The following is a 53,860-nucleotide window of genomic DNA, read 5'->3' on the forward strand; positions in this document are numbered from 1 at the left end:
TCGGCCTTGCCCGTCCATTCCAGGGTGATGGTGCGGCCCTGGCGGACGTTCTGGATGACGGAGGGGCGGAAGACGGCGAGGCACTCGCCCTCGGGGTCGCGCGCCGACGGATAGATCAGGCCGTTGCCGCCTTGGGCAAGAATGGTGGCGGCAAGCGCCTGGCCGGCGGGGTAGGCGACGGCGGTGTCCGGCGAGAGATAGGCGGTGTCCCTTTCGTCGCGCACGTCATGGAAGCGGCAGGTGAAGCCGGCGATCAGCTCGCGGTAGCGGCCGATATCGTGGAAGCTGCCGGCTTCGCTGAGCGCCCGGGTGCGGTGATAGACGATTTCCGCCTGGCAGGTCTGAAGCGCGCGCGGGCCGAAGGCGCAGTACCAGGCGCCGCGTTCCTCGCCGTTGAAGCGGTTGCCCGGCGGGCGGGCATGGCAGAAGGCGGCATTGATCAGCGACCAGCCGTAGCCGAAGGTCTCGTTCAGGAGTTCGGCCGGATCGACGCCGACGGGCAGGGCGAGCGGGCTCAGCCGCGCCGAGGTCATCGCCTCCAGCCGGTTGAGGATCTCGATCTCGTCGTCACCGTCGGCGAGCGGCTTGACCGCGGGCTCGTCGATATAGGCGGTCGAGATCAGCCGGACGGTTGCCGGCTCGTTGAAGTCGATTTCCGGAATGGGCGCTTGGGCGATCATAGGCCGCCGCGCAACCCGTCGAGATAGCGCCTGACCTTCATCATCACGGGAATGCCGCCCTCGATCATCAAGTCGACCGGCGAGCGGCCGGAAAACAGCGGGCCGGTATTGACCGCCTTCGGCCATTGATAGGTGAGCGGCCCGTTGAAGAACAGCCGCAGGCCCTTGAAGATGCCGACGATCAGGCTTGCGCGCATCTTCTTGTCCTGGTCGAGCTTGCCCTTGAAGTCGCCCGCCTTCATGCGGTTCCAGGTGGCGATCGGCACGTCGAAGAGCTGGGCCGCTTCCCGGTTGGTGAGGTTCCAGAGGTCGCAGGCCTTCACCACCGCCTTGACGATGACAGCCTCTTCCTGCCGGGCAGCTTGCCGGTCGGGCGCGAAAGCCGATTGTGCGAGGGCCATGGATGTCTCCTATGCGGTGACTGCGTGTATCATATGATATAAATTGATCGTGAGCGTGTGAAAGTCAAGGGTTGAGCCGGTTGCTGGCTTGGGATCTGCCATCACGGCAATTCGATTTTACTCGGTTGAAGGCGATCGCTAGGCTTTCGGGCACAGTTGATAGGAGAGAGAGTCATGAAGCGCGCACTTGCAGCAATCGCATTCGCACTCGCCTGTTCCGGTTCCGCCTTTGCGCAGGACACCAGCATGAGCTTCTTCGTCACCAGCGCCAACCCCGGAAAAGGCGGTGACCTCGGCGGCCTGCAAGGGGCGGATGCCTATTGCGACACACTGGCCAAGGCGGCGGGATCGACGGGCAAGAGCTGGAAAGCCTATCTTTCCACGGATGCGGAGAACGCCAAGGACCGGATCGGCACAGGGCCGTGGTACAACGCCAAGGGCGAGAAGATCGCCGATGACGTCGCATCGCTTCACAGCGACAGCAACAACCTGACCAAGCAGACGGCGCTCAACGAAAAGGGCGAAGTGATCAACGGGCGCGGCGACACGCCCAACCGCCACGATATCCTGACGGGCTCGAAGGCCGACGGCACCGCGGCGACCGAGACCTGCGGCAACTGGACGATGGGCGGAGCCGACGGGGCTGCGATCGTCGGCCACAGCGACCGAACCGGATTGAACGATTCCGCCGAGGCAAAATCCTGGAACTCGTCGCACGCGACGCGCGGCGGCTGCACGGTCGAGGCCTTCAAGGGCACCGGCGGCGAGGGGCTGTTCTACTGCTTTGCGGCGAAGTAGGGCGCCCTCGGTTCGCCGCTGTCCGTGTCTGGCCGGTCTCTTTGTCCCATGCCTCTGAGGGACGGCGTCCTGGTGGCTCTTGCCGCTTGAGTTCTTGTCCCGAGGTGGCCGGCAGGTCGGATGAGGGGACAACCCTTAGCCGTGCGGATGAGGGGGAAGCCGAAGACTTGGAAAGAAGCACGGCATTCGCCAGCAAACGCCGCCACCGGTTGTTGCGGTCAACCGGTCAGTTCAGGCCGGCGCGGGCCAGTCCTTGGACCAGCCGCGCCCTGTCCTCGGCGCGAACGAAAGACGACGTCACTGCGACCGCATTGCGGGAGATGTCTGGAACGAGCGACTTCAGCCGTGCGAGCAGGTCCGTGGCAGCCTCCCGGTTGTCGAGAAGCCCGGCACAGGCGGTGCCGATGATGAGCGGAACCACGTGGCCGGAGCGCAAGCGATGCGCCTCCCGCGCGTAGTGCAGTCCACGTTCGTAATTCGCACCCTGGAAGTGCGCCATGGCGTAGTAGAACTGAAAGTCGCCGAGAAAGGCTTCGCGCGGGCTCAGCCTGAGGGCGTAGTCGATGCAAGGTAAGGCGTCGGCGGCGCGGCCTCCATTGGCATGCGCAAGGCCCAGCTGGCCGTGGGCAAAGGCGGAGTTGGGATTGATCGCGACAGCCTGGCTGATCGCTGCCATCGCCAACGCATTGTCACGCGTCGCAAAGGCGCTCATCGCCTGCGCAAGGTAGGTCCACGGCTCCTTGTCGTCAGCGGCAATGGCCTGCTGGACGAGGTCCCTGCCAAGGGCGAGCGCGAAGCCCATGTCCTCCCACCCCTGGAAGGCGCGCCACATGGTAATCCAGCCTTTCATGGCCAGCGCCTGGGCATAGCCGGGAGCCAGCGTGATGGCCCGGTCGAGCAGCGGCAGCATCTTCCCGCTGCTCTCCTCGGACAGTTGCGAACACAGGAACACCGCCCGCACGACGCATTCCCAGGCATCGAGGCCATGATGCGGCTTGGGGCTTTCACGGGCATGCTCTGCCGCCAGCAGTTCCGGCCCGATGCGGCCGACGACGCTTGCGGTGATTTCGTCCTGGATGGCGAAGATGTCGCCGAGGTCGCCGTCGTATCTCTCGGCCCAGAGATGGACTTCGGAGGCGGCATCGATGAGCTGCGCGCTCACCCGCATCCGGTTGCCGGACTTGCGCACACTCCCCTCGAGAACATAACGGATGCCGAGTTCGCGCCCGATGGCGCGCACGTCCACCGGCTTTCCCTTGTAGGTGAACATCGTGTTGCGGGCGATCACGAAGAAGCCCTTGAGCTTGGAGAGCGCTGTCGTGATGTCCTCGGTCAGCCCATCGCTGAAGAAGTCCTGCTCCGGGTCGGCGCTCATGGCGCTGAACGGCAGCACGGCGATGGACGGCCGATCAGGAAGGGCGGGCCTCGGCGGCGGCGCCCGTGCGGCCGCTTTTTCCAGTAGGGGGCGATACAGCCGCACCGGGCGGTCCATGTTCTTGAGCGCGCGTTCCCCGAGATACTCGTAGTCGCAGTCAAGCTTGCCCTGGAGGTGATCGTAGGCCGTGCCGGAAATGCAGATGCCGCCGGGATCCGCCACGGACTGCAGGCGGGCGGCGATGTTGACGCCATCGCCGTAGAGATCGCCGTCGACCTCGTGGATCACATCCGCGAGGTTGACGCCGATCCGGAAGACGATGCGCCTCTCCGCGGGGATATCGGCCTGGTCCTCGGCAACGCGTTTCTGGATGGCGACCGCGCAGGCGACGGCATCGACGACCGAGCCGAATTCGACCAGCGCGCCGTCGCCCATCAGCTTGACGATGCGGCCCTGGTGTTCGGCGAGCAGCGGGTCGATCAGCTCCCGGCGCAGCGCCTTGAGAGCCGACAACGTCCCGGCCTCGTCCTGTTCGACGAGGCGGGAATAGCCGACGACGTCAGCGGCCAGGATCGCGGCCAGCCGCCGCTCCGCTCTTGCAGGTGCCATGGCTGTCTCCCCCTCAGGAGATCCGCCGCATGAAGCCCAGGCGATTGACGGGATGCACCATCCGGCTGCCCGACACCGCGACCGTGCCCGCACATGATACCACTCAGGCGGTTCCATGGCGACGCTTCACGAGTGCCGCCTTCGATGGGGCTTGCATCCACGATGCCGACGAAGCGTTGGCGAGCCGGATCGGGCACTATTCTCTTACATACGGCCCGAGCAGCGACAGGTCCGCTTCACCGAGCCGGTCCTTGGCGGTCCAGAGCTGGTGCCAGTAGGGATAGATGACCGGCGGCAGGCTGACGGCGTCGAGCAGTTCGCGTTCCTCATCGGAGAGCTTCAGGCCGGCGGCGGCGAGGTTGTCGGCGAACTGGGCGTCGGTGCGGCCGCCGATGATGACGGATGTCACGCCCTTGCGGCCGATCAGCCAGGCGAGCGCCACCTGCGCCGGCGACACGTCGCGCTCGCCGGCGATGGCCACGAGCATGTCGACGATCTTCCATAGCCGCTCCTCGTCGCGGATCGGCGGTTCCTTCCAGCCGGCGAGCTGGCGGGTGCCTTCGGGCGTCTCGTTCCGCCGGTGCTTGCCGGAGAGCAGGCCGCCAGCAAGCGGGCTCCAGACGAGCACGCCGAGCCCCTGGTCGAGCGCGATCGGCATCAGCTCGTATTCGGCCTCGCGCGCCTCGAGCGTGTAGTGGATCTGCTGGCTGACGAAGCGCTGGCGGCCTTCGAGCGCGCTGACGCCGAGCGCCTTCATGATGTGCCAGCCGGAATAATTGGAGCAGCCGATGTAGCGGACCTTGCCGCTTCGAACGAGGCTGTCGAGCGCCTCCATCGTCTCTTCAAGCGGTGTGAGGCCGTCCCATTCATGCACCTGATAGAGATCGATGACGTCGGTGTTCAACCGCTTCAGGCTCGCCTCGCAGGCGGCGATCAGGTGCTGGCGCGACAGCCCGCCGTCGTTGGGGCCGGGGCCCATGGCAAAGCGCGCCTTGGTGGCGACGAGCACGCCGTTCTTGCGCTTGCCGCCGAGCACCTCGCCGATGATCTCCTCGCAATGGCCGGTCGAATAGATGTCGGCAGTGTCGATCAGGTTGACGCCGGCATCGAGGCAGAGGTCGACATAGCGGCGCGCCTCCTTCAGGCCGACATTGCCGACCTCGGCGAACTTGCCGCGGCCGCCGATGGTCATCGTGCCCATGGTGATCACAGAGATTTTCAGGCCGGAGCGGCCGAGCAGCCGGTATTCCATGGTCTCTGATCCTTTGCTGGTGCGCCGAGCGGGGGAGAAGCCTTGGCCCGCGATGAAAGCCGAAGGCGATGGGGGCGGTCAAGAGGTGGCCAAGGGGCGGGTCAGGAGGCGGGTCACGGGACGCGTGCGAGTGGCGACCACAAGGGCGATCACGAGGGCAATCAAGGGCGATCGCATGGGCGCGGTGTCCGTGCGCGGGCAGGGTGTGTAGACCTGCAACACTCTGCAATCGGATGTTGCGGTTGTTTCGGCTCCGGTTTCTTAGGGCTGGCTTGGGGACGGCAAAATGTTATCGTTTGGTCGAGAGATTGAGGGGAATCACTCGATGAGCGTTGTAAAGCGTCTGCTGTCCGCATCGGCGATCGTTGCCGGTCTGGGCTGCGTTGTTGCACCTTTGACGGCGAATGCGGCCGAAAACGGCGCGGGGTTCTATCTCCTGGGTGCGCGCGGCCCGATGGCCGGCCTGCTGGCGCCGCCCGGAACCTATGTCCAGAACGACACCTATTTCTATTTCGGCGAGCTCAAGGGCAACAAGCAGCTTCCGCTCGGCGGCGAGATCGTCGGCGAAGTCGATGCGAAGCTCGTTGCCGATTTCGTCACCGGCCTCTGGGTCATGCCCGAGGAAGTGCTCGGCGGCAATCTCGGCTTCACCGCCATCGTGCCCTTTGGCGGGCCGACGGTTGATGCGACGCTGTCGGCGCCGAGGGCCGGCCGCTCGGCCTCGGTCAGCGATTCCGTCTTTACCATCGGCGATCCCGTATTCGGCGCGGTTCTCGGCTGGCATGAGGGCGATTTCCACTGGACGGCGAACGCCACCGTCAACGTGCCGATCGGCGACTACCAGAAGGGGCAGCTTGCCAATCTCTCGTTCAACCGCTGGGCGGGCGACTTCACCTTCGCCGGCACCTGGTTCAACCCGGAAACCGGTCTCGACATCTCCGGTGCCGCGGGCTTCACCTTCAACGGCGAGAACCCGGCGACGGACTACCGGACGGGTACGGAATTCCACGCGGAATGGGCGGTGACCCAGCACTTCAGCCCCGAATTCTCCGCCGGTGTCGCCGGCTACTTCTACCAGCAGGTAACGGGCGACAGTGGCGCGGGCGCAAGGCTCGGTCCGTTCAAGGGCCGCATTGCGGCGATCGGCGGCACCATGGGCTACAATTTCAAGATGGCCGAGACGCCGGTGTCGCTGACGCTCAAGGTGTTCCAGGAATTCGGCGCCAAGAACCGGCCGGAAGGCACCGCCGGCTTCGTCACCATCGCCTTCCCGATCGGCACGCCGCCGGCGCAGGTGAAGTAGGCACGAAGCGGGTTTCCCTTTCGTCCGCCGGCGCCGTTTTCGGCCGGCGGGATGGGGGCCAAGCATGATCTGCGCCCGGGGCGAAACGATCGCCCGCGGCAGGCTTCGCGCGTGGCGACGTTGCTTTATCTCCCGAACGGCGCATACTGCCGCCATCGCTGGGCAGTGATACGGGCCCCGGCGGCTGGAAGATCATTGCGCTTTCGCCCCAGTTCAGGAGGTCGCGCGATGTATTCCACGGCCCACGCACAGGCGCTTCTCCCACACGACATGAACAGAATAGAGCAGGTTTTCGCAGAGATCCTGCTCGAGCGCGGACTTTCGCGCGACTGCGTGATGGCGGAGGCAATCGCAAGACGCATCTTCAGTTGCTACCAGCGCGGCATCCGCGAGAGCGGTGCCCTCAAATACATGATCGGTTTAGACCTGCGGTCGGCGACGCAAACGGATGCCGGCACGCCCGTCCATGGCAGCCAGGAGGTTTCAATGCAGGAGATTGCACGCGAACCGGACAGTCAGATCGGCCCTGACGATCTTGACATGTTGCAGCGCACCTTCGACCGCGTCTGCATCTGGTGCAGCATCCCGCGCTACGGCAAGCGCGCCGACCGGCTGGCCCGCCACATCACCGGCCAGTTCCGTCGCGGCGTTTCCGACGAGCGGGTGCTATTTGAAAACGCCATGTGGCTGGAGCAGCAGGCCGATCCAAGGCGGTACCGCGCCGACAACTGATGCAACCCGCATCTACATCTCGAAAAACCGCTCCGGCATCAGGTTCCGGTAGGGGAACATGTGGAAATAGGGTCGCGCCTCGGCGAGCACGCGGCGCACGGACGCGCGTTCGAGCAGCCGCTCGAAATAGGCCGAAAGATGCGGATGTGCCCCATCGAAGGGCTCGACGATGCCGCCATAAAAGAGCGCCGGCGTGGCGGCGCAATCGGCAAGGCTGAAGGCATCGCCGGCGGCGAAAGCATGCGTGGCGAAGTGCTTGTCGGCCATGCCGTAGGCCAGAGCCAGTGCTGCGCGGGCATCGGCAACGCCGCGGGTGTCGTTTTCGCCCGGGGCGCGCAGCGTATCGGTGACGATCTTCTGCATCGGCACGTGGATGTAATTGTCGAAGAAGCGATCCCAGAGCCGGACTTTCAAGGCCGTGTCGGGATCATCGGGGATCAGCCGCTGGCGGCCCGGATAGTGGCGGTCGAGATAGTCGATGATGATCGACGTCTCCGGCATCACCACGTCGCGGGCGCTGTCGGTCAAGACCGGCATCTTGCCGACCGGCCACAGCGCCGCGAAGCGGGCCGCTTCTTCCGGGTCGAGCAGGTCGACCAGGCTGCTTCTGAACGGGGTCTCGTTTTCGTAAAGCGCGATCAGCACCTTGTGGCAGAAGGAAGCGAGCGGGTGCTGGTAAAGCGTGAGGGACATGCGCGTAGTCTCCAGTGCCGAAGGGACGCTTGCGGATCGGTCGTCAGGTCTTTACGGGCCCGTTTATGGCAAAACCGGTCCTGTTTTGCAATCGGTTTTCGAGGGGTGAGGACCAAAATATCGGCAGCAGCGGCGCAAACCGGCGACGCCCGCGCCGGATCCGGATCGTTTTTTGACGGACGCCATGCTGATGGATTCCAAGCGGTTAGCGCCGGAAACGGGGGCAGAAGCGCAAAGACTTGCCGCCATCGTGCCCGGCGACCATTGAAAGCGCAAAAGCTGCCCTAGAATTAATAGAACAAGGGCGTCGCAACGCTCGGCGCCCGTCGTCATCGCGACAGGGGAGGATTGCCGATGCGCTGCTTCACGGTACTAGGGCCCTCGCAGACCGGAAAAACCACGCTGGTAGACAAGCTGGCCGGTCTGGAGGGGGCCTCTCGAAAAGCCGCTTCACCCTATGGATTGAACCTCACGGAATTCGAATTTGGCAATGAGCCCTGGTGCGCGCTCGACGCACCCGGCGGCACCGAGGCGCTGGGCCACGCGCAGCACGCGCTGATCGCCAGCGACGCCTGCGTGCTGTGCGTTTCGCCGGTGCCGGAGGAGGCGGTGCTGGCCGCGCCCTACCTGAAGGCGATCGAGGCGTCGGGCACGCCCTGCATTCTCTTCATCAACCGCATGGACGAGCCGCAGGGGCGACTGCGCGACGTGATAGCTGCGCTTCAGGATTATTCCGGCCACATGCTGCTCCTGCGCCAGGTGCCCATCCGCGAGGGCGACAAGATCGTCGGCACCTGCGACCTGATCTCCGAACGCGCCTGGCGATACCGCGAGGGGCAGACCTCGGCGCTGATCGAAATCCCCGACACGGTGATGGATCGGGAAAAGGAGGCGCGAGCCGAGCTGCTCGAACATTTCTCGGAATTCGACGACTGGCTGCTCGAAGAGCTGATCGAGGACCGGGCGCCTGCCAACGACACGATCTACGCGATCTCCACGCGGCTCCTGAAGGAAAACCGCATCATTCCGGTGCTGGTGGGTGCTGCAAGCCACGCCAACGGCATCCTGCGGCTGATGAAGGCGCTGCGCCACGAGGCGCCTCAGGTCGACGCGCTTCGAAAGCGACTGGCTGAGGCCGGACCGATAGCCGAGACGGCGCTTTCGGCCGTCAGCTTCCACGCCTATCACAAGGCGAATGTCGGCAAGACCGTGCTGGTCAGGGCGCTGACCGCAGGCATCAAGCAGGGCGCGACGCTTGGCGGCGGCAGCCTCGGCTCGCTGCAGGACCCAGCGACCGGCAAGCCGCTGCCCAACGCCACGCCGGAGGCGGGCGCAATCTTTGCCGCCGTCAAGGCCGACCATCTGCCGGTGCCGGCGCTTCTTGCCGCCAACACCAGTGCCGAGGCGCCGGACTGGACGGCGCCGCCGACGCCGATGCTAGTGCGCATATTGGTGCCCGACAGTGAGCGCGACGAGACCAAGCTTTCGGGCACGCTCGCCAAGCTCGCCGAGACCGACCGCGCGCTTGTGGTCATGCAGGAAGAAGGCAGCGGTGCGCAGCTCGTCTGCGTGCAGGGACCGATGCACCTGCGCGATCTCTGCAAGACGCTCGCCGACGTCTTCCATGTCGGCGTCACCGACCGGCCGCCGAGCCCGACCTATCGCGAGACCGTGCTGAAACCGTCGGATGTGCACTACCGCCACCGCAAGCAGACCGGTGGGGCCGGGCAGTTTGCCGACGTCAAGCTCAGCGTGCACCCGAATGAGCGCGGCGCCGGTTTCTCCTTCGCCGAGACGGTGAAGGGCGGGGCGGTGCCGCGCAACTTCATCCCGGCGATCGAGGCCGGCGCGCGCGAAGCGATGGAGAAGGGGCCGCTCGGCTTTCAAGTGATCGATGTCGGCGTGACCCTGACCGACGGCCAGCACCATGCGGTCGACAGCAACGACTTCGCCTTCCGCGCAGCCGCCAAGATGGGCGTGCGCCAGGCGCTGTCGCAGGCGTCTGCGGTTCTGATGCAGCCGGTCATCCGCGTCGAGATCCACATCCCGTCGATCTATTCCGGCAGCCTGGTGCCGATCGTCTCCACCTACAAGGGCCAGGTGCTCGGCTTCGACCGTGACGAGACCGCCAAGGGCTGGGACATCTTTCGCGCCCTGGTGCCGGGATCGGCGCTCGACGATCTCGCCCGGACGCTAAGGGCGGCGACGCAAGGGATCGGCTACTTCTCCAAGAGCTTCGACCATTTCGAGGAGCTCTACGGCAAGGAGGCGGATGCGGTGATCCACGCGCATGGGGCGCCGCAGGCGGGGTGAGGCGTATCGTTTGATGCTTGTGTCGGTCTGTCAGACTATCGTGGCAGCCGCAGAACTTATCGACGGGCACAATCCGCTTAACGCTCTGCATGGTGCTCTGAGGACTTCATTGCGAGCGCGATGAGGAATGTCTCTCCAATGCTCAGGCAGTACGGTTCGTTCTAAGTGACCTTATTGAGAGAATTGCGCGGTTGATTGCCGCTCGCGTTCCTCGATCTCGGCGATCAGCCAGTTGAGGAAGGCCTTGGTCACCGGCTTGGTGCGTAGCAGTTCCTCCTGGCAGACGAACTGGTAGGTTTCGGCCGGTTCGTAGAAATGGTCGTGGGCGAGGTGGATCTGGCCGGATTTGAACTCGTGTTCCGCCATGGTGCGGTCGATCAGCGCCACGCCCTGGCCCTCCTTCACGGCTTCGAGGATGATGTGCTGGTCGTCGAAGATCAGGTCCTGGCGGCTGCGCGGCAGCGCCAGGCCCGAAGAGGCGATCCAGCTTTGCCATTCCTGAAGGCCGCGATAATGCAGCCGGTTGCCGGACAGCAGCGCCTGCCTGTCTTCCTGCCAGAGGTCGCGGCCGCAGACCGGCACCAGGCGTTCGCGCAAGAGCTTGCGGGTGAAGCGACCGGCCGGCGGCTGCAGGCAGTAGGCGATGGTGACATCGGCCGGGCCGGTGCCGGCGGTGATGGTTTCGAGGTGGGAGAGGTGGATCTGCACACCGGGATTGGCGGTGAGGAACTCCGAGATGCGCGGCGCGATCACCTTCATCGAAAAGAACGGCCCCACCCGGACCCGCAGGATCTTGTCGCTCGTGCGTGGGCGGATGTGCTGGACGACGCCTTCGAGATCGTCGAAGGCGCGCTGGCAGGAGGCGTAGAGCAGCCCGCCCTCCGGCGTCAGTTCGACACCGTGCTGCTTCCTCACGAAAACCCGAAGGCCGAGATTGAGCTCCAGGTTGCGGATCTGGTGGCTGATCGCGCCCTGGCCGATGCAGAGCTCGTCGGCCGCTGCCGTCAAGCTGCCGTTGCGCGCGGCCGCCTCGAAGGCGCGCAGGGATTTGAGGCTCGGCAGATCACGCATCCGCTTCTCCGGGTCTGGGTCGCCGGCAGCCTAGCATGAATTTTTTCGATGTCTGGAATGATTTCTTTCACATTGCGAAGGACGGCCGTCTTGCGCATTGTCGAAGCATAATAAAGCAAAACGAAAACTGAAATCGACCGAAAACACAGGCAGTTCCGCGCATGAGGGCATGTCGGGTGCGACCCGAATGACGCTGCGGATGAGGCTGCCTGCCCGGTCGAAGGGAAGGACAGAGGGAGCGAGATGATAAAGAAGTTCATGACCATGTCTGCGCTTGCGGCGCTGCTTGCGGCCGGCACAGCCAAGGCCGAGACACTGGCGATCGGCACCGAGGGCGACTACGCGCCGTTCAACTATGTAACCGCCGCCGGCGAGATCAAAGGCTTCGACTACGATATCGGCCAGGCCGTCTGCGCCGAGATCAAGGCGGATTGCGTCTGGAGCACCAACGAATGGGCGGGCATCATTCCCGCACTTCAGGCCAAGAAGTTCGACGTGATGATCGCCTCGATGGCGATCAACCCGGATCGCAAGACGCAGGTCGACTTCACCACCCCTTACTATTTCAACGCCATGCGCTTCGTCGCCCGCAAGGATCTCGGCCTCAAGGACATTTCGCCCGAGGCGCTGAAGGGCAAGGTGATCGGCACGCAGTCCGGCTCTGTCGCGGTCGAAGCGCTGCAGCAGTTCTTCCCCGATAGCGAAGTGAAGCTCTATCCGACGATGAGCGAAGTGTTTCTCGACATGGAAAATGGCCGGCTGGACCTGATCCTCGAAGGGCAGATGGCCTTTACCGAGTGGCTTGCCAAGGAAGAAAGCGGTTGCTGCGCCTTTGTCGGCGAAAGCTTCGTGCTGGATACCGCCGAGGGCAACGCCATGGCGGTGCGCAAGGGCGACGCGGCGCTGCTCGCCAAGCTCAATGCCGGCCTGAAGACGATCATGGAAAACGGCACCTACGACAAGATCCGCAAGCAGTATTTCGACTTCGACATCATGGCGAAGCCGAAGACCACGAGCGAGTATTTCCGCTGAGGGTGACGCGCGCCCGCTGAGGTTTGCGGTCGCGCTCGCCGAGGTTTGTGGTTCTGCCCTTCATCCGGCCTGCCGGCCACCTTCTCCCCGCGCGCGGGGAGAAGGAACGGTGCGGCGCTCGCTCGCCCGAATCTGACACGTTTGCGGCTTTCTCCGGTGGGACGTGGCCGAGGTGATCGGTAGATGGCTCGCTCTCGTTCCCTCTCCCCGCTTGCGGGGAGAGGGTTAGGGTGAGGGGCAGCCTCCCTCCAAAGATGCGTGAGGGGCAGCCTCCCTATCGAGATGTGTGAAGGGCGGTCTCCCTCTCAAGATATGTATGAGGGGCGGTCTCCTCCTCAAGATGAGTAAGGGGCGATGCCGAACCTAAGGGGCAGCCCAGTCACACAGAATTCGCCTGCCGGCGTATCGCGCGGCCGGCGGACAGGCGCGGCGCCGGGGTTTCGCGTTTTCCCCGGCGCCCGTCTCCTTCTCCAATCCGAAAATGAAAGTGCATGCGATGAGCTTCAGGGTCGCCGTTCTCGAATTCAACCAGGAAACCAATACGTTTTCGAAGCTCAAGACCGGGTTTCGGGATTTCGAGGCGTGCCACTATTTCGTCGGGGCCGAGATCGAGAGCCATTGCCGCGGCACCAATTCGGAGATCGGCGGCTTCATTGACTGCTGCGATCGCTATGGTTGGCAGCCGGTCTATACGGTGGCGGCGCGGGCCGAGCCCGGCGGCAGGATCGAGGAAGCGATGCGGCAGCGCTTCGTCGCCGATCTGACAAGCGCGCTTGATGGCGAAAAGCTCGACGGCGTGTTCATCGTCTTTCATGGCGCCATGTGCACGCAGACGGCCGACGACGCGCAGGTCCAGCTTCTGGAGGTCGTGCGCGGCCTCGTCGGGGCGGACCTGCCTATTGCCGCGACCTTCGACCTGCACGCCAATTCCGCACCCGAGATGGCAGGGCTGCTCGATATCGCCGTCTCCTTTCGCACCTATCCGCATGTTGACATGGCCGAATGCGCCCACAAGGCAGGCGGGCTCTTGAACCGCGCCATGCGCGGCGAAATCCGCCCGGCGCTTGCCATCCGCCAGCCGCCGATGCTGAACGGCTGCAATGACGGGCGCACGACGCATGCCTGCGCCATGACCGAGCTGCTCGAGATTGCCGACGGGATCGCGGCCCGCGACGGCATGCTCGCGACCTCGATCAATGCCGGCTTCTACGATGCCGATATCTTCAACACCGGCCCTTCGGCCGTCATCTGCTACGACCTCAAGCGGGTGGCGCCCGAAGACGCGGAAGCGGAGGCCGAGAGGCTTTGCCGCGAGATCTGGGACCGGCGCGAGCATCAGGATGTGCAGCTGCCGCTCGACGCGCTGCCCGGCATCGTCGCCGCGCATTCAGCAAAGGATGGGGCCGGGCCGCTGGTGATCGCCGATTTCTCCGACAATCCCGGCTGCGGCGCCTACAGCGATTCCACCTGCGTGCTCGCCCGGCTGCTGGAGATCGGCGTCGGAAACGCGGCTTTCGGCGCGCTCTGCGATCCGGAAGTCGTGGCCGAGCTGATCGCCGCCGGCATCGGCGCGACACGCGAAGTGACGCTTGGCTGCAAGATCGATCCGCAAGTCGGCGGCGGGCCGATCGAGGTCAAGGGCAGGGTGGAGGCGATCTCGGACGGCAGGATCGTGTTCGAGGGGCCGATGTTCCAGGGCCTGCCGGCGACCATGGGGCCGAGCGTGCGCTTTCACGTCGAAGGCATCGACATCCTCATCTGCAGCGAGCGGCAGCAGATGCTCGACCGCAACCTCTTCCGCGCCGTCGGCATCGAGCCTTCCGATTACGGGATCGTCGTCGTCAAATCGCAGCAGCACTTCCGCGCCGCCTTCGGCCCGATCGCCTCCGAGATCGTCGAGATCGACGGCACTGGCCTCAGCAGCGCCAATATCGGCGCACGCAAATTCCAGCGCGTGCGGCGGCCGGTCTATCCGCTGGATCGGGGTGAATTCGGCTGAGGCGGGCTGCCGTTCATCGGCCCATGCGGCGCGGATGGTAACCGTTACGTACTTCCGCGCGCGAGGTCTCCGGAGCTAGCCTCCCCATCATGAAGGGGAGCGCAACTTCATGAGCTTCATCGATCTTTTCGCCTGGATCGTGCTGATCGTGCTCGTGGTGAGCACGGTCGCGGTTCTCATATTTCTCGCCATGCTGCCGGGCTCGATTGCGAGACGCCGCAACCATCCCTGGAGCGAGGCCGTCAATGTGGCCGGCTGGGTGACGCTGTTCCTCGGCTTCGCGCTGTGGCCGATCGCGCTCGTCTGGGCCTATGTGGACGTGCCGCGTCCAATCGGGCCGCATCCGGCTGCTGCCCCCGCCGGTGACGTTCATGCGAGCGAGGCGCGCCAGCCATGATCGTCTTTCTCTTCAACGTCTATCTGGCGATCCTCTTTCTTCTGGTGAAGCTCAGGATCGTCACTTTTAATCTCTTCTGGAAGGTGTCGCCGGCGATCGTGTTCCTGCTGCTGCTCGTCGGCCTGTTCATTCCGATGAACTGGGGCGCGCCGCAGGGCGAGGCGCTGGTGGTGCGCAATTCGGTCGCGATCGTGCCCGATGTCTCAGGCGAGGTGCTGGAGGTGCCGGTCGTTTCCAACGTTCCGCTCAAGGCCGGCGACGTGCTCTTCCGCATCGATCCCGTGCCCTACCAAGCGAAGGTGGATGCGCTGCAGGCACAGTTGTCGCTGCAGGAGCTCCGGCTTTCGCAGATGACGAAGCTGCAGTCGCGCGATGCGGCGACCGAATTCGACGTGCAGCAGCGCCAGGCGGAGGTCGACAATCTGAAGGCGCAGATCAGCAGCGCCGAATGGGACCTCGGCAAGACGACCGTGCGGGCGCCGGCCGATGGCTACGTGACCAACCTTGCTCTGCGCAAGGGCGCGCGCGTGACGACGCTGCCGCTGTCGCCGGCGATGGCCTTCATCGACACATCGGAAACGATCATCGGGGTCGAGATCAACCAGATCGACGCGCGCTACATCAAGCCCGGCCAGATGGTGGAGGCGACCTTCAAGTTTGCGCCCGGCGAGACCTACACCGGCAAGGTCGAAAGCGTGCTGCAGGCGATCGCCTCCGGGCAGGCGCGGGTGTCCGGCACGGCGGTGACGCCGGAGGCGCTTTCGGCCGCGCCGTTCATCGTCCGGGTGAAGCTCGACGACCAGGCCTTTGCCGCGCGGCTGCCGGCCGGCGCCACGGGCGATGCGGCGATCTTTACCGAGCGGGTGAAGGCGGCGCATGTGATCCGCCGGGTGCTCTTGCGCCAGATCGCGATCACCAACTACGTCAATCCGTTCTGATCCCGTTCTGATCCTTTGTCGTCCGCAGGTTTTTGCGCGTGGTTGTTCGGTGACCGTTTGGGACGTAGCATGGCGTCCGCAAACCGGCATCAGGACGGCGACAGATCATGACACTTTCCGCAATCCAGACGCCGCAGGTTCTGTTCACGAGCGCCGGACGGGCGTGGAAGGGGCTTGCCGCGGATTTCATCCATATTCCGCGTGGGCTGGTGCATGTGCCTGGCGGTGACATGCATCGGTTGGGAATGCATTTCGGCCCGCCGGTCAACGCCGATTGCCGCTGCGGCGGGCGGCGCATGCGACGGGTGCAGAAGCCGGGCGATATCGACATCGTGCCCGCCGGCGTCGATGGTTCCTGGGAGGACGATGCGGACTGTCGGATCCTCAGGCTGAGTTTCTCGCGCGCGCTGCTCGATGGCGTGGCGGCGGATCTCGGGCGGGAAAGCGTCGAGCTGCTGCCGCAGATGCAGGTGCGCGATATCAGGCTTGAGGCGATCGGCTGGGCGATCAAGGCGGATCTTGAAGCAGAGACGCCGTCCGATCCGCTCTATGTCGATCTTCTCGCCAATGCGCTTGCCGTCCGGCTGATCGAAAGCGCGACCGACGGCGCGCGGGTGCAAGGGCGCAGCGAACCCAAGCTCTCGGCGCGGCAGTTGCGGGTGCTGACCGAGTACATCGAGACCCATCTAGACCAGCGGCTTCATCTGGCCGATCTCTCCGCGGTCGCGGGCCTGAGTGCCACGCGGCTGAAGATCCTCTTTCGCAACAGCACCGGCATGCCGGTGCATCAATATGTCATCCGTCGGCGGGTGGAATTTGCCCGCGCGCTGATGACCACGACGAGCCTGCCGGCGAGCGAGATCGCGGTCGCCGCGGGCTTTGCCCATCAAAGCCATATGGCCTCGACCATGCGCCGGTTGCTCGGCGAGACGCCGGGCACAATCATGCGGCGCTCCGGCGAAATCTGACCGAAGCTGCAAAATCCTGGCGGAATCTGTGCGACCGGGTTCCGCGTGATCCCTATGCCTTGCCCGTCTTCAGCAAGGAAAAAGATCATGTTCGTCATTCTCGGAGCGGCCGGAAAGGTCGGGACATCAACGGCGTCGGCCCTGCGCGCGGAGGGGCTGCCGGTGCGGGCAGTGCTGCGTGATCCGGCAAAGGCCGGTCCATTGCAGGCGATCGGCTGCGACGTCGCCTTTGCCGATTTGCGTGACACGGCAGCGCTCGGGGCGGCTCTGGCGGAAGCCGAGGCCGTGCAGATCATCCTGCCGCCGCCGCTCAAGGCCGAGGATGCCCGAGCAGAAATGCGTGCGCTCACCGAGAGCATGGCCGAGGCGCTGGCCCGGGCGCGGCCGAAACGGGTGCTGGCGATCTCCGACTATGGCGCCCATGTGCCCGAGGATATCGGCATGCCCACCGTCTTCCGTCTCTTCGAGGAGCGGCTTCGCCGGCTCGACATGCCCAAGATCTTCCTGCGATCGGCCGAGCATATGGAAGGCTGGGCGCGCAGCATCCCGGCGGCGATCGCGACCGGTGCCCTTCCGAGCCTGCATCATCCGGTGGAGCGGACCTTTGCCGCCGTTTCGACCGGAGACGTGGGGCGCATGGCTGCGGACGTGCTCCGCCGCCCGGTCGCGGAAACGTCGGAGCAGATCGTGCATATCGAGGGGCCGCGCCGCTACAGCGCCAGCGACGTGGCCGTGGCCTTGAGCCAGTTGCTCGGGCGTACGATCACGGCCCAGGCGGTGCCGCGCGGCGTGTGGCAGGAGGCGCTGGAACGGGCCTTGAGCGCAAGCACCGCCCGGCTTCTGGTCGATCTCTACGACGCCCACAACAAGGGCGATCTGATCGACGTCGAGCCGGGCGGCGAGGTTCGGTACGGAACGACCGGATTGGTCGAGGCTCTGCGGCCCTTCGTGCCGGCCTGATGGGTTTCAAGGCTTCGAACTGACGCAATTCCGGCGGAAAACCGTTTCACACTTTTCCTGGAATTGCTTGGCTAGACGATGCAATTCCGCACGGAAAACCGCTGTGCACTTTTCCTGGAATTGCTTAGCCGGCTACCGGCAGCGGCGCCTCCGGGTTGACGAGGCCGGCTGCGCGCAGGTCCCGCCAGAAGTCGGCCGGCACGGTCTCGTTAAGGGCGGCGCGGTCTTCGGCGATGCGGGAAGGCTGGCTGGCGCCCGGGATGACGGCGGCGACCGCGGGGTTGGCGAGCGAGAACTGCAGGCCGGCCGCCTTCATCGAGATGCCATGACGGTCGGCGATCGCCTTGATGCGCGCGACCTTGTCGAGGATGGCGGGCGTCGCCGGGGCATATTCGAAGTTCGGGCCGCCGACGAGCGCGCCGGAGCTGTAGGGGCCGCCGACGACGATGCCGAGGCCGCGCTTGGTGACTTCGGGCATGACGCGCTGCAGCGCCCGGTCATGGTCCAGGAGCGTGTAGCGGCCAGCAAGCAGGAAGCCATCGGGGCGGGGGCCTTCGAGCGCCAGCAGCAGTTCGATCGGCTCGACACGGTTGACGCCGAGCCCCCAAGCCTTAATCACGCCCTCGTCGCGTAACTTGTCGAGTGCTTTGAAGGCGCCCTTGCGCGCGGTCTCGAAGACGTCGAGCCATTCGTCGCCGTAGAAATCCTGGGCGACGTCGTGGACGAAGGCGATCTCGATCCGGTCCGTCTTCAGGCGCTTGAGGCTGTCTTCGATCGAGCGCAGCGTCGCGTCATGGGTGTAGTCGTTGACGATCTTGTTGGGGCGGCCGTAGCGGAAGACGTCGCCCTTCTCGCCGAGGTCGCGGGCGCTGACATCCTCGATCTCGTCGAGGATCACCCGGCCGACCTTGGTGCTGATGACGTATTCGTCACGCGGGCGTCCGGCGAGCGCCTCGCCCATGCGGATCTCGGCAAGGCCGGCGCCGTAGAAGGGGGCGTTGTCGAAATAGCGGATGCCGTCGTTCCAGGCGGCCTCGACGGTGCCGAGCGCTTCCTGTTCGGGGATTTCGCGGAACATGTTGCCGAGCGGGGCTGCGCCGAAGCCGAGCTTGCCGGGCAGAATATCCTTGAGTGTCATGTGTCCTGTCCTTTGCTGTTGAATGGCAGGTGTTGATGTGCGGTGCTGCGATCGGTGAAGCATCGCTGTCGGGCAGAGAGATAGGTCGGGCTGCAGATCGGCATTAGGCAGGCGGATTTCGCAGGAATTGAGAAACGAATTCACAGATGGCTGGCTGGAAACCGCATCGGCGGCTATCCATCGCCGGTCGCCGACTTTCGCCGCGATCGCCGATTTTTGTTGTTTCCGGCTGTCGGCAAACGCCGCCTTGGTTCGTCCTCATGAAGTGTAACAGGGAGCGACGCCGCATGAAGCTTTATTTCAGCCGAAACCCTAATCCGCGTCTGGCCGTTGCAACGGCGCGGTTTCTGAAGGCCGAGGTCGCCTTCGAATTTGCCGAGCCGTTGGCGCCGGGGCAGGCGGACCGCTATCGGCCGCTCAATCCCAACCTGCTTCTGCCGATCCTCGAACGTCCCGGTCGGGCGCTCTGGGAGGCGGATGCGATCGCCTGCTTTCTTTCCCGAGAGTTGGGTTCCAATTTCTGGCGAAGGGATGACGACGAGCCGGAGATGATCCGCTGGATCAGCTGGGGCAAGGAGAACTTCGTGAAGGCTTGCGACATGGTGCATTGGGAGCGCGGCACCAAGCTGCGCTACGGCATCGGCCCTTGCGAAGAGGCGATGGTGGAGGAGGGGTTGAGGGCCTTTCACAGGGCGGCGCGATTGTTGGAGGAGGAGCTTTCCGGCCGCGCCTGGCTGCTGGGCGATAGCATTTCCTACGCCGATTTCCGCATGGCGACGTTCCTGCCATACAACGACGCGGCGCGGCTGCCGATCGCGGACTATCCGGCGCTTGCGCGCTGGGCCGGGCAACTGGACGAGATCGAGGCCTGGCGCGATCCTTTCCGCGGGCTCGCCGCGCCCGAGATGCCACCGCTTCCGGCTTGACGGGCGGATCGTCGGCCGGCCTGCGCGGGTCGCCTTCGGCGGCAGTCGTGGGTGGCTTCGAAGGGGTCGCTTCCCGGCCTGGCGGCAGGTGTCCGGACGCTGGATTTCGTCTGCGATCCCAGTATGATGGGTCTACAACCTTCCTTCCGGTCGGCCGCCATCCCGCGCGGTCGACCCTGCCGAAAACTCCAGATCATGTCGTTGTCCGTCGTTTCCGCCGCGGCGCAGTCGCCGCCCTATGCTGCCGAAGATCTGGTCCGGATGGATCGTTTTCGCGAGGGGCTCGATTCCGCTGCGCGCGAACTGCTGGAAACGCATCTCGCCTTGCCGCGGGAAGTGCACTACGTGGCGGATCTGCGGCGCTGGATGCTCAGCCAGATGACGATGGCCATGCATTTCGAGCATCTGCAGGATAGGGCATGCCTGCCGATTTCACCGGGCAATCTCGCCCGCACCATGAGCGCGATCGCAAGCCGCAACACGGTGCATGCCTTTCTGCTGGAAATGCGGAGATACCGTTTTGTCGAACCGCTGGAGCGTGGAGACGGCCGGCAGCGCGCGGTTCGCGCAACGCAGATGAGCGAGGCGCTCATCCGGCGCTACTTCGATATTCATCTGCGCGCGCTCGATCTCATCGATGGCGGCAGCCGATATGCGCTGTCGCGCCAGCAGCCCGGCCTCTTGCATGGTGCGCAGCCTCGTTTCGCGCGCCTGCTGCTGGCGCGTCGCGACTGGCACAAGCCGCCACCAAGCATCGCCAAGTTCGTCCGTTCGGATTCCGGAAGCAGCGTACTGCACGACCTGATCAAGAATGCGCCGGCGCTGCCTGACGAAAGTGCTGCGCCGATCTGGATCGGAAAAGTGTCTCCCAATGCCTTGTCGAGCCGGTACCGCATTTCCAGAACCCATACGGCGCGGCTCTTTGGCCTGGCGCGCGAGGCGGGGCTGATCGGCTGGGCGAAGACGAGCAATCGCGGCGCGTGCTGGATTTCGACGGCGCTGGTGCACGACTACCGTTATTGGCAGGCCATCAAGCTCTCCGCCGTTTCGATCGCCTTTGCCGAAACCTGTCGAGCAAGCGGTGTGTTGGAGGCCGCCTGAGGCGCATGCGGCGGGGGTCCGCTGAGGCTCCCCGCCGGGCGTTCATTACTCGTGGATCGTGTAGGAACCCATTTCGCAGAGGTCCTGCGTATCGGTCGTCGTGTCGAGATCGTCGCCCTGGAACTCGAAGCGCATGTCGTACCGGCAGACGCTGCGACCGTCGGCAATGGTGATTTCCATCTCTTCGCCGGGGCCAAGAGCCTGCCGGCCGAAGATGTCGTCTTCCCAGTTGTCGACGCCGGTCGGAGAGGCGTAGAAATTGTTCAGGACAGAATTGGTCCCGTTCTTCAGCGTGAAGACGAGATCCTCGGCTTTTGCTGTTGTCGATAGGCACATGACAACTGCCGACGCCAGAAGGGCGAAGTTAAACTTTTTCATGTTTTCAACCTGTTGGAATATGTTATTGCGAGAACTCGCGAGAAATTCTTTAGCTGAACTCGGTGCCAAGCTGAAGATTGCTGCCGTACCATCTTTGGGTCTATCTGGACCCGCTTGACCGGGCTTTCGGGTACCGCGGCCCGGTCGGAAGTCGACCTCGGACGCCGCTGCCAACCGGCCCGAATGGGCGTCGAAACGGCCGTTACCTATTCCCGCCCAAAACCCGAAAGGTGTTTCGCCTTTTTTAGGAAGACGAGATTTGTCCTCCTTCGGTTACCTTTTTGCTTGTCCCGCTGGAGACGGGGCAATCGCACAAGGTATGGAGGAGATACCCTTGGCAAGCATTGCAGAGGAAAATGCACTACCGGAAAATCCCGAAGACGAACGGCTGAGTGTCGGCGCCAATCTGGCCTACGGGCTGCAGCACGTCTTGACCATGTATGGCGGCATCGTCGCCGTTCCGCTGATCCTCGGCCAGGCGGCCGGATTGAACTCGGCCGATGTCGGCCTGCTCGTCACCGCCTCGCTTTTCGCCGGTGGCCTCGCCACCATCCTGCAGACGATCGGCGTGCCGTTCTTCGGCAGCCGCCTGCCGCTGGTGCAGGGTGTCTCGTTCTCGGGCGTTGCCACGATGATCGCGATTTCCGGCAATGGCGGCATTCCGGCGATCCTTGGTGCCGTCATCGCGGCCTCGCTGATCGGCCTTCTGATCACGCCGGTGTTTTCGCGCATCACCCGCTTCTTCCCGCCGCTCGTCACCGGCATCGTCATCACCACCATCGGCCTGACGCTGATGCCGGTTGCGGCATTCTGGGCGATGGGCGGCAACAAGGCGGCGCCGGACTTCGGCAGCACCGCCAATATCCAGCTGGCGGCGGTCACGCTGATCATCGTGCTGCTCTTGAGCAAACTCGGCAACGCTTCGATCTCCAGGCTTTCGATCCTGCTGTCGATCGTGATCGGCACCGGCATCGCCTATGTGGCCGGCATGACCGATTTCTCGCACGTGGCCGAGGGGCCGGTCTTCGCGCTGCCGAAGATCTTCCATTTCGGCTACCCGACCTTCGAACTCGCCGCCATCATCTCGATGCTGATCGTCATCATGGTGACCTTGGTGGAAACGTCCGCCGACATTCTCGCCGTCGGTGAGATCGTCGAGACCAAGGTGGACTCGCGCCGGCTCGGCGACGGCCTTCGTGCCGACATGCTGTCGAGCATCCTGGCACCGATCGTCGGTTCCTTCACCCAGAGCGCCTTTGCCCAGAATGTCGGCCTCGTGGCGGTCACGGGCGTGAAGAGCCGCTATGTGGTGGCAACGGGCGGCCTTTTCCTGGTGACGCTCGGCCTGCTTCCGATCATGGGTCGCGTCGTCGCCTCGGTGCCGACCTCGGTTCTCGGCGGCGCCGGCATCGTGCTCTTCGGCACGGTTGCGGCAAGCGGCATCCGCACGCTGTCCAAGGTCGAGTACAACAACAACATGAACCTGGTGATCGTTGCGACCTCGATCGGCTTCGGCATGATCCCGATTGCGGCACCCGGCTTCTACGAGCATTTCCCGGCCTGGGTCGCGACGATCTTCCATTCGGGCATCTCGTCGGCGGCCGTCATGGCGATCCTGCTCAACCTGCTCTTCAACCACCTCACCGCAGGCAATTCCGACCAGCAGTCGGTATTTGTGGCTGCAACCGAACGCACGATCCGCTACCAGGACATCGCAAGGCTGCACGACGGCGACTATTTCCTCAACGGCAAGCTCTACGATGCCAAGGGCACCGAGGTGCCGCTGATCGCGGCGGAGGCGCACTGAGCCGGCAGGCCCCCTGAAATGACGCAATCCCAGACGGATTTCCCTGGGGTTGCTTTGAACGACGCAATTCCGGACGGAAAACCGCTTCGCACTTTTTCTGGAATTGTTTTGAAATACGCAATTCCGGACGGAAAACCGCTTCGCACTTTTCCTGGGATTGTTTTGAAATACGCAATTCCGGACGGAAAACCGCTTCGCACTTTTCCTGGAATTGCTTGTGAAACCCGCCATTCCGGGCAGGAAGCCGCTTCCTGTTTTTCCTGGCGTTGATTGAAAGACCCAACAAAAGGATATTGGGAATGACACGTGAGACCGACAATTACGCGCTGCTCGACGCGCTGCTTCACACGATGGAGAAGGGCATCATACCGGCGACGGAGGCCGGCGTTGCTGCCGGCAACAAGATCTTCGGCGCCGCCCTGATGCGCAAATCCGATCTTTCGACCGTGCTCGTCGAAACCAACAACGAGACGGAAAACCCGCTCTGGCACGGCGAAGTGCACACGCTGAAGCGGTTCTACGAGATCGAGGGAGAGAAGCGGCCGGACAGCCGCGACCTCATTTTCCTCTCGACGCATGAGCCGTGCTCGATGTGCCTTTCGGCGATCACCTGGGCGGGCTTCGACAATTTCTTCTACTTCTTCAGCCACGAGGATTCCCGCGATAGTTTCTCCATTCCGCATGACCTTAAGATCCTGAAGGAGGTCTTCACGCTGGAGCCCGGCGGCTACAACCGGACGAACGCCTTCTGGAAAGGCCAGTCGATCCACGCGCTGATCGACGCTCTGCCCGAGCCGCAACGCCAGGAACTCAAAGCCCGCGCAGACGCGATCCGCGCGAAATATGACGATCTCTCCTCCGTCTATCAGGACAGCAAGGACGGCAACGCCATTCCGCTGAACTGACGCGTTGCCCTGACGCCCGTCGAGACCGGCCATCTCATTCTCCCGTCCGAGAGTGAGATGGCCTATTTGTTTGAAAGATGCGCATTCCTGACCGTGCAAGCTGGTGATAGGCTCGCTTCCATACAGTTGCGTTTCGGGGGAATTGCGTGAACTGGTCCAGGCCTCTCAGGGTGCATCTCAGCGTGCTCGTCGTCGCGCTGCTGATCTTCACGGCGACGCCGATCATCTGGATGGCGTTCACTCAGGGACGGCAGGCGGCGATCCTTGCCGGCGAGAAGCATATGCGCGAGATGAGCCTGAGGCTGATCGAGGGCTACAGGAATGCGCTGGAGGGCGGTCACGAGGCGGTCGCGCTTGCGTCTGCCGTGCCGCAGCTGGCCGTCGCACCGCCAGGCGACCTGCAGCCAAAGGAGCAATTCTTCCTGGAGGTGCTCAGAAGCGTTTCCAACGCCACGAGCGTCTATGCCGGTTATCCCGACGGTTCCTACCTGCAGGTGATCAACACGGAGCGGGATTATGTTCGCCAGAGTCTGGCGGCGCCGGAAGGCACGGCCTTTGCCGTCCGGTTGCTCGCGCCTGACAAGGACGCAGGCACCGTCTCGACCCTTCGGTTCCTCGACGGGCAAGCCAGGCAGATCGGAGAGCGTCCGTTCGAGCGGACGAAATTCGACCCGCGGCAGAGCCCCTGGTATCAGGCGGCGCTGCGGACCGGCGGTCCGGTTTCCGTCGGGCCCTATGTCACGGGAACGCTGAAGGTTCCAACGCTGGGGCTCGCCGCTCCGCTGAAGGGGCACGAGGGGATCGTAGTCGGCACCAACATCCACCTTCAGACAATCAGCCGTCTGCTCGATGCGCGGGAGATCTCGCCGCGGGCCCGGTCCTATGTCGTCGGCAGCGACGGCAACCTCGTCGCCCATTCCGATCCCGCCGCCATGAGCACGATCCTCGGGGCATGGTCGGGTGGCGGCGGCGCCGGCTTGCGCAGCCTGGATCCGAGCCTCGACGTCGTCGCCGGCCTGCGCAAGGATCCCGCCTATCAGGGCGGCGGTCTGGCCGAAGCCGAATTTGGCGGCGAGCGCTATCTGGTCCAGATCGCGCCCGTCAGCGTTTCCGGCCTCTTCAAGGGCAGCTCGGTTGCGATCGTCGTGCCGCTGCAGGATCTGGTGGCGCAGGCAAGCCGGTTGCTGGTGCGCAACCTCATGATTGCCGCAGGCTTGCTGGTGGCGGGTGTCGTCGGCTCGCTCATGCTGTCCCGCGTGATCAGCCGCAAGCTCTATCACCTCGCCGACGAGGCGCGGCGGATCGGCGATCTGAACTTTGCCGGCACTGACGCCCCGCATTCCTGGATCACGGAGATCAACACGCTCGGCGGTGCGCTTTCCGCCAGCCGTCGCGCCATCGTCCAGTTTGCGCTTTACGTTCCGCGCGAGGTGGTGCGGCGGATCATCGATCCGGAGGGCGGGGCGGCTGTCAGAGGCAAGCGCCAGGAAGTGACGGCACTTTTTACCGACGTGCGCGACTTCACGACCATTTCCGAACAGCATTCGCCGGAGGAGGTCGTCGACATCCTCTCGGCCTATTTCGAGATGCTGAACACGGTGGCCGAGCAATACAACGGAACGGTGATCCAGTATCTCGGCGACAGCATCTTCGTCATCTGGAATGCGCCGGTTGCCGATCCGCAGCACGTCGAGAATGGCTGTCATTGCGCGCTCGCGATGAAGGCGGCGGTCGATCGTCTGAACGAGACCAACCGCAGAAGCGGCCGTCCGGAGCTGTTCACGCGCTTTGGCGTGCATACGGGCCCGGCGGTCGTCGGCAGCTTCGGCGCGATCGCGCGGCAGCAATATACGGCCATGGGCGACACGATCAACGTCGCTTCCAGGCTCGAAGGGCTGAACAAGGAGTACAACACCTCGATCCTGGTGAGCGGGGCGGTGCATGACGCCGTTGCCGACGGTTTCGTCTTCCGCTCCATGGGGATGGTGCACGTGAAGGGGCGCTCGGGAGGCATCGACCTTTGGGAACTGGCGGGGGAGAGGGCCGGAGCGCCCGTCGCCACGGACCAATAGGCCTCCGACGGGTCATCGGCTCAGGGAGAATAGGGCCCTCTGGGCCGCGTTGATAGAACCATCATCCCAATCGACTTCGCGCTTCGATTGCGGGATGTGCCTCCGCCTGTGTTCATTGTCGTAGAACAGCGTCCCATGGATACCGAGCGCATCGCGCTTCAGGACGGGACGGTTCCAAAGCGGCGCGAGCACACGATCCGCCGTTTCATCGCCAAGCCGTCCGATCAGATCTTCGACCAGTTCGATGTCCCGGCCATCTGGGAAGATAGCGGCGTACTCCTCCTCGGTTGCCTGGAACACGCTGAAAGTGGCGTTTGCCGCGCCGTCGACAACCTGAATATTCTTCATGACTCGCATTTTGGCATTCAACAGCACTGTCGGCAACGAGCCAGGGCGAGTTGCTGAAGCACCCGATTGCCCGCAAACAATGCATCTGAAGGTGAGGGCCTTCTATCGATCCGCCAGCAACCCGGACGCCAGGGCCTGAAAAGCGTCGATCGCCTTTGGCAGCACGTCCTTCGGATTGTCGCTGGCGGCAACCCAGAGGGCGGCGTTGAGCGCAGCCCCGCTGAGCAGCCGCGCGGCCGCTTCCGCATCGACCGGCTTCAGCACGCCCTTGTCCAGCAGGTGCTGCACCGACCGCTTCGTCGCCAGCAGGCAGCTGTTCTGGCTTGGCCATTTCGAGGGATCGCCGAGCACGGCCGGACCATCGAGCAGCACGATGCGCTGCACCTCGGGATCGAGCGCCATCTCGATATAGGCGGCCCCTTCGGCAAGCATCGCCTGCCAGTGGTCGCCCGCTGCGGCCCCGGCGCCGATCTCCTTGGCGCGGGCGGCCATCTCGCCGTCGATCTGGGTGACGACCGCGGCCAGCAGCCCGCGCTTGTCGCCGAAATTGTGATAGAGCGCGCCGCGCGTCAGCCCGACATCGGCGGTCAGTTCATCCATCGAGGCGGCGGCATAGCCCTTTTCCGCAAAGGCCTTGCGCCCCGCCGAAATCAGCTTCGCGCGGTTTTCCTCCATCGTTTCCTGGCGGCTTCTGGCCATTATCGCCCTCAATTTCAGATACGGTGCGTATATGGATTTGACATACGCGTCGTATTTCGCTATTTCAGATACGTACCGTATATCAAATTGGTTAGCACTTGTGAAGGTGAGGCCGGCATCCGGCTCGTCCTCCTTCGTGCCGATCCCTTAAACCAGAAAGGCAAGTCCCATGACCCTACGCGACGCAATCTTTCCCGCCGGCCGGCATGCGCTCTACGAACAGCACCGTTACTCCGCGGCTATCCGTTCCGGCGATCTGCTGTTCGTTTCCGGCCAGGTCGGCAGCCGCGAGGACGGCACGCCGGAGCCGGACTTCGCCCGCCAGGTCGAGCGCGCCTTCGACAATCTCGAAGCGACGCTGAAGGCGGCCGGCGCCACCTTCGACGACATCGTCGACGTGACGAGCTTCCACACCGATCCGGAGAACCAGTTCGAAACGATCCTGGCGGTCAAGGACCGCGTCTTTTCCGAAAAGCCCTATCCGAACTGGACCGCCATCGGCGTCAACTGGCTCGCCGGCTTCGATTTCGAGATCAAGGTGATCGCGCGGATACCCGAAGCGGGTGGTGCCGAGCGGGGGCGGGCGGCTTAGCGCCTGGTAGGCATTTGGAGCGTTGGAGGGACGTCGCGTTCGATGCGGCGCCCTCCGGCACCGCACGCCTTGTCAAACAGACCGATCGCTCCTTGGGTGCCGATCCGCGGGCCTCTATCGAGGGCCAGCGCTCCGACAATTGAAACGCGCGGCGACAGGTCGCGACAGCTTGCGCCTAATGCAGATGCGCCAGTTTGTCCGGATTGCGCACCACATAGATCGCCGCGACCTTGCCGTCCTTGATCTCCAGCGCGGTCGTCTGCAGCTCGCCGTCGGCTTCCCGGGTGACGAAGCCGGGCAGGCCGTTGATGAAGCCGGCGCGTATCAGCGTCGAGCCGTGCTTGGCAAAGAGGGCGGCCAGTTGCTCGTGCACCTTCATCACCGCATCGAAGCCGAGGATCGGCTGCATGGCGGCCGGGCGTTTGCCGCCGCCGTCGGCATGCACGCTGACATCGGCTGCGAGCATCGCGCCGAGCGTCTTCATGTCGCCATGGCGGGAGGCTGCAAAGAAGGCGTTGGCAAGTTCGAGGCCGCGCTGCTGCTCTATCTCAAAGCGGGGGCGTTCCGCGCGCACATGGGTGCGGGCACGGGCCGCCAACTGGCGGCAGGCGGCGGCATCGCGCTCGATCGTTGCGGCCACCTCGTCGAAACTCTGGCCGAAGACGTCGTGCAGCAGGAAGGCGGCGCGCTCCAGCGGCGAGAGCCGTTCGAGTGCCAGCATCAGGGGCAGGGTGACGTCGTCCTCCGGCTCCTCCTCGACGACCGGATCGGGAAGCCAGGGGCCGACATAGGTCTCGCGCTTCAGCCGCGCGGATTTCAGCTGGTCGAGGCAGAGCCGCGTGACGGTGCGGCGCAGGAACGCTTCCGGCTCGCGCACGGACGTGCGGTCGGCCCCCATCCAGCGGATGAAGGCCTCCTGCACCATGTCCTCCGCATCGGCGACCGAGCCGAGCATGCGGTAGGCGACGCGGACGAGCTTAGGACGCAGCGGGTCGAAAACCGCCGCTGCGTCCTCATGGGCGCTGTCCGCCATCAGGCGGCAGCCTGCGCGGCGGCCTTGGCGGCGGCCGGATCGACCCAGAGGCCGAAGCCGACGGCGAGACGGTTCCAGCCGTTGATGACGTTGATCATCAGCGTGAGCTTCACCTGTTCCTCCTCGGTGAAATGGTCCTTCAGCGCCTGATAGGCCGCTTCGTGGCCGTGGCCTTCCGAAAGCCGCGTCAGCGATTCTGTCCAGCCTAGCGCGGCGCGCTCGCGATCGGAATAGCAGGGTGCTTCGCGCCAGGCGGAAAGCAGGTAGATGCGCTGTTCCGTCTCGCCCTTTTCGCGGGCTTCCTGGGTGTGCATGTTGATGCAGTTGGCGCAGCCGTTGATCTGCGAGGCGCGGATTTTCACGAGTTCGATAATGGTGGTGTCGAGGCTCGCGGCAACGGCCATCGAGACGCTGGTCCAGCTCTTCATCAGGGCGGGGGCGGCGGCGAAAAGGTCGAGCTTGGCAGTCATGGTTCCGTTTCCTTTCGTTGGTTCCGATACCATGACGAGCGAGCAACGGCTGGTGTGACATGGCCGCGAATTTTTCTGAAAAAAACTTCGGTGCGCATCGTTTCAGTGAGGCCGGCCTATGCCGCACCGCACTAACCCCTATGGATGACTATGACGCCCTCGGTCGATATGTGAGTGTAGGCTGGGGGGACCACTCTATTTCAGGTGGCGGTGCCGAGTGCTTCGGGAGGTACTCAATGGCAGACGAATTCAATGCCGCACTCGATATTCCGTACGTCTTCGAGATCACCATCAACGACTTTGCGGCGCTGTGGCGGAAGCTGGAGCGGCGAAGCTTTGCGCTGAAGGCGCTTTTGCCCAACTGGTACGGCCAGCTGCAGGGGGAATTCGGAGCGACCTTCGGCGCGCTCGATGCCTATGTCGGCCACGGCACGGCGGTCATTCCCAGAAACGGCATGGAGAAGGCCGCCGTGGAGGCTGTGATCGCGACGATGCTGATGGGCCGGCTCGGCATGGCCATTCGCGAACTGGCCGTCGAGGCGGGGCAGGCTTCCGGCAAAAAGGGCGAGTACATCAAGGGGCGGCTTCACTATGGCGAGGACAACCGGATCACCGGGGTCGACGACGAGTACCTGCGCCGGGTGCTTGATCCGGCCGAGGACTATGAGGCCGACGGCTGCGTCTTCGAGGTGCTGGGCTACTCGCCGAGCAGTCCTTTTTCCATGACGTCGCGAATTGCCTCGATGATGCTGTTTTTCAACCGCGGCATGGCGCCGTTGAGCGGGAGGCCGGTCGATTACAACGTCATCCTGAAGGCGATGCACGCCTTCATCGCTGCGGAAAACCTCGGCTATGTCGTGACCTTCGAGTACCGCAACACCAATGACGATCTGTCGATCTTCACCACCAACGAGTTCAACAAGCTGACCCTCCAGTCGGAGGAGGGCGACCTTCGCCTTATCCAGAAATACCTGAAGGCCATCGGCTTTTATTTCGGCGATGTCGACAATGCGTTCGGACCGGAGTTCGAGGTCGCCGCCCGAAACTTCGCGCGGGTCTACAGGCTGGACGACTATGCGCACTACAGCGACCGCGAGTTTCTCTATACGCTGGCCAATGCCTATGTGCGCCACCGCAGCCAGATGTCGACCGGGCCACGTTAGGTCCGTCGCGTGAATCCGCCGCGCATATTTGCGCGAGACGCATCGGGGATCGCCGACTACGCTTCCCCCGGTTCTGTCATACCCCTGTAAAAGGGTGGCCCTATCCCTCGGCGCCAGTTTCAACACGAGGGTATATCCATGAAATCGTTTGTCTCCGTCCTTGCCGGCGCTGTTGTCGCAGGCCTGCTTTCGACCGCGGCCTATGCCGAAAGCCTGGTGCTCTATACCAGCCAGCCGAACGAGGATGCGCAGGCGACGGTCGACGCGTTCCAGGCGGCCAATCCGGGCATCGAAGTGGAATGGGTGCGCGAGGGCACGACCAAGATCATGGCCAAGCTGATGGCCGAGATCGAGGCCGGCAATCCGGTCGCCGACGTGCTCTTGATCGCCGACACCGTGACCATGCAGCGGCTGAAGGAAGCCGGCCATCTCGCCGACTACAAGTCGCCGGAAGCGGCGAACTACGACGCTTCGCTCTATGATGCCGACGGCGCCTATTACTCGACCAAGATGATCACGACCGGCATCGTCTACAACACCTCGGCCGCGATCAAGCCCCAGGGCTGGCAGGATCTCAGCAAGCCGGAGGCCAAGGGCCTCGTCACCATGCCGAGCCCGCTGACCTCGGGTGCCGCTCTCATCCACGCGCAGACCCTGACCGGCATCGATGGCCTCGGCTGGGACTACTACAAGGCGCTCGCCGCAAACGGCGCCACGGCTGCCGGCGGCAATGGCGGCGTCTTGAAGGCGGTTGCGACCGGTGAGAAGGCCTATGGCATGCTCGTCGATTTCATGGCGATCCGCGAGAAGGCCAAGGGCGCCCCGGTGGAATTCGTCTTCCCGGCCGAGGGCGTGTCTGCCGTGACCGAGCCGGTCGGCATCCTGAAGACCGCCAAGAACGTCGAGGCTTCCAAGAAGTTCGTCGATTTCCTCCTGTCCGAGGAAGGCCAGAAGACGGCGGTGAAGATGGGCTATATCCCGGCTCGCAACGGCGTGGCATTGCCTGCGGGCTACCCGGCGCGCGAGACGATCAAGGTGCTGCCGGTCAATGCGGCTGAAGCCGTGAAGAATTCCGACGCGGATCTGAAAACCTTCTCCGGCATCTTCGGCACGAACTGATCGGTTCAATGCTGAAACGTAACGATGCTGGCAGCCGGCCCCGCTGGCTGCGCTTTCCCATTCAAGGCCGGACGATGGGTGCACCCAAGCTACGGGCAGGCGCCAGCCCCGCTGCCGAGCCGCGCTGGCTGGCGCCCTTCGTTCTCGCCTGCCTGTTTCTTCTCTGCCTGCTGCCGCTCTTCAGCCTGGCGAAGGCCGGTTTTTCCGGGCTCGTCTCCGGGCGGTCCATCGGGGTGCTCACGGAGCCCGCGACCTTTGCGGCGATCCGCAACACGCTGATTACGGCGACCGGCGGCATGGTCGTCTCCGTCGTCACCGGCGCGCTCTTTGCGTTCTCGGTGGCGCTGACGGATGTGCGCGGCAAGCTTACGCTCAGCTTCGCCTTCATGCTGCCGATGATGATCCCGCCGCAGGTGACGGCCCTTGCCTGGGTGGAAATGACCGGGCCGGCGAGCCCGCTGTTAAAGACGCTCGGCATCGCGCCGCCGCTCGGCAGCCCGCAACCGCTCTATTCGCTGGCTGGCATCTCGCTGCTTCTCGGCGTCCAGCACGCGCCGCTCGTCTTCCTGGCGCTGAAAGCGGGCCTATCGGCCTCGCCGCGCGACGGAGTGGAGGCGGCACGGCTTGCCGGCGCCACGCCATTCCGTGTCTTTCGCGACATCGTCGCGCCGCTGTCGCTGCCGGGGTTGATTGCCGGAGCCGCGATCGCCTTCGTTTCCGGCGTCGGCAATTTCGGCATTCCGGCAATCCTCGGCATTCCCGCAGGGATCGAGGTGCTGCCGACGCTGATCTATACGCGGCTTGCAAGCTTCGGCGCCGGCACCTTCGGCGAGATCGCGTTGCTCTCCAGCCTCATCGCCGTCATCGCCGCGGCCGGCTTGATGCTGCAGCAGAAGGCGCTTGTCGGCCGGGACTACCGCATCATCGGCCTCTCGGGCGCGAATGCCGCCTTTTCGCTCGGCCGCTTCCGCCTGGTCGTCGAACTTGTCCTCGTGGCGATCCTGCTTCTCGTGCTGGTGGCGCCGCTCGCCGCGCTTGTGGCGAGCTCGCTGGTGCCGGCCTATGGCGTGCCGCTCAACCTTCAGACCGTGTCGCTACGCGCTTACGAAGAAATCCTCTTTCGCCAGTCGATGACGCTGAAGGCGCTCGGCAATTCCACGTTCCTTGCCATCAGTGCAGCACTCGGCCTGCTTGCGGTCTCGGTGCCTGCGGCCTATCTCATGACCCGGCGCAAGGGATGGCTGGCGAACACGCTCGGCATCCTGATCGAGATCCCCTATGCGCTGCCGGGCATCGTGCTTGCGGTCGCCTTCATCCTCACCTTTGCCGCACCTTTGCCGATCCTCAAGGTCTCGCTCTACGGCACCATCTGGATCATCCTGATTGCCTATTTCTCCTCGTTCCTGGCGGTCAGCCTCAAGCCTGTGATGAGCGCCTTCCTGCAGATGGACCCGTCGCTGGAAGAGGCGGCGCGTCTCGCGGGTGCCGGTTTCTTCAGGCGGATGCGCGATGTGATCCTGCCCTTGGTGGCGCCGGCGGCGGGGGCTGCGATCATCCTTGTCTTCCTGATTGCCGCCAACGAGCTGACGGTCTCGGCGCTGCTCTGGTCGGCCGGCACCCAGACGCTCGGCGTCGCCATCTTCAATCTCGACGACAGCGGCTCGTCGGACCTGGCCGCAGCCCTTTCGGTGCTGGTGGTCGTCATGGTCGTCGTGCTGATGGCCGCGCTCGAGGCGCTCGCAAACTATCTCCCGGAAGGCGTGCTGCCATGGCGCAATTGATCCTCAACCACCTCACCAAGGATTTCGGCGGCGGCCGGCCGGCGGTGTCTGATGTGTCGCTGACGGTGCGGGAGGGCGGCTTCCTGGCGCTGCTCGGGCCGTCCGGCTGCGGCAAGACGACGGTGCTCAGGATGATCGCCGGTTTCGAGCAGCCGACCGACGGCTCGATCGATTTCGGCGAAAGGCGGCTTTCGGATGCCGCGCGGGCGCTGCCGCCGGAGCGGCGCAACATGGCGATGGTGTTCCAGTCCTATGCGCTCTGGCCGCACATGACGGTGGCGGAAAACGTCGGCTATCCCCTGAAGGTGCGGGGCATCTCGGGTCCGGCGTGGCAAAGGAGCGTCGCCGACGCGCTGGCGCTGGTGAAGCTGACAGACTATGCCCATCGCCGGCCGGCGGCGCTTTCCGGCGGCCAGCGCCAGCGCGTGGCGCTCGCCCGCTGCCTGGTGACGTCGCCCGATGTGGTGCTGCTCGACGAACCGCTTGCCAATCTCGACCAGCATTTGCGCAAGTCGATGGAGGAGACCTTCCGTATCTTCCACGAGCGCTCGGGCGCAACGATGATCTATGTGACGCACGATCAGGCGGAAGCGATGGCGCTTGCGACCGATGTCGCCGTGATGTCCGAGGGGCGGCTGATGCAGATGGCGCCGCCGGCCGAGATCTACGCAAGACCCGAAGGCGCCGTCGTCGGCGGCCTGATCGGTCGCGGCTCGCTACTCAGGCTCGCCGTGCCCGAGGGCGCGCCGCGGTCGCTGGAATGGCCGCTGCTGCGGTCAGCGCTTGCCAGCGTCGGCATGGAAGGCGCGGGCGACGGCGCCGTTCGTGACGTCCTCGTGCGCCCGGAACATGTACGCCACGACGGCGAGGGCATGGCGCTCCGCGTCGTCTCCTGCGTCTTTGAGGGCGAGCGTTTTGCCCTGACCTTGGCTTTGCCGGATGGCCAGTCGTTGAAAGCCTTTGGTGACAGGGCGATCGTGCCGGGAGACACGGCGCGCTTCGTGATGAGCCAGGGATGGCGGCTTTGAGAGGAGGCGGTAGCGCCTCCTTGGAAACGCCACTTCCAAATGCTATATCGTAGCTATGGCCAAGAATGTCAGGAAGACAACGGGAAGAGTTGCTGATGCCGCGAACAAGCGTGAGCTTTACCGCGACAAGGACGGCATTTTTCACGAGATCTTGAAGTACAATAGTGAAGTGATTTCTCGATCCGTAGTCGGATCTTCGCGATCTGCCTCGAACCTGCGAGCGCAAACGGTTGTCGTAAAACAGGATCAACCGCCTTTGGCAGCCAGCGCCGATGAAACCTACGACGTCTCGATGAAGGCGGCGGAGGATATCTTCGCCCGCTTTGATTGGACGCTCTCCGAACTTGCCAAATGAAGCCAATATCCTTCGATGCTTTGGTACAGGCCCACGACCTGACCATCAAGCGGCACGGAGGTTTGCCCGGTATCCGGGATGAAGGCGCAATTCGTGGCGCGATTGCGCGTCCTGTCAACATTGCGCTCTACGAGGATGGCGTCACGATCGGCAGGCTAGCGGCCGCGGTGTGCGTCGGGATAGCCAAGGCACACGGCTTTACCGATGGCAACAAGCGCGCCGCGCTCTTTGCGCTTGCGATGCAGTTGGGGATCCTGGGCTACAGGCTCGATGCCAGCCAGAGGGATGTGCGTGACGTCATCTGGTCCGTTGCCGATGGCAAAATGGGAGAGGCGGAGCTTGCGGGATGGGTGGACGATCACCTCCTGCCATCGGGCGCCTGATACCGTCTTCAGATACCGACTTTCGCCCGTAATTCTGCAGCCGTGTGAGCTCACTCGCAATCGGGCTTGTCGAGTTCGACCTCGAACTGGCGCGGGCCGACGACGCCCGGCTTTGCCGGTAGGCCGACGATCCTTGCGATGACCGTGCATTTGCCGGCGACGACGGCATAACGGTCGCGGCCCTGGCTGATGACCTTGTCGATCGGGTGCTTGGGTACGGCGACGGCGACCGCGTTGATGACCGCGTTCAGCTCGCGGGCCCGCTGAAAATTCGGTGCAAGGGCGGCCGTGGCCTGACCAGCGGCAAGGAGGAGGGCGAGGCAGGCGACGGCGGATCGGACAAACATGGCAAGCTCCTGTTTTCAAGTGAAGGAAGCATGACGCCCTGACCGCTTCAAGTGGCTGGGCTCGGTCGCCTGTGACGACTGACGGGATTCCGCCATTTGCCGCGCCTGTCCACAAAATTCATCGCACCTTGAAATAAACCGTTGAGTTAAATGAAACCGGTTGTTATAAGCAATCAGTATCCCGCTTAAACGCGGATCAGGAGGAACGGGGCGGTCGCCTCATCGACAGGAGGATAGGATGAAGCTTTATCAGGGCATGGGACCGAATTCGTATCGCGTGCGCATCTTCATGGCGGAGAAGGGGATTTCGCTGCCGATGGTGGATGTCGATTTCGCCAAGGGTGAGCACAAGGCGCCGGAGTTCCTGGCGGTCAATTCGCTCGGCCAGATCCCGGTGCTGGAGCTCGACGATGGCACGATTATTACCGAGAGCGTCGCGATCTGCCGTTATCTCGAAGAGACCAAGCGCGAGCCGCAGCTCTTCGGCCATGATGCCGTCAGCCGCGCCAAGATCGAGATGTGGAACCGTCGCGCCGAACTGGTCATCCTCGGCACCGTCGGCAATGTGGCGCTGCATTCGGATGCCTTCTTTGCCGAACGGCTGACGCAGTTTCCGGCCTTTGCCGAGACCGAGCGTGCGGCGGTGCCGAAGAAATGGGGCTGGCTCGACGACGAGCTTTCCGATGGCCGGCCGTATCTTGCCGGCGACGAATTCTCGATCGCCGACATCACCGCCGGCGTCACCGCCTGGCTCTGCGACGTCTTCGACCTGGAGATCCCGACATCGGCCAAGAACGTCCAGCGCTGGCTGGAGCGGGTGCGCTCGCGGCCGAGTTTCGAGGCTTAGGGCTGCGACTGGGGGAGGGTATTTCGGCGCCGCCCGCAGACGCTGAGACCGGCCCCTCATCCCCCTGCCGGGACCTTCTCCCCGTTGTCACGGGGAGAAGGAGACCTGTGGCGGCCGCTCGCTCCACCTCGGCCAATATTGACCGCCGCACTTGTTGCCGGCCGCTTCTGCTTTGGAAGCGGCCGTCGTCCTCGTCCCCTCTCCCCGCCTGCGGGGAGAGGGTTAGGGTGAGGGGCAGGCGCGGGCTAGGAGATTGATTATTAGGTGGATTTGGCCATTCCTTCGACGAAGCGTGATGGCCGATTTCCCGCCTCTGCGCCCCCGCTAAAATTCATATGTGGATAGGCGCGTCGCCCTTTTTGCTTGCCTTCTCCATGGCTTTTTTCAATTCCTAAAATACAAGCTGCCCGATTCGCCGCTGCCGGGCGCCCGCAAGGCGCTGGCTCTAGGAGACAAAGCCATGACCGATTTCAAGAAGCCCACGATCACCGAAATGCGCCCGAAGATCACCGTGATCGGGGTCGGCGGCGGTGGCGGCAACGCCATCAACAACATGATCAACGAAGGGCTTCAGGGCGTCGATTTCGTGGTCGCCAACACCGACGCGCAGGCGCTCGCCATGTCGAAGTCGTCGCGCATCATCCAGCTGGGTGCAGCCGTGACCGAAGGCCTCGGCGCCGGCTCGCTGCCGGATGTCGGCCGGGCGGCGGCGGAAGAATCGATCGACGAGATCATGGATCACCTCGGCGGCACGCACATGTGCTTCGTCACCGCCGGCATGGGCGGCGGCACCGGCACGGGCGCAGCCCCGGTGATTGCGGCAGCCGCGCGCAAGGCGGGCATCCTGACCGTCGGCGTCGTTACCAAGCCCTTCAGCTTCGAGGGCAAGCGCCGCATGGAGACGGCCGAGCAGGGCATCGAGCGGCTGCGCGAGGCGGCTGACACCGTCATCGTCATCCCCAACCAGAACCTCTTTCGCATCGCCGACGCCAAGACCACCTTTGCCGATGCCTTCGTGATCGCCGACCGGGTGCTCTATTCGGGCGTCGGCTGCATCACCGACCTGATCGTCAAGGAAGGCCTGATCAACCTCGACTTCGCCGACGTGAAGTCCGTCATGAAGGGCATGGGCCGGGCGATGATGGGCACCGGCGAGGCGACCGGCGAGGGCCGGGCGCTGAAGGCCGCCGAAGCGGCGATCGCCAACCCGCTGCTCGACGAAGTGTCGATGCGCGGCGCACGCGGCGTGCTGATCTCGATCTCCGGCGGCATGGACATGACGCTGTTCGAGGTGGACGAAGCCGCGACCCGCATTCGCGAAGAGGTCTATGACGAGGCCGACATCGTCGTCGGCTCGATCTTTGACCGCTCGCTCGACGGCACCTTCCGCGTTTCCGTCGTCGCGACCGGCCTCGATGGCGCACGCTCAGCCGCCAACCCGGCAGGGGCCGCCGTCGGCCAGCCGACGTCAGAACCTGTTCCGACCCGCACGCTGCAATAGCATACGCATCCATCGCCTGCTTCAAGGACCCTCCCGATGTGATGACGCCATATCGGGAGGGTCCTTGCGTTTGGAGGCTTGAATGAGCGACGAGGGTGTACCCGCCGATGCGGCGGCAAAGCGCGCGCCAGCGGCCGCGGGCCGTGCGGCGAGGGCGATGATGGCGGCCGAGGCAGTGCTTGCGGAACGCTATCCGCAGGCAATCTTTGCGATCGTTGCGGGCTCGATCCTGCGCGGCGAGGGTACGGAAAGCTCGGACATCGACCTGGTGGTGCTGCACGAGGCCCTGCCGGCCGCCTGGCGGGAAAGCTTTCATTTCGACGGCTTTCCGGTCGAAGCCTTCGTGCACGATTTCGAGACGCTCAACTGGTTTGCCGACCAGGACATGGCGGGCGGCTGCCCGGTGCTTACGGACATGGTGGCGGGCGGCGTTGCGATCGGGCCTGAGCGGGCGCGTGCCGAGGCGCTCCAGGCCGAGGCGCGACAACGCCTGGAACGGGGCCCGGCGCCGTTGACACCGGAAATCCGCAACGGACTGCGCTACCAGATCACCGACCTGGTGGACGACCTGCGCGATCCACGCCCGGCCGCCGAAATCCGCGCCATTGCCGCCGAACTGATGCGGCCGCTCGCCGATCTGATGTTGCTTGGCCGCGGGCGCTGGTCTGGGCGCGGCAAGTGGCTGCCGCGGCTGCTCCTGCAGGCCGACGCGGTCCTTGCCGAGCGTTTCGACGCGGCCTTCCGCAACGCCAGCGCAGGACAGGCGGCCGATTTGATCACGCTGGCCGAAGAAGAGCTGGCGCCGCATGGCGGGCCACTGTTTGCCGGGGATCGGCGGACGGCGCCGGCGGGTGCACGGCGTCCTGGTCGTCTCGTGGAGTGAATGCGCGGCCGGGACGTTCTCAGGCGAGCGCTGACAGAACTGACCGCTGCGAAGCGCTGGATGAGCTAGCAGCGACGGGGCGTGCAGAGGCGAGACCTTTGGCCATCACTCGCTGCGCGGAGGGCGTGGCTCCCGGCGCTCTGCTTCCTCGACCACCGAGAATGGAAGTTCCTCGTACATTGAGCGGTTGAATTCGGCAAAGGTCAGCCTGCCATCGACGAACACTTTGAAATAGCGCCGGCAGACGTCCTCCGCCATTTGCTCGCGACTGGAATAGGGCGTTCCCTCCAGCGCATCGTCCTTGAGGACAGGCAGGTACTCCGACACGCAGGCCTCGACATATTGCGGTTGCGCGTCCGGGCGCTTGCGCAGCGCCGACAGGGTCCATTCATATTTGGAATAGCTCATGTATTGCTCGGTTCGCGGCGCGAACAGGACGATTGCGACGATGCACAGGAGCGCGACGGACATGCTGCCGGCGACGAGACGAAGGTTCATTTATTCAATCGTATAAATTGTTGCCCATGCCTATGTAAGACAACTTTAGCGGTTAGCAAGATGCACGCTTTCGCCTCGGGTGGTTTCACGAAATGTTCCTCCCCCAAATGGGGGAGGAGGCTACGAAAAAACCACTTTCGTGCTCGGACCGTTCTCCGATCGTTCGGCGTCTATTAGAGGTTGCGAAATTGGGCGCTCCCAATTGCACCGCTCGACCGAAGCGGGGTGGGGCGGGCAGGGAGGGACGTGGCGGCGGCGTGCCTATGTCGGTCCGCCTGCGGGGCGGCGGCCAAAGACGTTTGGGATGGAAACGGTAGCGGTTTGCGGGCCATGCGGACCGCGACCGATGTCCTTCGCGCTGAATAGACAATGGCAAGTGTGGCGGCACTTCGGGTGCGGGTGCCGCCTTCAGTCTGAGATGGGGGGCGTGGGCAGCGCCCGGCCGAAGCACCGCTCCGCTTCCGGCGCGATCAAAGAGCGAAACCTTCGATCAAAGGGGGAAACCTTAAAGTGCGGCCAGTTGTTCGGCCGTTGCAACGATCTGCGTGTTGCCGAGCGAATGGTCGGCATATTTGAACACCAGGATGCTCATGACTGAGGCGACAAGGGCTACCAGGATGATGCGCATGGTGTTGCTCCGACTTCCTTCTTGCCCGGCCTTGATCCTTCGTTGCGCCGGGCGTTGCTCGACCCGGAAGCCTTCAGCTTTCCGGTCAAAGGCCTTTCGGCCTTTCGTTGAACCTGTTCTAGCAAATGGCCGGGGCCGACTATTGTTCCCGCGGGGACAGCGGGAAGCTGCGGGCGCATGCAGCTTTGCGGTGTGCTGCCGGCTGGTCCTTTTGAGAAACGGAAGGGCGCCGTCTGCGCGTCGTGCGCCTTCGGACGCCTGAGGCGCGCCTGCGCATCCGCTCGGTTTCTGCACGCTCGATGTCGGCTTGGGGGATGGAGGTCGGGCGGCCCTAGAGGCCGAGGAGCCAGAAGAGGATGCCGAAGAGCACGATGAATGCGCCGACGGCGAGCAGGAAGCGGGCCATGCCGGTGTTGGTATCCTTCGTGCCGACGAGGCAGTACCAGAGGTGATCGTTATCCATTCCTGACGCTCCATCGAAAGGCGCTCCTGTCGCGCCCGCGTGGCCCACCATACACGCAAAGGTCGTCGCGGCACGTGGAATGATTGCGTGTCCTTGTCGCCGGATCGCGATGGCCGAGATGATGTCTTGGCGGCCGATGTTGTTGCGCCCAGGCTGCGAGAGCAGGGTGGGCGCTTTCGTCTCTCCACAGCACCGGCCTGTCCCCACCGCTGCCGCCAGCGTATGCCTGCTTAACCCTCCGCGTCCGCCGTTTCGGCCGCCACCGGCTTTCGCGCCAGTGCCAGGTTCGCGGCGGCCGCCTCCGCCTCCGCTGCACCGGCGGCGCCGGAGCGCACGGTGACGGCGTTGGAAGCGAGGTCGAGGCCGGCTTCGCGCAGCGCCGGCAACAGGCGCTTCATCGCCTCGCGCTGCAGGATGCTGGGGTTGCCGGGGCGGGCGGTGAATTTCAGCCGCACGACGAGCGAGTTTTCGGTGACGTCCTGGATGCCCTGCATCTTCAGGGGCACAAGGAATTCGCCGCCGATCTCGGGGTCTTCGAGCATGGCAAGCCCGACCTTCTTGATGGTCTTGCGGATTTTCTCGGGGTCGGCATCGCGCTCGAATTTCAGCTCGAACTTCACCGTGCTCCAGTCGCGGCTGAAATTGGTCACCGCCTGAAGCTGGCCATAGGGGATCGTGTGGATCTGGCCGTTCTGGTGGCGCAGCCGAAGCGAGCGCAGCGAAATGCGCTCGACCGTGCCCTTGAGCTTGCCGGTATCGACATATTCGCCGACGCGGAAGGCATCGTCGGCAATGAAGAAGATGCCGGAGACGACATCCTTCACCAGCGTCTGCGAGCCGAAGGAGAGGGCTAGCCCGAGCACGCCGAAGCCGGCGATCAGCGGTGCGATGTTGATGCCGAGTGCAGAGAGGATGACGAGGCTGGTGACGGCGAAGATGCCGCCGAAGATGAGGTTGCGCACGAGCGGCAGGATGGTCGAGAGGCGGCTTGTCTGCTGGACCACCGTGTCGTCTTCGCTATCGCCGGGCAAAGCGAGGCGGGCGGTGGGCGCGAAGGCTTCAAAGCTGCGCCAGAGGAAGCTGCAGATCACCCAGGCGGCGACGACCGCAAGGCTGATGCGCTCGAGAACGACGATCCAGCCGACGGCGGCGGCGGTGTCGTGCTGGACCATGACCGAGCGCCAGAGCTGGATGATGATATGCAGGCCGATCAGCCAGGTGGCCCCGGCAAGCGCCGTCTGGATACTGCCGGAGATCGCCGCGTGAAGCCTCGATGAGGCGGGCGTACGGCGGCGCTCGGCGGCGGCGCCTACCAGCGAATGGATGCCGAAGGCGAGGATCGGCAGCGCGAGCAGGATGATCTGCGTCATGCCGCCGGCAAAGCTCCAGGCCGCGCTGTTGGGGCTGCCGGCGACAATCACGCTCATCAGCCAGAGAACGATGGCGCTCAAGGCATAGAACTCCGGCACGCCGAAGGCGATGGCGCGACGTACCGGGCCGGGGTTTTCGCCGGCAAAGAGCGCGCGGATATCGCTGGCGCCGGCGATGAACCAGTGGAGCTTGACGAGCGTCAGGATCGTGACGCCGATCAGCAGCCAGCCATCGGTGGCGGCAACGTCGAGCCCGCGCTGGTGGGCGAAGCGCAGGCTGGCGCCGACGACGGCGCCGAACGCGCCATAGGCGAACAGCATGTTGGCGTGAAAGCGCGGGTGGGCGATGTCGAGCAGGCGGATCTGGGGCCGCGTCGGGGCAAAGAGGAAGCGCGCGCCGACGGCATAGGCGGCGGACGCGACGGCAATGGTGATCAGCGCATGGGCAAGCTCGGCCGAGGCGGTGCCGCGCGCCAGGAGCAGATGGGCAAGCCCGTGGGCGACGACGGTGAAGATCACGAGATAGGCGATGTCGATACCCAGCCGGATGATCGAGGCGCGCATGCGATGCAACAGGTCGACCACCTCGAAAGACGAACCGAAAAGGCGATGGACGAGGAAGCGGCAGGCAAAGGCGGCGGCAAGGCCGACGGCGATTGCGAGCGCGGCCACGGCCGCGACCGAGGCCACCGACCAGCCTTCGGCGCGGATGCCTGCCGCAACGTCAGCCATGACGCCGGCGATGCCGGACATGCCGGCAAGACCCATCTGCAAGCCGTTGAGAAAGCGGGCGGAAAGCGTATCGAGCGTGTCTTCCGGCTCGGCCGCCGGTGTGGTTGCAGCGGTGCCTGTGGGAGTTTGCGTGCTTGCCGGGACGCGAGCGTCTGCCGTACTTGACGTGGCCGCTGGCGTTCCCGCATCGGCTGGTGTCGCCACGCTGTCAGCCTTTGCTGCGCCATCGGGCACCGTGGTCATGTCTGCCGCCTCGCGCCATTCGACGATGACCGGACCGCCAGCTTTTGCCGCGGCGCGCAAGGTCTCCTCGATGTCGGCCGCACTCTGGCCGGGCGTGAGGATGACGGTGATCGGTGCCGGTGACGTCTGGGCGAGGGCAGGCAGGGTGACTGCCAGGAGCAGCGTCAGGCTCGCCAGCAGGCGACGGCAGAGGAAGAAGACACGCACCATGAGATTCATCCATCGAGATCGGTTATGCGCCGGGCGGCCGTGCGCATTAGATGTGCATCACATTACATAACGTTCTAAAATTCCAATCGTATTTTGGGCGGCAGCGTGAGGGGCCGGACCAGTCGACATTGCCCCTCACTGTCCTGCCGGACCTCTCTCCCCGCGGGCGGGGAGAGAGCCGCTGGGAGCGCCTTTGGCTGCCAAGCCCACCGTCTCATTGTCCTCGCTCGAATTTCGGGAGGCCGGCGCCGCCCGCTTCCTTCTCTCCGCCTGCGGGGAGACGGTGTCGGCAGGCGGATGAGGGCTACGGCATCTTGCCCCCTTGCAAGGGCGTGTTGTCGCGAACCGTGTCGAACTCCTGTAAGCTTATCCGCGCGCGTCATGTCACCTGCGATCCGAGAAACGGGAGGCAAAAATGTCCACTCAAGCTCTGCTCATCGTGCACGCCGAGGTTCCCGATGAAGCGGACCGAGCCTCCTTCGACCAATGGTATGACCGCCATATGCCAGACGCGCTCAGCGCCTTTGGGGCGGTCCGGGGCTGGCGCACCTGGAGCCGAACCGATCCTTCGAAGCACACTGCCTTCTACGAGTTCTCCAATCTGGCGGCTGCGAACGCCGCCAATCAATCGCCGGGCACGGAATTCGATGCCACCTGGCGCGGGCGGGCGACACGCACGCGGGACGTGGTCGAGGTCGTTCAGCGGCTACCGGGGCCGGACTGAGGCGCAATCGAAAATTGGTTCGCTTGCGTCTGTCTGAGCCGTAGGCGGCATGGGTCAGCGACTTCATAGCCTCTCACCTGCGTTGATGGCGGAGCGGGAACATCGCTGCCTATAGGCAGCGGGCTTGCTCGCGGTGTCGGTCTGCCCGCGCTGTCCTGTGGACCTCTCTTCCCTTGGGCGGGGAGAGAGGCGCCGGGCGCGCGCTCGGATGCACTCCTCGCCGCTTCACGACCAGCCTCAGGTTGGCAAATCCGGTGCCGCTTGTCCCTTCTCCCCGTCAGAACGGGGAGAAGGTGCCGGCAGGCGGATGAGGGGCAGGTCGCCCGCGTTGCAAGTCTGCCCCTCAGTGTCCCGCAGGCGGATGTGCGGTCAGGCGTCTACTTCGTCGTGTAGCCGCCATTGACGAGGATTGTCTGGCCGGTCATCCACCAGCCGTCGGAGACGAGGAAGCGGATATAGGGGACGATGTCCTCGATGTCGGTGAGGCCGGTCTTGGAGAAGGCCGAGAGGGCTGAGGCGGTTTTGTGATAGGCGACGGCGTCGGCGCCTTCGGCCGGATAGAAGAAAGGCGTATCCATCGGGCCGGGTCCGATTGCCGTGACCGAGATGCCGCGCGCGCCGAATTCCTTGGCGGCGGCCCGGGTGTAATGCTCAACCGGCGCCTTGGTGCCGGCATAGGCCGCATAGAAGGGCGTGAAGGCGCCGAGCAGCGAGGTGACGAGGGTGCAGACCTTGCCGTTGTCGCTGACATGCCTGCCTGCCTCGCGCAGGAAGAAGAAGGCGGACTTGGAATTGACCGCGCTCATCTCGTCATATTCGGCTTCGGTGATCTCGACGAAGGGCTTCTTCAGGACCTTGCCGACGGTGTTGACAGCGATGTCGATGCTGCCGAGCGCCGCCTTGGCGTCGGCAAAGAGCTTTTCGACATTGGCGGCGCTGGTGAGATCGCCGGCAAAGGCGTGGGCCGCGGCACCGGTCGCCTTGATCGCATCCACGGTCTCGTCGGCTGCCGCCTTCGTCGCCGCGCTGTTGTAATGGATCACGACGCCACGGGCGCCGTTTTCAGCGAAATCGCGCGCGAGCAGGCCGCCGAGGTTTTTCGCGCCGCCGGCGATCAGAACCGATTTCCCATTGATGCTGTGGTCTGCCATGGTCGTCTCCTTTTGTCGGCCGCTTGCTGCGGCCGGTTTGCGGCGAGCGGGAATGCCGGCGTCAACGCACTGTCCGGGGACTGCTCCGGTGCTGACGGCCGGTCGCGGGCCTGTTGATCGTGCCGAACGCCGCACGCCGCGTTTCGAAATAGCGCGGGCCGGGCCGCCGCCAACGTGAGGGCGGACTGCGACGGGCATCGCAAGGGAGAGAATATCGTCGGCGTGGCTGGCATAAAGCGTCCGCCCGTGACATGACTTGTCAGAAATGACGAACAATGGATGTGGCCGGCATGGACAGGATCGAGCTTTTCCGCATCTTCACCCGCGTCGTCGAAAGCGCCAGTTTTACCCGCGCGGCCGACACGCTGGGCCTGCCGCGCTCCTCGGTCTCGGCGGCGGTGCAGACGCTTGAAACCAGGCTTGGAACGCGGCTTTTGCATCGCACGACCCGCAAGGTTGCGCCGACCCAGGATGGCGCCGCCTTCTACGAGCGCTGCCTGCGGCTGATTTCCGATATGGACGAGGCGGAGAACCTGTTTCGCCGCAGCGCTTCCGGCCCGACCGGGCGGCTGCGCGTCGACCTGCCGAGCCGCATTGGTCGGCTGATCGTGGCGCCGGCGCTGCCGGAGTTCCTCGCGCGCTACCCGGGCATCGACATCGATCTCGGCATGACCGACCGGGCGGTGCATCTGATCGAGGAAAGCGTCGACTGCGCGCTGCGCGTCGGGCCGCTTGCCGATTCCGGCCTGATCGCCCGGCCGTTCGGCACGCTCAGGCTGATCAATGTCGCAAGCCCGGATTATCTCGCGCGACACGGCACGCCGAAAATACCCGCCGATCTCGCCCAACATTTCGCCGTCAACTATGCCTCGCCCTCGAACGGCCGGGTTGAGGACTGGGAGTGGATCGAAGGCGGCGAGGCGCGCACGGTTTCGGTTACCGGCCGGGTCAGCGTCAACAGCGCGGAAGGCAGCATCGCCTGCTGCCTCGCCGGCCTCGGCCTCATCCAGATCCCGGCCTTCGATGTGATCGACCACATCCGCCAAGGTCGGCTCGTCGAGGTGATGCCGGATCACGTGGCCGCGCCGATGCCGATGGCGTTGCTCTATCCGCACCGCCAGCATCTGTCGCGCCGGCTCAAGGTGTTTGCCGACTGGCTGGAAGGGCTGATGCGGGAGGTGATTGCGGGGTGAGGGGGATGTGGCTTCAAAGCAGGTGGCTGATTTCGCTTGAACTTCGGGGCCAATAAAGGCAACCGCAATGAAACATAATCCTCCGATTGCGAGAGAAGAAAATTGCCATTTAAAAGTATGAAGTGGTTGAGGAATCTATTCTCCGGCGACGCGCGTCCAGACCCGGGGCCGGTTGTGGTCAGCATAGGCGATCTGCAGCTTGTGCCCTCAAGCGCGTCTTTCTCCAGAGCGGAGGCGGCCATGCCGGGGACGGCGAGGCTCGAACGTTTGCTGGAGCTGGTTCCGCCGCCCCCGTCTGACGATCCGGATGGCGAAACAGGGCCTTCAGGAGAGCGGGATTATGGGCCGGATCCGGTTGTTGACGTTGCGGCACGCTTTCCCGCCGGCGAAGTTTTTTCTCGCAAGGCGATTGAGGACGCACTTTACGGCGACTTGCACGAGGCTGTGCTTTGCCCGACCTACTATGTGGTAACGCCGTCCGGGTGCACGACGTTTCTGACCTCGACCGACGCGCCTGCCGAAGGGCGCGAGCTGATCGCCGCCTGGTCGGTTGATCGAGGCAACGAGTACGACCCGGAAGCAATTGCTCGGGCGCATCAACGCCTGGCCGCACAGCTTGCCGGGCTGCCATTTCGCTTTGACTGCACGCCATTGGATCGGGCGAGAATCTCGTCAACGTTCGATCGCGTAAAGGCGATTCGCGATCTGGAACCGGACTCCGTTAGCGTCACCGCCTATCACAGGGGCGGTCAAAAATTTGACGGCAGGCAAGTTTGGAACCTGTTGCACGCCATCGGATTTCGCTGGGGCGACATGGATTGTTTTCAATGGGCGGATCCCACCGACCAGACCGACTATCTGGTTTGGGTCGAAGCCGATGACGGAAAGCTGGGCTATGTGCTTCCTGAGATGGTAGCAACGGGCGAGCAGAATTTTCATGAGGTGCGCTTCTCCTTCACGCCCCCGCGCACACCGTCACCACTGCATGTCCTGGAGCAAATGCTTCGCGCGGTTGCGATGTTTCAGCAGCGCACCGGCTGTAGCCTGGTCGCCAAGATCGACGGCAAAGTTGTTGAGGGCCCGGATCAACTGATGCAGTCGATCATGACGCTCGGTGAAGAGTTGGCGGCGATGGGGCTGAAGCCGGGATGGAGCACGATCCTCAGGACAAGATAGCGGACACTGGTAGAGCCCGCTGGCGTGCACCGGTCTGGCGACAATGGACACACTAGCTGACGGTCTTATGGCACCGCCGGCCGTTCCAAGGCAGGAACTCCGAGCCGCCGGCGTTCCACTTGCCGTCGAACTCTGAGAAGTCGGAGGTGAAGGTGACGATCAGCTGGCCGTAGCCGTATTTGTCGCGCCACATGAAGGTGCGTGTCAGATCGCTGCCGTCGCCATCGTCGCCGGTTTCGGCGAGTTCACCGTCGACGGACTGGCCCTGATCGGAAAACACGTATCTGCCGACGACCGTGCCATCGGCAGCGGTTTCGAAATGCGTCTCGGCGTCCGACAAGACGCCGGCGGAGGAAAGCTCGCCACAATAGCTGCCGGACGGGGCGTGGTTCGTGTCGTCGGCCATCGCCGTGGAGGCAAACGAGGCCGCAAGCAGCAGCGCGGTGGTCCATGAACGGCTTGCTTTCAAGGCGGCCCCCTTGCCGTGTCGGTGCAGTTTTTCGCGACCGCCCAGGTGGAGCGAGTCGCGCTGGCTGCTGCCATGGGCTGACATTCGGCACGTAAAATCAAGGCCGTTGCGGCGCGGCTAGTTTTCCTGAACCGAAACGCCGTCCTGTCCGATCTTGATCTCGACGCCCGGCTTCGTCTCTTCCTGGTAGACATAGATGCCGAGGCCGACGACGGCGACGGCGAGCAGGGCGATGACGAGATAGAGGCCGTTTCGGTTCATGCGGAGCTCCCGGGTTCGGTTTCGACGGGAAATAGGAGCTTCCGCAAGAAAGACAACAGGATAGCGAGATTTTCGCACGGCGCCGCCGAAGCGGCCAAAGGGCAACCGTCCTTGCGGCTGGATGTAAGGCGGGGACGTGGTTTGCCGGTGCAGGTCGGAGCGGGATGTGTTTCCACGTCCCGCTCCAGCGCTTCATCGCCTTGCCAATCAGCTTGCGTCAAAGCCTGCGTGGTAGCTGACGCGCCCTGATGGCACCGGGCCTTCGAAGGCCTGCGCCATGAAATACTCGGCCGGTACGCCTTCAAGGCGCAAGGCGGCGTGGTTGTCGAAGCCGAAGCGCTTGTAGTAGTCGGGCTCGCCGAGGACGACGCAGCCCCTGGCGCCTGACTTTTCAAGGCGCGCAAGGCCGTCGCGGATCAGCCTGCCGCCGGTGCCGCTCTTCTGACGGTCGGGCCTGACGGAGACCGGGCCGAGCCCGAACCAGCCCTTGTGCTCGCCGTCGATGGTGACCGGGGAAAAGGCGACGTGGCCGATGATTTCGCCCTGGTCGAGGGCGACCAGCGAGATCGTCAAGGCGCCGGCGTCGCGCAGCGCGTCGATGATTTCGGCCTCCGTCTGGCTGCTATAGGCCATCGGCGCGAAAGCCGCCTTGGTGATCAGTCGAATGGTGGGGATGTCGCTCGGCTGTTCGGAGCGGATGTCGATGGTGGTCATGGTAAAACCTGTTCTTGAAACCGTGGTCGCATGCCAAGGACCGCGAACGACGGATATCGTTCGCCGGTGGCGCGAATGAACGTCTCGACGGGCGAGACGTCAGTGGGTGAGAACAAGCTCCAGCATCGACAATTCCTCTGCGCAATTCAGGCGAGCGGCCCGGTATAGGTTCAAATCCTCGCCGTGGTCAACCGCCGACCGGGAAGGGCGGTGAGAGGAATCCATGGATGTGCGCGTGTTTGAGTGTGGCCTCCGGTTGATTTTTCGCTAATTGAGGCAAATAGCTTGAATGACGACGGACGATTGAATGCGGATGGTGGCCGGGATGATGGCGCTTGGAAATCTCTACCGAAAAACTTTCGATCTGGACCATTCGGACACGAGCGCCGCGGAATTCCTGAACAGGGTCGTCAAGCTCGTGGTGGGGTTCTGGACGGCCGAGTTTTTCATGACCACCACGCTCTGGCTCCTGGTCGGCGTCAATCCCGCAGAGTATGTTCCCGTCAAGCTTGCGGCGTCGCTTGCCTCCGTGCTTCTCACCCTCGTCATGTCGCATATCCTGGCGATGATCCGGGCGTTGAACATTGCGGCTCAGGTCTTTGTCTCGGCCGTCCTGTCGGTGCTGGCATCGTTGATCGTCACGGCGATCGACTACCGGCTTTACACCTATATCAATCCATCCATCGGCATCGAATACGATCTCCAGAACTTCTGCTACATGCTGTTTTTCGGGATATCGCTGTTCTTCGGATGGTCCTGCTTCTTCATCGCCTATTTGTACAATCTGGATGCGCGCGCGCAGGAGCGCCGGCTGGCGATCACGCGCGAAGAGGCGCTGACCGCGAAGATGCAGGCGCTCTACTACCAGATCAATCCGCACTTCCTGTTCAACACGCTGAACTCGATCGTCGGCCTGATCGAGGAGGGCGCGTCGTCGCAGGCGAGCCGGGTGGTGATGTCGCTGTCGTCGTTTCTGCGAAAGACGCTCGAGATGGATCCCCTGCGGGATCTGGCGCTTTCGGAGGAACTGGCGCTGCAATCGGAATATCTGGCAATCGAGAAGGAGCGCTTCTCCGATCGCATCAGCGTCACGCTCGACATTCCGCAGGAGTTGAGGACGGCGCTGGTGCCGAGCCTGATCCTGCAGCCGCTCGTCGAGAATGCCGTGAAGCATGGGCTCGGGCGCTCGTCCGGCGATCTGAAGATCACGATCAGCGCATCGCAGGCGGAAAACCGGCTGCAGCTTTCGGTCGACAACGTGTCAGATGCCGGCGAGGTCTTGCCGATGGTCAAACGGTCCGGACTCGGCGTAGGGCTCGCCAATGTCGAAGAGCGCGTCAAGGCGCGTTTTCCCGAGGGCGGTTCGCTGGTCGCCGGACCGGTCTCCCCGGCGCATTTCCGCGTGACCGTGACCATGCCTTTGAGAGCACCCGTTGCCGACCGGCTTGCCGATGCGGCCATCGACACGGCGCCGGTCGTGACGGCCTGAGCGAGGCGACGATGGTCGGCGCGCGCCCGGTGAGGCGCGCGACCGGGCAACAAGGGAGGCTCGCGCTCAGACCGAGCGCGTCAGGCCGCCATCCACCTTCAGGTTCTGGCCGGTGATGTAGGCGGCACCATCAGAGGCGAGGAAGGCAACGGTGGCAGCGATCTCGGCGCTGGTGCCGTAGCGCTTCATCGGCACGGCGTCGCGGCGCTCTTCGGTCCCCGGCAGGCTGTCGATCCAGCCGGGCAGAACGTTGTTCATGCGCACGTTGTCGGCCGCATAGGTGTCGGCGAAGATCTTGGTGTAGGAGGCAAGACCAGCGCGAAAGACGGCCGAGGTCGGGAACATCGGCGACGGCTCGAAGGCCCAGGCGGTGGAGATGTTGATGATCGCGCCGGCCTTCTGCTTCTGCATGATCGGCGTGACGAGGCGGACCGGGCGGATCACGTTCATCAGATAGACATCGAGGCCGGTGTGCCACTGCTCGTCGGTGATTTCGAGGATCTGGGCGCGCGGGCCATGGCCGGCGCTGTTGACCAGCACGTCGATCCGACCCCATTTTTCCACGGCCGTATCGACAAGGCGCTTCAGGTCGTCGTTCGACTGGTTGGAGCCGGTGATGCCGATGCCGCCGAGCTCGGCGGAGAGCGCCTCGCCCTTGCCGGAGGAGGAGAGGATCGCGACCTTGTAGCCGTCGGCTGCCAGGCGCCTCGCGCTCTCGGCGCCCATACCGCTGCCGCCGGCGGTGATTACGGCCACTTTTTCTACTGCCATTTTATCAATCTCCTCATCCATATTCGTGGAATGCCGCTTTCGCGGGTGCTGCCATTGAAATACCATCTCCTTCATGCAACCGCGAAACAGTTTCGCTTTCATATGGCAGTAGAAAAACTATTCGATGAGTGACGCACCGGGAAAGCTCCCTTCGCTGAATGGCGTGAAAGTGTTCGAGGTGGCGGCGCGCCACCTGAACTTTCGCCTCGCCGCCGAGGAACTGGGCGTGACGCAGGGCGCCGTTGCCCAGCAGATCCGCGGGCTCGAGGCGGAGCTTGGGGTGAAGCTCTTCGAGCGGCTGCCGCGTGCGCTGGCGCTGACGGGCGAGGGACGCGCCTATATCGCCGATGTCAGGCGGGCGCTCGAAATCATCGCGCGGGCAACTGACGGGCTGAAGCCGCAGCCGGTGCGGCTGACGATCAGCACCACGCCGTCCTTCGCGTCGCGCTGGTTGATTCCGCGCCTGCCGGAATTCACCGCCCGGCATCCGGATCTCGACCTGCATATTCTGGCGACCGACCGCATGTCGAGCTTCCAGGCCGATGGCGTCGATCTCGCCGTGCGCTACGGGCGGCCACCCTTCGGGCCGGGGCTTGCGGTGGAACTGCTGTTCGAGCAGGAGATCGTCGCGGTCTGCAGCCCGATGCTGCTTGCCGGGCGGCCGGCACCGAAGACAGCCGAGGAACTGGCCGGCTATACGCTGCTGCACGACGCCCATAATTTCTGGCCGGAATTCATCGAGCGGCATTTCGGCGGCAGCCGGCAGGCCTCGTTCAAAGGCATCAGCTTCAACCAGACCTCGCACGCGATCGAGGCGGCGACGGCGGGCCAAGGCATCGTGCTCGCCAACCGCGATTTCGTCGCGCGCGATCTCGCCGAAGGGCGGCTCATCCGCCTGTTCGAGGCATCGATGACCGGGCCTTCGGATTTCTACCTGGTCTGGCCGCGCTACCGAAAGTCGCTCAGCTTGCAGACCGTGATCGCCTGGCTCAGCGATGAGGCGAAAAAGGAGCGGGGAGGCTCGGCGGACCCGAACCTTGCAGATGGAGCGCAGAGCGCGAGTTCTTGATCCGCGATCAGCGACGCAGGGCCGTGTCGAGTCGGTAGAGCAGCGCGTGAAACGCGCCCTTGCTGGGCTTTCGTCCCGGCAACTTGCCGACGATGCGCCGGATTTCCGGTGATGCGAGCGCGATCAGCTGCCGGAGTTCCATTTCCGTGGCGGCTGCCTCGTCGGCTGTTCCGATCGAGAGTGCCTGGATGGCGTAGGCAGCGGGGCCGAGCACATGGTTGATCTGGTGCGGCGTCTCGATCGGATGGGTGTAGGGCGCACCGGCCGCCGCAATGGCGGCGCGGGCCGCAGCCTTGGCGGCGGGATCGTCGACTGCGCGCGCCGCTGCCTGGGCGCCCCAGGCGGCCTTGCGCAAGACGCCTGTGCGCGGACCGCCCTCGGCAAAGGCGACAGCCGCGGCGATCGCCTCGCGCGGCCGCGGATCACCCGGCACCACGGCCTCGAAGACCGGCAGCGCGCGTGCGGCGCAGAGGATTGCCCAACGGGTGATGTGGCGCAGGTCGTCTTCGGTGAGCAGCGGTGCCGGGGCTTCGTCGGTCATGGCTGAGATTCCGTGCGGTTGCTGCCTGTTTTTCTTAGCGGCGGCGACGGCACTCGCGAATTTTTCATGGATTGGGAGGCTGTCAGCTGGTTCTCACCGTACTGACGGTCCTGCCGCAAGGCCCCACGAACGATGAAAACGACGCGTCGCCGAAGCTGACCTCCACCCGATAAGGGAACGGGTTGTCGTGTGGATCGGCATCCCTCGGTTTCTGGAAAGGTGGCTGCCAGATTGTCCATCGTCCGTCCTGGGCCTTGAACCGTTGCTCGTCCGCGCGAAGAAAGCTCTGCACGTCTTCGACCACCAGGGCCTTGATCTCTTCATCGGACAGGTCGACATCGCAGCCAGATCCCGGCGGCAAGTAGGGGGTCAATGCCATCAACAGGAGTGGGCCGACCGATATCAGTAGGCTATACAGGGTCAGGAGCACGCCAAGAGCAATCAATATTCGCCGTTTGATCACTCGACCCATCGCTTTCGGTCATTGCTGCGACTGGCGTTTTCGGGCTCCGCGCCACCTGAACGCGACGGCAATACCAATCCACCCCCTCAACGCTCCCAGCCTGGCGTAAACGGAAAGCGCTCCGCCCAGAGCGTCGCAAGCCGCGGGTCGGCATCCACACGGCGCACGATGTCGGCGAGTTTCGGGGCGACCTCGTAGAAGCGGCGGCGGCCGGGAGACCAGCGCGAGGCGGTGGCGACGTAGAGGTCGAGGACCGAGAGTTCGTCGCCGAGAAGGTATTTGCCCGGTTGCAGCTCCGCGCCCATTCGCTGCCAGCAGTGGGCGACGCGGTCGAACACGCGTGCCTTGACGGCTGCGTGGTCCTCTTCCCGTTCCGCAATGCGGGACGGGTCGTCGGCGATCCAATAGAGGGCGTAGATGGCGGCGGATACGAAGGTCATCCAGCGGAGAAAAGCCGGTCGCCTTGCGTCGCTCACGGCCGGGGCCAGGCGGCCCTCGGGGTGGGCGTCGGCGAGCCAGATCAGGATCGCGGCACTCTCGGTCATCAGTTCGCCGCTCGGGAGCACGAGCGCCGGAACCTGGCGCAGGGGATTGATGCGGGCCAGCCTGTCCGCCTCCTGCTTTCCGTCCCAGGGCGCGTGATCCTCGACGCGATAGGGTGCGCCGAGCAGGCTGAGGGCCGCCTCGATCGGCACGGAGCCGGAGCCTGACGCTCCATAGACGACAAAGGGTTCGGCCAACGATCATTCTCCCCGCATCAAAGAGCCGGGGCGCATACCCGCAGGCTCGTTCATACCCGGGGTTGTCGCACGGATCGCGGCTTTCGCGCTATAGTGAGCGTTCCGGTATCCCCGCGGGAAATCGGGCGCAGTTCGTCGGCGGCTGCCATTCTTCGCATACGGGCCGGGCGGAAATGCGTATAGTGTTGATCGGCCGGCGCGGGGACGCTATTGCACCCGCCGCGTCCATCCTGCCCACAAGCCGTACGGAGTTCTAAAGATTGAGCGTTGCCTTCACCAAGGAAGAAAGTGCCGAAACCGCCGCCGAGACATTGCTGCCGGACCGGGCGATTTCGCCGCATCCGAACCTGGTGACAAAGGCGGGGCTGACGGCGCTGGAGGCGCAGATGCAGGAGGCGCGCGCGGCCTATGAGGCGGCAGCCACGATCGACGACGTCAACGAAAAGCGCCGGCAGCAGGCGGGCCCCTTGCGGGACGTGCGCTATCTCTCCGAGCGGCTGCGCACCGCGCAGCTGATGCCGGAACCCGCCTCGAACGAGATCGTCGCCTTCGGCAGCA

At 64.2% G+C, this 53,860-nt stretch carries 57 protein-coding genes (2 of these 57 cut by a window edge); 32 read left to right on the plus strand and 25 right to left on the minus strand.

Translation table 11 applies throughout. The annotated features are described in order from the left end of the window. Positions 1 to 680, minus strand: the 5' portion of a protein-coding gene (locus tag M2267_RS07375) for an RES family NAD+ phosphorylase (protein ID WP_429113620.1). Its footprint begins 25 nt before the window's first position; only the first 680 of its 705 coding nucleotides appear in the window; it begins with the start codon at positions 678 to 680; its stop codon lies beyond the left edge, outside the window. Continuing rightward, a complete protein-coding gene (locus M2267_RS07380) occupies positions 677 to 1,081 on the minus strand; it encodes an antitoxin Xre-like helix-turn-helix domain-containing protein (RefSeq protein ID WP_429113623.1) in 405 nt (134 codons plus the stop codon). The genes M2267_RS07375 and M2267_RS07380 overlap by 4 nt, the downstream gene beginning before the upstream one ends. A 174-nt stretch (positions 1,082 to 1,255) precedes the next feature. On the opposite strand from M2267_RS07380, the gene M2267_RS07385 reads away from it, so the two are divergent. Then, positions 1,256 to 1,879, plus strand: coding sequence for a hypothetical protein (locus M2267_RS07385; protein WP_429113625.1), 624 nt, complete (start codon positions 1,256 to 1,258; stop codon positions 1,877 to 1,879). 226 nt (positions 1,880 to 2,105) lie between these two features. Here M2267_RS07385 and M2267_RS07390 read toward each other — a convergent pair whose 3' ends face one another. Both M2267_RS07390 and M2267_RS07395 read right to left on the minus strand, forming a co-directional pair. Further along, entirely contained in the window at positions 2,106 to 3,863 is a 1,758-nt protein-coding gene (locus M2267_RS07390; RefSeq protein ID WP_429113626.1) for an adenylate/guanylate cyclase domain-containing protein, read from the minus strand. A 196-nt stretch (positions 3,864 to 4,059) separates the two neighbouring features. After that, positions 4,060 to 5,115 (minus strand): aldo/keto reductase, encoded by a 1,056-nt coding sequence (locus M2267_RS07395; RefSeq protein WP_429113628.1) that lies wholly within the window; start codon positions 5,113 to 5,115, stop codon positions 4,060 to 4,062. 325 nt (positions 5,116 to 5,440) lie between these two features. On the opposite strand from M2267_RS07395, the gene M2267_RS07400 reads away from it, so the two are divergent. Both M2267_RS07400 and M2267_RS07405 read left to right on the plus strand, forming a co-directional pair. Continuing rightward, the gene (locus tag M2267_RS07400; protein ID WP_429113630.1) at positions 5,441 to 6,418 is read left to right on the plus strand and encodes a SphA family protein; all 978 of its coding nucleotides are present in this window, start codon (positions 5,441 to 5,443) and stop codon (positions 6,416 to 6,418) included. Positions 6,419 to 6,646: 228 nt separating this feature from the next. Next, positions 6,647 to 7,150 (plus strand): hypothetical protein, encoded by a 504-nt coding sequence (locus M2267_RS07405; protein ID WP_429113631.1) that lies wholly within the window; start codon positions 6,647 to 6,649, stop codon positions 7,148 to 7,150. 12 nt (positions 7,151 to 7,162) lie between these two features. Here the strand turns inward: M2267_RS07405 and M2267_RS07410 are convergent, their stop codons facing one another. After that, positions 7,163 to 7,843 carry a glutathione S-transferase family protein gene (locus tag M2267_RS07410; RefSeq protein ID WP_429113633.1) on the minus strand — a complete coding sequence of 227 codons (681 nt, stop codon included), beginning with the start codon at positions 7,841 to 7,843 and terminating at the stop codon, positions 7,163 to 7,165. Positions 7,844 to 8,197: 354 nt separating this feature from the next. Here M2267_RS07410 and M2267_RS07415 point away from each other — a divergent pair, with 354 nt between their 5' ends. Continuing rightward, positions 8,198 to 10,156 carry an elongation factor G gene (locus M2267_RS07415; RefSeq protein ID WP_429113635.1) on the plus strand — a complete coding sequence of 653 codons (1,959 nt, stop codon included), beginning with the start codon at positions 8,198 to 8,200 and terminating at the stop codon, positions 10,154 to 10,156. A 171-nt stretch (positions 10,157 to 10,327) separates the two neighbouring features. On the opposite strand, the gene M2267_RS07420 is transcribed toward M2267_RS07415, so the two are convergent. Next, complete coding sequence (locus M2267_RS07420; RefSeq protein WP_429113638.1) at positions 10,328 to 11,227, minus strand: LysR family transcriptional regulator; 900 nt, start codon at positions 11,225 to 11,227, stop codon at positions 10,328 to 10,330. Between the two features lie 258 nt (positions 11,228 to 11,485). Between M2267_RS07420 and M2267_RS07425 the strand changes: the two genes are divergently transcribed. The 6 genes from M2267_RS07425 to M2267_RS07450 all read left to right on the plus strand — a co-directional run bounded on the left by M2267_RS07425 (position 11,486) and on the right by M2267_RS07450 (position 17,521). Further along, complete coding sequence (locus tag M2267_RS07425) at positions 11,486 to 12,259, plus strand: transporter substrate-binding domain-containing protein (protein WP_429113639.1); 774 nt, start codon at positions 11,486 to 11,488, stop codon at positions 12,257 to 12,259. Positions 12,260 to 12,755: 496 nt separating this feature from the next. After that, a complete protein-coding gene (locus tag M2267_RS07430) occupies positions 12,756 to 14,258 on the plus strand; it encodes a M81 family metallopeptidase (RefSeq protein WP_429113641.1) in 1,503 nt (500 codons plus the stop codon). Positions 14,259 to 14,367: 109 nt separating this feature from the next. Beyond that, positions 14,368 to 14,655, plus strand: coding sequence for a DUF3302 domain-containing protein (locus M2267_RS07435; RefSeq protein WP_429113643.1), 288 nt, complete (start codon positions 14,368 to 14,370; stop codon positions 14,653 to 14,655). Continuing rightward, on the plus strand, positions 14,652 to 15,593 hold the full coding sequence (locus tag M2267_RS07440) for an HlyD family secretion protein (protein ID WP_043619589.1): 942 nt from the start codon (positions 14,652 to 14,654) through the stop codon (positions 15,591 to 15,593). Before M2267_RS07435 ends, M2267_RS07440 begins: the two co-directional genes overlap by 4 nt. 107 nt (positions 15,594 to 15,700) lie before the next feature. Beyond that, positions 15,701 to 16,561, plus strand: a complete 861-nt coding sequence (locus M2267_RS07445) for a helix-turn-helix transcriptional regulator (RefSeq protein ID WP_429113645.1) — start codon at positions 15,701 to 15,703, stop codon at positions 16,559 to 16,561. A gap of 87 nt (positions 16,562 to 16,648) precedes the next feature. Beyond that, positions 16,649 to 17,521: an NAD(P)H-binding protein gene (locus M2267_RS07450; protein WP_429113647.1), complete on the plus strand. Its 873-nt coding sequence runs from the start codon at positions 16,649 to 16,651 to the stop codon at positions 17,519 to 17,521. Positions 17,522 to 17,645: 124 nt separating this feature from the next. On the opposite strand, the gene M2267_RS07455 is transcribed toward M2267_RS07450, so the two are convergent. Further along, the gene (locus M2267_RS07455) at positions 17,646 to 18,659 is read right to left on the minus strand and encodes an aldo/keto reductase (protein ID WP_429113649.1); all 1,014 of its coding nucleotides are present in this window, start codon (positions 18,657 to 18,659) and stop codon (positions 17,646 to 17,648) included. 287 nt (positions 18,660 to 18,946) lie between these two features. Between M2267_RS07455 and M2267_RS07460 the strand changes: the two genes are divergently transcribed. Together M2267_RS07460 and M2267_RS07465 are read left to right on the plus strand one after the other, a co-directional pair. Continuing rightward, positions 18,947 to 19,585, plus strand: a complete 639-nt coding sequence (locus M2267_RS07460) for a glutathione S-transferase family protein (RefSeq protein WP_429113650.1) — start codon at positions 18,947 to 18,949, stop codon at positions 19,583 to 19,585. Between the two features lie 195 nt (positions 19,586 to 19,780). Then, the gene (locus M2267_RS07465) at positions 19,781 to 20,686 is read left to right on the plus strand and encodes a hypothetical protein (RefSeq protein WP_429113652.1); all 906 of its coding nucleotides are present in this window, start codon (positions 19,781 to 19,783) and stop codon (positions 20,684 to 20,686) included. Positions 20,687 to 20,731: 45 nt separating this feature from the next. Here the strand turns inward: M2267_RS07465 and M2267_RS07470 are convergent, their stop codons facing one another. Further along, entirely contained in the window at positions 20,732 to 21,022 is a 291-nt protein-coding gene (locus M2267_RS07470; protein WP_371258892.1) for a hypothetical protein, read from the minus strand. A gap of 376 nt (positions 21,023 to 21,398) precedes the next feature. Between M2267_RS07470 and M2267_RS07475 the strand changes: the two genes are divergently transcribed. The 4 genes from M2267_RS07475 (at position 21,399) to M2267_RS07490 (ending at position 25,848) form a co-directional block, all read left to right on the plus strand. After that, entirely contained in the window at positions 21,399 to 22,871 is a 1,473-nt protein-coding gene (locus M2267_RS07475; protein WP_429113653.1) for a nucleobase:cation symporter-2 family protein, read from the plus strand. An 18-nt stretch (positions 22,872 to 22,889) separates the two neighbouring features. Further along, positions 22,890 to 23,141: a hypothetical protein gene (locus M2267_RS07480; protein ID WP_429113656.1), complete on the plus strand. Its 252-nt coding sequence runs from the start codon at positions 22,890 to 22,892 to the stop codon at positions 23,139 to 23,141. Between the two features lie 29 nt (positions 23,142 to 23,170). Further along, positions 23,171 to 23,776, plus strand: coding sequence for a deaminase (locus M2267_RS07485; RefSeq protein WP_429113657.1), 606 nt, complete (start codon positions 23,171 to 23,173; stop codon positions 23,774 to 23,776). Between the two features lie 146 nt (positions 23,777 to 23,922). Next, complete coding sequence (locus M2267_RS07490; RefSeq protein WP_429113658.1) at positions 23,923 to 25,848, plus strand: adenylate/guanylate cyclase domain-containing protein; 1,926 nt, start codon at positions 23,923 to 23,925, stop codon at positions 25,846 to 25,848. A gap of 12 nt (positions 25,849 to 25,860) precedes the next feature. On the opposite strand, the gene M2267_RS07495 is transcribed toward M2267_RS07490, so the two are convergent. Both M2267_RS07495 and M2267_RS07500 read right to left on the minus strand, forming a co-directional pair. Then, positions 25,861 to 26,196, minus strand: a complete 336-nt coding sequence (locus M2267_RS07495; protein WP_429113660.1) for a hypothetical protein — start codon at positions 26,194 to 26,196, stop codon at positions 25,861 to 25,863. A gap of 102 nt (positions 26,197 to 26,298) precedes the next feature. Continuing rightward, positions 26,299 to 26,895, minus strand: coding sequence for a TetR/AcrR family transcriptional regulator (locus M2267_RS07500; RefSeq protein WP_429113663.1), 597 nt, complete (start codon positions 26,893 to 26,895; stop codon positions 26,299 to 26,301). 169 nt (positions 26,896 to 27,064) lie between these two features. Between M2267_RS07500 and M2267_RS07505 the strand changes: the two genes are divergently transcribed. Continuing rightward, a complete protein-coding gene (locus M2267_RS07505; protein WP_205238481.1) occupies positions 27,065 to 27,487 on the plus strand; it encodes a RidA family protein in 423 nt (140 codons plus the stop codon). 175 nt (positions 27,488 to 27,662) lie between these two features. Here M2267_RS07505 and M2267_RS07510 read toward each other — a convergent pair whose 3' ends face one another. Both M2267_RS07510 and M2267_RS07515 read right to left on the minus strand, forming a co-directional pair. Next, entirely contained in the window at positions 27,663 to 28,520 is an 858-nt protein-coding gene (locus M2267_RS07510; protein ID WP_429113665.1) for a sigma-70 family RNA polymerase sigma factor, read from the minus strand. Further along, the gene (locus tag M2267_RS07515; protein ID WP_429113667.1) at positions 28,520 to 28,990 is read right to left on the minus strand and encodes a carboxymuconolactone decarboxylase family protein; all 471 of its coding nucleotides are present in this window, start codon (positions 28,988 to 28,990) and stop codon (positions 28,520 to 28,522) included. The genes M2267_RS07510 and M2267_RS07515 overlap by 1 nt, the downstream gene beginning before the upstream one ends. Before the next feature lie 236 nt (positions 28,991 to 29,226). Here M2267_RS07515 and M2267_RS07520 point away from each other — a divergent pair, with 236 nt between their 5' ends. The 6 genes from M2267_RS07520 to M2267_RS07545 all read left to right on the plus strand — a co-directional run bounded on the left by M2267_RS07520 (position 29,227) and on the right by M2267_RS07545 (position 34,819). Further along, complete coding sequence (locus tag M2267_RS07520) at positions 29,227 to 30,153, plus strand: peptidoglycan-binding domain-containing protein (RefSeq protein ID WP_429113668.1); 927 nt, start codon at positions 29,227 to 29,229, stop codon at positions 30,151 to 30,153. A 138-nt stretch (positions 30,154 to 30,291) separates the two neighbouring features. Beyond that, positions 30,292 to 31,272, plus strand: coding sequence for an ABC transporter substrate-binding protein (locus tag M2267_RS07525; protein WP_429113670.1), 981 nt, complete (start codon positions 30,292 to 30,294; stop codon positions 31,270 to 31,272). Positions 31,273 to 31,346: 74 nt separating this feature from the next. Beyond that, a complete protein-coding gene (locus M2267_RS07530) occupies positions 31,347 to 33,053 on the plus strand; it encodes an ABC transporter permease (RefSeq protein ID WP_429113673.1) in 1,707 nt (568 codons plus the stop codon). After that, positions 33,041 to 34,081 (plus strand): ABC transporter ATP-binding protein, encoded by a 1,041-nt coding sequence (locus tag M2267_RS07535; protein ID WP_429113674.1) that lies wholly within the window; start codon positions 33,041 to 33,043, stop codon positions 34,079 to 34,081. The genes M2267_RS07530 and M2267_RS07535 overlap by 13 nt, the downstream gene beginning before the upstream one ends. 55 nt (positions 34,082 to 34,136) lie before the next feature. Then, on the plus strand, positions 34,137 to 34,436 hold the full coding sequence (locus tag M2267_RS07540) for a hypothetical protein (RefSeq protein WP_429113676.1): 300 nt from the start codon (positions 34,137 to 34,139) through the stop codon (positions 34,434 to 34,436). Next, positions 34,433 to 34,819, plus strand: a complete 387-nt coding sequence (locus M2267_RS07545) for a type II toxin-antitoxin system death-on-curing family toxin (RefSeq protein ID WP_429113678.1) — start codon at positions 34,433 to 34,435, stop codon at positions 34,817 to 34,819. The genes M2267_RS07540 and M2267_RS07545 overlap by 4 nt, the downstream gene beginning before the upstream one ends. A 50-nt stretch (positions 34,820 to 34,869) precedes the next feature. Here M2267_RS07545 and M2267_RS07550 read toward each other — a convergent pair whose 3' ends face one another. Further along, positions 34,870 to 35,166, minus strand: coding sequence for a hypothetical protein (locus tag M2267_RS07550; RefSeq protein ID WP_402318464.1), 297 nt, complete (start codon positions 35,164 to 35,166; stop codon positions 34,870 to 34,872). A 238-nt stretch (positions 35,167 to 35,404) separates the two neighbouring features. Here M2267_RS07550 and M2267_RS07555 point away from each other — a divergent pair, with 238 nt between their 5' ends. The 3 genes from M2267_RS07555 to M2267_RS07565 all read left to right on the plus strand — a co-directional run bounded on the left by M2267_RS07555 (position 35,405) and on the right by M2267_RS07565 (position 38,397). Beyond that, a complete protein-coding gene (locus M2267_RS07555; protein ID WP_429113681.1) occupies positions 35,405 to 36,013 on the plus strand; it encodes a glutathione S-transferase family protein in 609 nt (202 codons plus the stop codon). A 460-nt stretch (positions 36,014 to 36,473) separates the two neighbouring features. Beyond that, positions 36,474 to 37,514, plus strand: coding sequence for a cell division protein FtsZ (ftsZ, locus tag M2267_RS07560; protein ID WP_429113683.1), 1,041 nt, complete (start codon positions 36,474 to 36,476; stop codon positions 37,512 to 37,514). Positions 37,515 to 37,596: 82 nt separating this feature from the next. After that, complete coding sequence (locus M2267_RS07565; RefSeq protein WP_429113686.1) at positions 37,597 to 38,397, plus strand: nucleotidyltransferase domain-containing protein; 801 nt, start codon at positions 37,597 to 37,599, stop codon at positions 38,395 to 38,397. Between the two features lie 105 nt (positions 38,398 to 38,502). On the opposite strand, the gene M2267_RS07570 is transcribed toward M2267_RS07565, so the two are convergent. The 4 genes from M2267_RS07570 to M2267_RS07585 all read right to left on the minus strand — a co-directional run bounded on the left by M2267_RS07570 (position 38,503) and on the right by M2267_RS07585 (position 42,541). Next, complete coding sequence (locus tag M2267_RS07570; protein WP_043620846.1) at positions 38,503 to 38,895, minus strand: hypothetical protein; 393 nt, start codon at positions 38,893 to 38,895, stop codon at positions 38,503 to 38,505. Positions 38,896 to 39,400: 505 nt separating this feature from the next. After that, the gene (locus M2267_RS07575; protein ID WP_255380501.1) at positions 39,401 to 39,523 is read right to left on the minus strand and encodes a hypothetical protein; all 123 of its coding nucleotides are present in this window, start codon (positions 39,521 to 39,523) and stop codon (positions 39,401 to 39,403) included. 331 nt (positions 39,524 to 39,854) lie between these two features. After that, positions 39,855 to 39,986, minus strand: a complete 132-nt coding sequence (locus M2267_RS07580) for a hypothetical protein (protein ID WP_256364289.1) — start codon at positions 39,984 to 39,986, stop codon at positions 39,855 to 39,857. Positions 39,987 to 40,216: 230 nt separating this feature from the next. Next, positions 40,217 to 42,541, minus strand: a complete 2,325-nt coding sequence (locus tag M2267_RS07585; protein ID WP_429113689.1) for a mechanosensitive ion channel family protein — start codon at positions 42,539 to 42,541, stop codon at positions 40,217 to 40,219. A 415-nt stretch (positions 42,542 to 42,956) separates the two neighbouring features. Between M2267_RS07585 and M2267_RS07590 the strand changes: the two genes are divergently transcribed. Further along, a complete protein-coding gene (locus M2267_RS07590; protein ID WP_429113691.1) occupies positions 42,957 to 43,265 on the plus strand; it encodes a hypothetical protein in 309 nt (102 codons plus the stop codon). Positions 43,266 to 43,642: 377 nt separating this feature from the next. On the opposite strand, the gene M2267_RS07595 is transcribed toward M2267_RS07590, so the two are convergent. Beyond that, positions 43,643 to 44,416, minus strand: a complete 774-nt coding sequence (locus M2267_RS07595) for an SDR family oxidoreductase (RefSeq protein WP_429113693.1) — start codon at positions 44,414 to 44,416, stop codon at positions 43,643 to 43,645. A 290-nt stretch (positions 44,417 to 44,706) separates the two neighbouring features. Between M2267_RS07595 and M2267_RS07600 the strand changes: the two genes are divergently transcribed. Both M2267_RS07600 and M2267_RS07605 read left to right on the plus strand, forming a co-directional pair. After that, positions 44,707 to 45,609 (plus strand): LysR family transcriptional regulator, encoded by a 903-nt coding sequence (locus tag M2267_RS07600; protein WP_429113695.1) that lies wholly within the window; start codon positions 44,707 to 44,709, stop codon positions 45,607 to 45,609. Between the two features lie 240 nt (positions 45,610 to 45,849). Continuing rightward, positions 45,850 to 46,785, plus strand: a complete 936-nt coding sequence (locus tag M2267_RS07605; RefSeq protein ID WP_197067179.1) for a cell division protein ZipA C-terminal FtsZ-binding domain-containing protein — start codon at positions 45,850 to 45,852, stop codon at positions 46,783 to 46,785. A gap of 52 nt (positions 46,786 to 46,837) precedes the next feature. Here the strand turns inward: M2267_RS07605 and M2267_RS07610 are convergent, their stop codons facing one another. The 3 genes from M2267_RS07610 to M2267_RS07620 form a co-directional block, all read right to left on the minus strand. Next, a complete protein-coding gene (locus M2267_RS07610; RefSeq protein ID WP_043620869.1) occupies positions 46,838 to 47,254 on the minus strand; it encodes a hypothetical protein in 417 nt (138 codons plus the stop codon). Between the two features lie 117 nt (positions 47,255 to 47,371). Next, positions 47,372 to 47,515: a hypothetical protein gene (locus M2267_RS07615; protein WP_034793319.1), complete on the minus strand. Its 144-nt coding sequence runs from the start codon at positions 47,513 to 47,515 to the stop codon at positions 47,372 to 47,374. A gap of 207 nt (positions 47,516 to 47,722) precedes the next feature. Further along, positions 47,723 to 48,220 carry a GNAT family N-acetyltransferase gene (locus M2267_RS07620; protein WP_043620866.1) on the minus strand — a complete coding sequence of 166 codons (498 nt, stop codon included), beginning with the start codon at positions 48,218 to 48,220 and terminating at the stop codon, positions 47,723 to 47,725. Between the two features lie 316 nt (positions 48,221 to 48,536). On the opposite strand from M2267_RS07620, the gene M2267_RS07625 reads away from it, so the two are divergent. Then, positions 48,537 to 49,718 carry a sensor histidine kinase gene (locus M2267_RS07625; RefSeq protein ID WP_429113697.1) on the plus strand — a complete coding sequence of 394 codons (1,182 nt, stop codon included), beginning with the start codon at positions 48,537 to 48,539 and terminating at the stop codon, positions 49,716 to 49,718. Between the two features lie 66 nt (positions 49,719 to 49,784). Here the strand turns inward: M2267_RS07625 and M2267_RS07630 are convergent, their stop codons facing one another. After that, the gene (locus M2267_RS07630; RefSeq protein ID WP_429113699.1) at positions 49,785 to 50,489 is read right to left on the minus strand and encodes an SDR family oxidoreductase; all 705 of its coding nucleotides are present in this window, start codon (positions 50,487 to 50,489) and stop codon (positions 49,785 to 49,787) included. 124 nt (positions 50,490 to 50,613) lie between these two features. On the opposite strand from M2267_RS07630, the gene gcvA reads away from it, so the two are divergent. After that, positions 50,614 to 51,558, plus strand: a complete 945-nt coding sequence (gene gcvA, locus M2267_RS07635) for a transcriptional regulator GcvA (protein WP_429113701.1) — start codon at positions 50,614 to 50,616, stop codon at positions 51,556 to 51,558. A 7-nt stretch (positions 51,559 to 51,565) separates the two neighbouring features. On the opposite strand, the gene M2267_RS07640 is transcribed toward gcvA, so the two are convergent. From M2267_RS07640 to M2267_RS07650, 3 genes are all read right to left on the minus strand, one after another. After that, positions 51,566 to 52,099, minus strand: a complete 534-nt coding sequence (locus tag M2267_RS07640) for a putative immunity protein (RefSeq protein ID WP_429113703.1) — start codon at positions 52,097 to 52,099, stop codon at positions 51,566 to 51,568. A gap of 82 nt (positions 52,100 to 52,181) precedes the next feature. Next, positions 52,182 to 52,571 (minus strand): hypothetical protein, encoded by a 390-nt coding sequence (locus M2267_RS07645; RefSeq protein ID WP_429113705.1) that lies wholly within the window; start codon positions 52,569 to 52,571, stop codon positions 52,182 to 52,184. Between the two features lie 77 nt (positions 52,572 to 52,648). Beyond that, the gene (locus M2267_RS07650) at positions 52,649 to 53,302 is read right to left on the minus strand and encodes a glutathione S-transferase family protein (RefSeq protein WP_429113707.1); all 654 of its coding nucleotides are present in this window, start codon (positions 53,300 to 53,302) and stop codon (positions 52,649 to 52,651) included. Between the two features lie 260 nt (positions 53,303 to 53,562). Here M2267_RS07650 and greA point away from each other — a divergent pair, with 260 nt between their 5' ends. Further along, positions 53,563 to 53,860, plus strand: the 5' portion of a protein-coding gene (gene greA / locus M2267_RS07655; RefSeq protein WP_429113709.1) for a transcription elongation factor GreA. It continues 185 nt past the right edge of the window; only the first 298 of its 483 coding nucleotides appear in the window; its start codon is at positions 53,563 to 53,565; its stop codon lies beyond the right edge, outside the window.

It is taken from the genome of Ensifer sp. KUDG1, from assembly GCF_050434285.1.
Taxonomy (GTDB): domain Bacteria; phylum Pseudomonadota; class Alphaproteobacteria; order Rhizobiales; family Rhizobiaceae; genus Ensifer.

What these genes read in the sequence shown, in the direction of transcription:
- M2267_RS07640 (WP_429113703.1), bottom strand. Translation starts at nt 52,099, where the DNA reads ATGACCGACGAAGCCCCGGCACCGCTGCTCACCGAAGACGACCTGCGC.
- M2267_RS07595 (WP_429113693.1), bottom strand. Translation starts at nt 44,416, where the DNA reads ATGGCAGACCACAGCATCAATGGGAAATCGGTTCTGATCGCCGGCGGC.
- M2267_RS07390 (WP_429113626.1), bottom strand. Translation starts at nt 3,863, where the DNA reads ATGGCACCTGCAAGAGCGGAGCGGCGGCTGGCCGCGATCCTGGCCGCT.
- M2267_RS07455 (WP_429113649.1), bottom strand. Translation starts at nt 18,659, where the DNA reads ATGACACTCAAGGATATTCTGCCCGGCAAGCTCGGCTTCGGCGCAGCC.
- M2267_RS07525 (WP_429113670.1), top strand. Translation starts at nt 30,292, where the DNA reads ATGAAATCGTTTGTCTCCGTCCTTGCCGGCGCTGTTGTCGCAGGCCTG.
- M2267_RS07485 (WP_429113657.1), top strand. Translation starts at nt 23,171, where the DNA reads ATGACACGTGAGACCGACAATTACGCGCTGCTCGACGCGCTGCTTCAC.
- M2267_RS07580 (WP_256364289.1), bottom strand. Translation starts at nt 39,986, where the DNA reads ATGGATAACGATCACCTCTGGTACTGCCTCGTCGGCACGAAGGATACC.
- M2267_RS07520 (WP_429113668.1), top strand. Translation starts at nt 29,227, where the DNA reads ATGGCAGACGAATTCAATGCCGCACTCGATATTCCGTACGTCTTCGAG.
- M2267_RS07630 (WP_429113699.1), bottom strand. Translation starts at nt 50,489, where the DNA reads ATGGCAGTAGAAAAAGTGGCCGTAATCACCGCCGGCGGCAGCGGTATG.
- M2267_RS07625 (WP_429113697.1), top strand. Translation starts at nt 48,537, where the DNA reads ATGCGGATGGTGGCCGGGATGATGGCGCTTGGAAATCTCTACCGAAAA.
- M2267_RS07445 (WP_429113645.1), top strand. Translation starts at nt 15,701, where the DNA reads ATGACACTTTCCGCAATCCAGACGCCGCAGGTTCTGTTCACGAGCGCC.
- M2267_RS07460 (WP_429113650.1), top strand. Translation starts at nt 18,947, where the DNA reads ATGAAGCTTTATTTCAGCCGAAACCCTAATCCGCGTCTGGCCGTTGCA.
- M2267_RS07450 (WP_429113647.1), top strand. Translation starts at nt 16,649, where the DNA reads ATGTTCGTCATTCTCGGAGCGGCCGGAAAGGTCGGGACATCAACGGCG.
- M2267_RS07505 (WP_205238481.1), top strand. Translation starts at nt 27,065, where the DNA reads ATGACCCTACGCGACGCAATCTTTCCCGCCGGCCGGCATGCGCTCTAC.
- ftsZ (WP_429113683.1), top strand. Translation starts at nt 36,474, where the DNA reads ATGACCGATTTCAAGAAGCCCACGATCACCGAAATGCGCCCGAAGATC.
- M2267_RS07395 (WP_429113628.1), bottom strand. Translation starts at nt 5,115, where the DNA reads ATGGAATACCGGCTGCTCGGCCGCTCCGGCCTGAAAATCTCTGTGATC.
- M2267_RS07555 (WP_429113681.1), top strand. Translation starts at nt 35,405, where the DNA reads ATGAAGCTTTATCAGGGCATGGGACCGAATTCGTATCGCGTGCGCATC.
- gcvA (WP_429113701.1), top strand. Translation starts at nt 50,614, where the DNA reads ATGAGTGACGCACCGGGAAAGCTCCCTTCGCTGAATGGCGTGAAAGTG.
- M2267_RS07420 (WP_429113638.1), bottom strand. Translation starts at nt 11,227, where the DNA reads ATGCGTGATCTGCCGAGCCTCAAATCCCTGCGCGCCTTCGAGGCGGCC.
- M2267_RS07530 (WP_429113673.1), top strand. Translation starts at nt 31,347, where the DNA reads ATGGGTGCACCCAAGCTACGGGCAGGCGCCAGCCCCGCTGCCGAGCCG.
- M2267_RS07570 (WP_043620846.1), bottom strand. Translation starts at nt 38,895, where the DNA reads ATGAACCTTCGTCTCGTCGCCGGCAGCATGTCCGTCGCGCTCCTGTGC.
- M2267_RS07540 (WP_429113676.1), top strand. Translation starts at nt 34,137, where the DNA reads ATGGCCAAGAATGTCAGGAAGACAACGGGAAGAGTTGCTGATGCCGCG.
- M2267_RS07545 (WP_429113678.1), top strand. Translation starts at nt 34,433, where the DNA reads ATGAAGCCAATATCCTTCGATGCTTTGGTACAGGCCCACGACCTGACC.
- M2267_RS07425 (WP_429113639.1), top strand. Translation starts at nt 11,486, where the DNA reads ATGACCATGTCTGCGCTTGCGGCGCTGCTTGCGGCCGGCACAGCCAAG.
- M2267_RS07535 (WP_429113674.1), top strand. Translation starts at nt 33,041, where the DNA reads ATGGCGCAATTGATCCTCAACCACCTCACCAAGGATTTCGGCGGCGGC.
- M2267_RS07415 (WP_429113635.1), top strand. Translation starts at nt 8,198, where the DNA reads ATGCGCTGCTTCACGGTACTAGGGCCCTCGCAGACCGGAAAAACCACG.
- M2267_RS07400 (WP_429113630.1), top strand. Translation starts at nt 5,441, where the DNA reads ATGAGCGTTGTAAAGCGTCTGCTGTCCGCATCGGCGATCGTTGCCGGT.
- M2267_RS07410 (WP_429113633.1), bottom strand. Translation starts at nt 7,843, where the DNA reads ATGTCCCTCACGCTTTACCAGCACCCGCTCGCTTCCTTCTGCCACAAG.
- M2267_RS07480 (WP_429113656.1), top strand. Translation starts at nt 22,890, where the DNA reads ATGACGCAATCCCAGACGGATTTCCCTGGGGTTGCTTTGAACGACGCA.
- M2267_RS07605 (WP_197067179.1), top strand. Translation starts at nt 45,850, where the DNA reads ATGCCGGGGACGGCGAGGCTCGAACGTTTGCTGGAGCTGGTTCCGCCG.
- M2267_RS07590 (WP_429113691.1), top strand. Translation starts at nt 42,957, where the DNA reads ATGTCCACTCAAGCTCTGCTCATCGTGCACGCCGAGGTTCCCGATGAA.
- M2267_RS07575 (WP_255380501.1), bottom strand. Translation starts at nt 39,523, where the DNA reads ATGCGCATCATCCTGGTAGCCCTTGTCGCCTCAGTCATGAGCATCCTG.
- M2267_RS07440 (WP_043619589.1), top strand. Translation starts at nt 14,652, where the DNA reads ATGATCGTCTTTCTCTTCAACGTCTATCTGGCGATCCTCTTTCTTCTG.
- M2267_RS07510 (WP_429113665.1), bottom strand. Translation starts at nt 28,520, where the DNA reads ATGGCGGACAGCGCCCATGAGGACGCAGCGGCGGTTTTCGACCCGCTG.
- M2267_RS07385 (WP_429113625.1), top strand. Translation starts at nt 1,256, where the DNA reads ATGAAGCGCGCACTTGCAGCAATCGCATTCGCACTCGCCTGTTCCGGT.
- M2267_RS07500 (WP_429113663.1), bottom strand. Translation starts at nt 26,895, where the DNA reads ATGGCCAGAAGCCGCCAGGAAACGATGGAGGAAAACCGCGCGAAGCTG.
- M2267_RS07435 (WP_429113643.1), top strand. Translation starts at nt 14,368, where the DNA reads ATGAGCTTCATCGATCTTTTCGCCTGGATCGTGCTGATCGTGCTCGTG.
- M2267_RS07515 (WP_429113667.1), bottom strand. Translation starts at nt 28,990, where the DNA reads ATGACTGCCAAGCTCGACCTTTTCGCCGCCGCCCCCGCCCTGATGAAG.
- M2267_RS07470 (WP_371258892.1), bottom strand. Translation starts at nt 21,022, where the DNA reads ATGTGCCTATCGACAACAGCAAAAGCCGAGGATCTCGTCTTCACGCTG.
- M2267_RS07405 (WP_429113631.1), top strand. Translation starts at nt 6,647, where the DNA reads ATGTATTCCACGGCCCACGCACAGGCGCTTCTCCCACACGACATGAAC.
- M2267_RS07615 (WP_034793319.1), bottom strand. Translation starts at nt 47,515, where the DNA reads ATGAACCGAAACGGCCTCTATCTCGTCATCGCCCTGCTCGCCGTCGCC.
- M2267_RS07585 (WP_429113689.1), bottom strand. Translation starts at nt 42,541, where the DNA reads ATGGTGCGTGTCTTCTTCCTCTGCCGTCGCCTGCTGGCGAGCCTGACG.
- M2267_RS07550 (WP_402318464.1), bottom strand. Translation starts at nt 35,166, where the DNA reads ATGTTTGTCCGATCCGCCGTCGCCTGCCTCGCCCTCCTCCTTGCCGCT.
- M2267_RS07645 (WP_429113705.1), bottom strand. Translation starts at nt 52,571, where the DNA reads ATGGGTCGAGTGATCAAACGGCGAATATTGATTGCTCTTGGCGTGCTC.
- M2267_RS07380 (WP_429113623.1), bottom strand. Translation starts at nt 1,081, where the DNA reads ATGGCCCTCGCACAATCGGCTTTCGCGCCCGACCGGCAAGCTGCCCGG.
- M2267_RS07465 (WP_429113652.1), top strand. Translation starts at nt 19,781, where the DNA reads ATGTCGTTGTCCGTCGTTTCCGCCGCGGCGCAGTCGCCGCCCTATGCT.
- M2267_RS07600 (WP_429113695.1), top strand. Translation starts at nt 44,707, where the DNA reads ATGGACAGGATCGAGCTTTTCCGCATCTTCACCCGCGTCGTCGAAAGC.
- M2267_RS07430 (WP_429113641.1), top strand. Translation starts at nt 12,756, where the DNA reads ATGAGCTTCAGGGTCGCCGTTCTCGAATTCAACCAGGAAACCAATACG.
- M2267_RS07565 (WP_429113686.1), top strand. Translation starts at nt 37,597, where the DNA reads ATGAGCGACGAGGGTGTACCCGCCGATGCGGCGGCAAAGCGCGCGCCA.
- M2267_RS07495 (WP_429113660.1), bottom strand. Translation starts at nt 26,196, where the DNA reads ATGAAGAATATTCAGGTTGTCGACGGCGCGGCAAACGCCACTTTCAGC.